Origin of the sequence: Micromonospora sp. HNM0581, assembly GCF_012726175.1 — a bacterium.
In the GTDB taxonomy this organism is placed as follows: domain Bacteria; phylum Actinomycetota; class Actinomycetes; order Mycobacteriales; family Micromonosporaceae; genus Micromonospora.
On record NZ_JAASAD010000001.1, the window covers coordinates 230687 to 288357 of the forward strand.

At 70.7% G+C, this 57671-nt stretch carries 52 protein-coding genes (2 of these 52 running past the window's edge); 24 read left to right on the forward strand and 28 right to left on the reverse strand.

The window, feature by feature from the left end:
• Positions 1-251, forward strand: the 3' end of a protein-coding gene (locus HCA58_RS01040) for an LCP family protein (protein WP_205807222.1). Its footprint begins 853 nt before the window's first position; 251 of the gene's 1104 nt are visible here — the last part of the coding sequence; its start codon lies off the left edge, out of view; it ends in the stop codon at positions 249-251.
• A gap of 34 nt (positions 252-285) precedes the next feature.
• Here the strand turns inward: HCA58_RS01040 and HCA58_RS01045 are convergent, their stop codons facing one another.
• The 3 genes from HCA58_RS01045 to guaB form a co-directional block, all read right to left on the reverse strand.
• The gene (locus tag HCA58_RS01045; RefSeq protein WP_169595836.1) at positions 286-1716 is read right to left on the reverse strand and encodes a M1 family metallopeptidase; all 1431 of its coding nucleotides are present in this window, start codon (positions 1714-1716) and stop codon (positions 286-288) included.
• 117 nt (positions 1717-1833) lie between these two features.
• Positions 1834-2952: a GuaB3 family IMP dehydrogenase-related protein gene (locus tag HCA58_RS01050; protein ID WP_169595837.1), complete on the reverse strand. Its 1119-nt coding sequence runs from the start codon at positions 2950-2952 to the stop codon at positions 1834-1836.
• Positions 2953-2989: 37 nt separating this feature from the next.
• Positions 2990-4552 carry an IMP dehydrogenase gene (guaB, locus tag HCA58_RS01055; protein WP_169595838.1) on the reverse strand — a complete coding sequence of 521 codons (1563 nt, stop codon included), beginning with the start codon at positions 4550-4552 and terminating at the stop codon, positions 2990-2992.
• A gap of 195 nt (positions 4553-4747) precedes the next feature.
• On the opposite strand from guaB, the gene HCA58_RS01060 reads away from it, so the two are divergent.
• Positions 4748-5158 (forward strand): DUF5319 domain-containing protein, encoded by a 411-nt coding sequence (locus HCA58_RS01060; RefSeq protein ID WP_169595839.1) that lies wholly within the window; start codon positions 4748-4750, stop codon positions 5156-5158.
• Positions 5159-5217: 59 nt separating this feature from the next.
• Here the strand turns inward: HCA58_RS01060 and HCA58_RS01065 are convergent, their stop codons facing one another.
• Positions 5218-6018 (reverse strand): helix-turn-helix transcriptional regulator, encoded by an 801-nt coding sequence (locus HCA58_RS01065; protein ID WP_169595840.1) that lies wholly within the window; start codon positions 6016-6018, stop codon positions 5218-5220.
• A gap of 253 nt (positions 6019-6271) precedes the next feature.
• On the opposite strand from HCA58_RS01065, the gene HCA58_RS01070 reads away from it, so the two are divergent.
• Positions 6272-6655, forward strand: coding sequence for a WhiB family transcriptional regulator (locus tag HCA58_RS01070; protein ID WP_169595841.1), 384 nt, complete (start codon positions 6272-6274; stop codon positions 6653-6655).
• Between the two features lie 57 nt (positions 6656-6712).
• Here the strand turns inward: HCA58_RS01070 and HCA58_RS01075 are convergent, their stop codons facing one another.
• From HCA58_RS01075 to groES, 3 genes are all read right to left on the reverse strand, one after another.
• The gene (locus HCA58_RS01075) at positions 6713-8290 is read right to left on the reverse strand and encodes a molybdopterin-dependent oxidoreductase (protein WP_169595842.1); all 1578 of its coding nucleotides are present in this window, start codon (positions 8288-8290) and stop codon (positions 6713-6715) included.
• A 200-nt stretch (positions 8291-8490) separates the two neighbouring features.
• A complete protein-coding gene (gene groL, locus HCA58_RS01080; protein ID WP_169595843.1) occupies positions 8491-10134 on the reverse strand; it encodes a chaperonin GroEL in 1644 nt (547 codons plus the stop codon).
• A gap of 76 nt (positions 10135-10210) precedes the next feature.
• Positions 10211-10525 (reverse strand): co-chaperone GroES, encoded by a 315-nt coding sequence (gene groES, locus HCA58_RS01085; RefSeq protein ID WP_089155197.1) that lies wholly within the window; start codon positions 10523-10525, stop codon positions 10211-10213.
• A gap of 307 nt (positions 10526-10832) precedes the next feature.
• Between groES and HCA58_RS01090 the strand changes: the two genes are divergently transcribed.
• The 8 genes from HCA58_RS01090 (at position 10833) to HCA58_RS01125 (ending at position 19914) form a co-directional block, all read left to right on the forward strand.
• On the forward strand, positions 10833-12095 hold the full coding sequence (locus HCA58_RS01090; RefSeq protein WP_169595844.1) for a methyltransferase domain-containing protein: 1263 nt from the start codon (positions 10833-10835) through the stop codon (positions 12093-12095).
• A 68-nt stretch (positions 12096-12163) separates the two neighbouring features.
• Positions 12164-12643, forward strand: a complete 480-nt coding sequence (gene ybaK / locus HCA58_RS01095; RefSeq protein WP_169595845.1) for a Cys-tRNA(Pro) deacylase — start codon at positions 12164-12166, stop codon at positions 12641-12643.
• 225 nt (positions 12644-12868) lie between these two features.
• Positions 12869-13963: a substrate-binding domain-containing protein gene (locus HCA58_RS01100; protein ID WP_169595846.1), complete on the forward strand. Its 1095-nt coding sequence runs from the start codon at positions 12869-12871 to the stop codon at positions 13961-13963.
• Positions 13964-14063: 100 nt separating this feature from the next.
• Positions 14064-14879: an ATP-binding cassette domain-containing protein gene (locus HCA58_RS01105; RefSeq protein ID WP_169595847.1), complete on the forward strand. Its 816-nt coding sequence runs from the start codon at positions 14064-14066 to the stop codon at positions 14877-14879.
• Entirely contained in the window at positions 14876-16135 is a 1260-nt protein-coding gene (locus HCA58_RS01110; protein WP_169595848.1) for an ABC transporter permease, read from the forward strand. The genes HCA58_RS01105 and HCA58_RS01110 overlap by 4 nt, the downstream gene beginning before the upstream one ends.
• Positions 16136-16163: 28 nt before the next feature.
• On the forward strand, positions 16164-17345 hold the full coding sequence (locus tag HCA58_RS01115) for an ROK family transcriptional regulator (protein ID WP_169595849.1): 1182 nt from the start codon (positions 16164-16166) through the stop codon (positions 17343-17345).
• Between the two features lie 141 nt (positions 17346-17486).
• Positions 17487-18224 (forward strand): DUF4142 domain-containing protein, encoded by a 738-nt coding sequence (locus HCA58_RS01120; RefSeq protein ID WP_169595850.1) that lies wholly within the window; start codon positions 17487-17489, stop codon positions 18222-18224.
• A gap of 16 nt (positions 18225-18240) precedes the next feature.
• On the forward strand, positions 18241-19914 hold the full coding sequence (locus tag HCA58_RS01125; protein ID WP_169595851.1) for a copper resistance protein CopC: 1674 nt from the start codon (positions 18241-18243) through the stop codon (positions 19912-19914).
• Positions 19915-19935: 21 nt separating this feature from the next.
• On the opposite strand, the gene HCA58_RS01130 is transcribed toward HCA58_RS01125, so the two are convergent.
• The 9 genes from HCA58_RS01130 to HCA58_RS01170 all read right to left on the reverse strand — a co-directional run bounded on the left by HCA58_RS01130 (position 19936) and on the right by HCA58_RS01170 (position 27423).
• Positions 19936-20190: a hypothetical protein gene (locus tag HCA58_RS01130; RefSeq protein WP_169595852.1), complete on the reverse strand. Its 255-nt coding sequence runs from the start codon at positions 20188-20190 to the stop codon at positions 19936-19938.
• 10 nt (positions 20191-20200) lie between these two features.
• Positions 20201-21247 (reverse strand): tRNA (adenosine(37)-N6)-threonylcarbamoyltransferase complex transferase subunit TsaD, encoded by a 1047-nt coding sequence (gene tsaD, locus HCA58_RS01135; protein ID WP_169595853.1) that lies wholly within the window; start codon positions 21245-21247, stop codon positions 20201-20203.
• A 7-nt stretch (positions 21248-21254) separates the two neighbouring features.
• The gene (rimI, locus tag HCA58_RS01140) at positions 21255-21707 is read right to left on the reverse strand and encodes a ribosomal protein S18-alanine N-acetyltransferase (RefSeq protein WP_346775835.1); all 453 of its coding nucleotides are present in this window, start codon (positions 21705-21707) and stop codon (positions 21255-21257) included.
• Positions 21704-22381 (reverse strand): tRNA (adenosine(37)-N6)-threonylcarbamoyltransferase complex dimerization subunit type 1 TsaB, encoded by a 678-nt coding sequence (gene tsaB / locus HCA58_RS01145; RefSeq protein ID WP_169595854.1) that lies wholly within the window; start codon positions 22379-22381, stop codon positions 21704-21706. The genes rimI and tsaB overlap by 4 nt, the downstream gene beginning before the upstream one ends.
• A 60-nt stretch (positions 22382-22441) precedes the next feature.
• Entirely contained in the window at positions 22442-23143 is a 702-nt protein-coding gene (gene ung, locus HCA58_RS01150) for a uracil-DNA glycosylase (protein ID WP_169595855.1), read from the reverse strand.
• Positions 23144-23207: 64 nt separating this feature from the next.
• Positions 23208-23696 (reverse strand): tRNA (adenosine(37)-N6)-threonylcarbamoyltransferase complex ATPase subunit type 1 TsaE, encoded by a 489-nt coding sequence (tsaE, locus tag HCA58_RS01155; protein WP_169595856.1) that lies wholly within the window; start codon positions 23694-23696, stop codon positions 23208-23210.
• Complete coding sequence (locus HCA58_RS01160; protein WP_169595857.1) at positions 23693-24796, reverse strand: alpha/beta hydrolase; 1104 nt, start codon at positions 24794-24796, stop codon at positions 23693-23695. Before HCA58_RS01160 ends, tsaE begins: the two co-directional genes overlap by 4 nt.
• Complete coding sequence (gene alr, locus HCA58_RS01165) at positions 24793-25911, reverse strand: alanine racemase (RefSeq protein WP_169596151.1); 1119 nt, start codon at positions 25909-25911, stop codon at positions 24793-24795. Before alr ends, HCA58_RS01160 begins: the two co-directional genes overlap by 4 nt.
• Before the next feature lie 42 nt (positions 25912-25953).
• Positions 25954-27423 carry an NAD(P)H-hydrate dehydratase gene (locus HCA58_RS01170; RefSeq protein ID WP_169595858.1) on the reverse strand — a complete coding sequence of 490 codons (1470 nt, stop codon included), beginning with the start codon at positions 27421-27423 and terminating at the stop codon, positions 25954-25956.
• 196 nt (positions 27424-27619) lie between these two features.
• Here HCA58_RS01170 and HCA58_RS01175 point away from each other — a divergent pair, with 196 nt between their 5' ends.
• Together HCA58_RS01175 and HCA58_RS01180 are read left to right on the forward strand one after the other, a co-directional pair.
• Complete coding sequence (locus tag HCA58_RS01175) at positions 27620-27916, forward strand: hypothetical protein (RefSeq protein ID WP_169595859.1); 297 nt, start codon at positions 27620-27622, stop codon at positions 27914-27916.
• Complete coding sequence (locus HCA58_RS01180; RefSeq protein ID WP_346775836.1) at positions 27913-29511, forward strand: alpha/beta hydrolase; 1599 nt, start codon at positions 27913-27915, stop codon at positions 29509-29511. Before HCA58_RS01175 ends, HCA58_RS01180 begins: the two co-directional genes overlap by 4 nt.
• 11 nt (positions 29512-29522) lie before the next feature.
• On the opposite strand, the gene glmS is transcribed toward HCA58_RS01180, so the two are convergent.
• Complete coding sequence (gene glmS / locus HCA58_RS01185) at positions 29523-31436, reverse strand: glutamine--fructose-6-phosphate transaminase (isomerizing) (RefSeq protein WP_169595860.1); 1914 nt, start codon at positions 31434-31436, stop codon at positions 29523-29525.
• 157 nt (positions 31437-31593) lie between these two features.
• Here glmS and HCA58_RS01190 point away from each other — a divergent pair, with 157 nt between their 5' ends.
• Positions 31594-32814: a pyridoxal phosphate-dependent aminotransferase gene (locus HCA58_RS01190; RefSeq protein WP_169595861.1), complete on the forward strand. Its 1221-nt coding sequence runs from the start codon at positions 31594-31596 to the stop codon at positions 32812-32814.
• A 27-nt stretch (positions 32815-32841) separates the two neighbouring features.
• Here the strand turns inward: HCA58_RS01190 and glmM are convergent, their stop codons facing one another.
• From glmM to HCA58_RS01210, 4 genes are all read right to left on the reverse strand, one after another.
• Positions 32842-34194, reverse strand: a complete 1353-nt coding sequence (gene glmM / locus HCA58_RS01195; RefSeq protein WP_169595862.1) for a phosphoglucosamine mutase — start codon at positions 34192-34194, stop codon at positions 32842-32844.
• A 133-nt stretch (positions 34195-34327) separates the two neighbouring features.
• A complete protein-coding gene (gene rpsI, locus HCA58_RS01200) occupies positions 34328-34792 on the reverse strand; it encodes a 30S ribosomal protein S9 (RefSeq protein WP_169595863.1) in 465 nt (154 codons plus the stop codon).
• Between the two features lie 20 nt (positions 34793-34812).
• Positions 34813-35256: a 50S ribosomal protein L13 gene (rplM, locus tag HCA58_RS01205; protein ID WP_169595864.1), complete on the reverse strand. Its 444-nt coding sequence runs from the start codon at positions 35254-35256 to the stop codon at positions 34813-34815.
• 209 nt (positions 35257-35465) lie between these two features.
• Entirely contained in the window at positions 35466-36833 is a 1368-nt protein-coding gene (locus HCA58_RS01210) for a nitrate/nitrite transporter (protein WP_169595865.1), read from the reverse strand.
• 286 nt (positions 36834-37119) lie between these two features.
• On the opposite strand from HCA58_RS01210, the gene HCA58_RS01215 reads away from it, so the two are divergent.
• From HCA58_RS01215 to HCA58_RS01235, 5 genes are read left to right on the forward strand one after another with little or no spacing between them, the layout of a single operon-like run.
• Positions 37120-39288: a molybdopterin oxidoreductase family protein gene (locus HCA58_RS01215; RefSeq protein WP_169595866.1), complete on the forward strand. Its 2169-nt coding sequence runs from the start codon at positions 37120-37122 to the stop codon at positions 39286-39288.
• Positions 39285-40730, forward strand: a complete 1446-nt coding sequence (locus HCA58_RS01220) for an FAD-dependent oxidoreductase (RefSeq protein ID WP_169595867.1) — start codon at positions 39285-39287, stop codon at positions 40728-40730. Before HCA58_RS01215 ends, HCA58_RS01220 begins: the two co-directional genes overlap by 4 nt.
• Positions 40727-43249 carry a nitrite reductase large subunit NirB gene (gene nirB, locus HCA58_RS01225; RefSeq protein WP_169595868.1) on the forward strand — a complete coding sequence of 841 codons (2523 nt, stop codon included), beginning with the start codon at positions 40727-40729 and terminating at the stop codon, positions 43247-43249. Before HCA58_RS01220 ends, nirB begins: the two co-directional genes overlap by 4 nt.
• Positions 43246-43593 (forward strand): nitrite reductase small subunit NirD, encoded by a 348-nt coding sequence (nirD, locus tag HCA58_RS01230; protein ID WP_169595869.1) that lies wholly within the window; start codon positions 43246-43248, stop codon positions 43591-43593. Before nirB ends, nirD begins: the two co-directional genes overlap by 4 nt.
• Positions 43593-44681 carry a uroporphyrinogen-III synthase gene (locus HCA58_RS01235; protein WP_169595870.1) on the forward strand — a complete coding sequence of 363 codons (1089 nt, stop codon included), beginning with the start codon at positions 43593-43595 and terminating at the stop codon, positions 44679-44681. The genes nirD and HCA58_RS01235 overlap by 1 nt, the downstream gene beginning before the upstream one ends.
• Positions 44682-44782: 101 nt before the next feature.
• Here HCA58_RS01235 and HCA58_RS01240 read toward each other — a convergent pair whose 3' ends face one another.
• The 4 genes from HCA58_RS01240 to HCA58_RS01255 are packed head-to-tail and all read right to left on the reverse strand — an operon-like array spanning position 44783 to position 49315.
• The gene (locus HCA58_RS01240; RefSeq protein ID WP_169595871.1) at positions 44783-45406 is read right to left on the reverse strand and encodes an ATP/GTP-binding protein; all 624 of its coding nucleotides are present in this window, start codon (positions 45404-45406) and stop codon (positions 44783-44785) included.
• The gene (locus HCA58_RS01245; protein WP_169595872.1) at positions 45387-45749 is read right to left on the reverse strand and encodes a DUF742 domain-containing protein; all 363 of its coding nucleotides are present in this window, start codon (positions 45747-45749) and stop codon (positions 45387-45389) included. The genes HCA58_RS01240 and HCA58_RS01245 overlap by 20 nt, the downstream gene beginning before the upstream one ends.
• Positions 45750-45791: 42 nt before the next feature.
• A complete protein-coding gene (locus HCA58_RS01250) occupies positions 45792-46199 on the reverse strand; it encodes a roadblock/LC7 domain-containing protein (RefSeq protein ID WP_093403659.1) in 408 nt (135 codons plus the stop codon).
• Positions 46196-49315, reverse strand: a complete 3120-nt coding sequence (locus HCA58_RS01255; protein ID WP_169595873.1) for a sensor histidine kinase — start codon at positions 49313-49315, stop codon at positions 46196-46198. The genes HCA58_RS01250 and HCA58_RS01255 overlap by 4 nt, the downstream gene beginning before the upstream one ends.
• Before the next feature lie 446 nt (positions 49316-49761).
• Between HCA58_RS01255 and HCA58_RS01260 the strand changes: the two genes are divergently transcribed.
• Positions 49762-50943, forward strand: a complete 1182-nt coding sequence (locus tag HCA58_RS01260) for an ABC transporter substrate-binding protein (RefSeq protein ID WP_169595874.1) — start codon at positions 49762-49764, stop codon at positions 50941-50943.
• Positions 50944-51002: 59 nt separating this feature from the next.
• On the opposite strand, the gene HCA58_RS01265 is transcribed toward HCA58_RS01260, so the two are convergent.
• Together HCA58_RS01265 and HCA58_RS01270 are read right to left on the reverse strand one after the other, a co-directional pair.
• Positions 51003-51863: an ABC transporter permease gene (locus HCA58_RS01265; RefSeq protein WP_169595875.1), complete on the reverse strand. Its 861-nt coding sequence runs from the start codon at positions 51861-51863 to the stop codon at positions 51003-51005.
• Positions 51864-51962: 99 nt separating this feature from the next.
• Positions 51963-52988, reverse strand: a complete 1026-nt coding sequence (locus HCA58_RS01270; RefSeq protein WP_169595876.1) for an ABC transporter substrate-binding protein — start codon at positions 52986-52988, stop codon at positions 51963-51965.
• Between the two features lie 267 nt (positions 52989-53255).
• Here HCA58_RS01270 and HCA58_RS01275 point away from each other — a divergent pair, with 267 nt between their 5' ends.
• The 4 genes from HCA58_RS01275 (at position 53256) to HCA58_RS01290 (ending at position 57237) form a co-directional block, all read left to right on the forward strand.
• Positions 53256-54038 (forward strand): ABC transporter ATP-binding protein, encoded by a 783-nt coding sequence (locus HCA58_RS01275; RefSeq protein ID WP_169595877.1) that lies wholly within the window; start codon positions 53256-53258, stop codon positions 54036-54038.
• Between the two features lie 2 nt (positions 54039-54040).
• Positions 54041-54991 carry an LLM class F420-dependent oxidoreductase gene (locus HCA58_RS01280; RefSeq protein ID WP_169596153.1) on the forward strand — a complete coding sequence of 317 codons (951 nt, stop codon included), beginning with the start codon at positions 54041-54043 and terminating at the stop codon, positions 54989-54991.
• Positions 54988-55317, forward strand: a complete 330-nt coding sequence (locus tag HCA58_RS01285) for a cupin (RefSeq protein ID WP_169595878.1) — start codon at positions 54988-54990, stop codon at positions 55315-55317. The genes HCA58_RS01280 and HCA58_RS01285 overlap by 4 nt, the downstream gene beginning before the upstream one ends.
• A 78-nt stretch (positions 55318-55395) precedes the next feature.
• The gene (locus HCA58_RS01290; RefSeq protein ID WP_169595879.1) at positions 55396-57237 is read left to right on the forward strand and encodes a hypothetical protein; all 1842 of its coding nucleotides are present in this window, start codon (positions 55396-55398) and stop codon (positions 57235-57237) included.
• A 167-nt stretch (positions 57238-57404) separates the two neighbouring features.
• On the opposite strand, the gene thiC is transcribed toward HCA58_RS01290, so the two are convergent.
• Positions 57405-57671, reverse strand: the final stretch of a protein-coding gene (thiC, locus tag HCA58_RS01295) for a phosphomethylpyrimidine synthase ThiC (RefSeq protein ID WP_169595880.1). The gene runs 1326 nt beyond the window's last position; 267 of the gene's 1593 nt are visible here — the last part of the coding sequence; the start codon falls outside the window, past its right edge; its stop codon occupies positions 57405-57407.

A 57671-nucleotide genomic window follows, 5' to 3' on the forward strand; every position in this document is an offset into this window, starting at 1 on the left:
TGGTCGCGGCGTTGGGCGACGCACTGCTCTACGTCGGCGGACGCCGGATCGTGGACCTCGCGTACGCTCTGGGCGAGCTGCCACAGCAGGCGGTCACCCTGGTCGGGCTGCCCGGAGCGTCCGTGGGCCGGGGCAGTGCCTACCGGGGCGAGGAACTGACCGCCGTCGGCCGCCGCTTCCTCACCGAACTGCACGCCGGCAGGGCCGAGGCCTTTCTGACCGAACATCCGCAACTCAGGGTCGCGAGCTGATCCGACCGCTGCGCGATTCAGGGCCGGTTCCTGGTCAGGGCGGGGTGGGTGCGGTGGTGGAGGTCAGCCAGGTGTCGAAGAACCGGCCCAGGTCACGCCCGGAAACCCGCTCGGCCAGGGCGACGAAGTCGGCGGTGGTGGCCGTACCGTCCCGACGCTCGCTGGTCCACGTCCTCAGGATCTGGAAGAACGTCTCGTCGCCGACGGTACGCCGCAGGGCGTGCACGGTGAGCGCGCCACGCTTGTAGACGGCGGTGCTGAACATCTGACCGGGGCCGGGATCGAGGGTACGCCGGGACCAGTCGGTGGCCGCGTACTGCAACTCGAAGTTGCGCTGGGCGCTGCGCCCACCGTCGTGCTCCTCCCACAGCCACTCGGCGTAGCTGGCGAAGCCCTCGTTGAGCCAGATGTCGCCCCAACGGGCCAACGCCACACTGTTGCCGAACCACTGGTGGGCCAGTTCGTGGGCGACCACACTGTAGTTGGGTTCGCCGCCGCGGAAGAAGCCCGGCCCGTAGACCGGCCGGGACTGGGTCTCCAGCGCGTACCCGATCCGGTCGTCTGGAACCACCACACCGCCGTACGCCTGGAAGGGGTACGGCCCGAAGCGCGTGACCAGGAAGTCGGCGATCTCGCCGGTCCGGGCCAGGGAGGTCGCCGCCGGTCCGTCGGCCGGCACGTCATACGGTACGGCGGTGACCATGGGCTTTCCGGCGTGCTCGTCGGTGTCCACCCGGTAGTCGCCGATCACCAGAGTGGTCAGGTAGCTCGCCATCGGGGAGCGCTCCGCCCAGTGCCAGGTGGTCCAGCCGTCGGCGCTGGTCCGCTCGCCGGGCACCCCGTTACTGAGAGCGGCGAGCCCGTCCGGGACGGTGACCTCGATGTCGTAGGTCGCCTTGTCCGACGGGTGGTCGTTGACCGGGAACCAGGTGGCCGCCGAGTGTGGCTGGCCGAGCGCGATCGCGCCGTCGTCGGTGTGCTGGAAGCCGCCGCTGCCCAGCACACCGTCGCCGTCGGCCTCGGGCACACCGCCGTAGGCGACCTTCACCGTGAACCGGGTTCCGGAGTCGAGCCCCCGGGCCGGGGTGACCACGAGTTCGTCATCGTCACGCTGATGCTCGGCGGAGGTACCGTCCACGGTCACCGAACTGACCTCCAGCCCGGACAGGTCCAGGTTGAAACGGGACAGCCCGTGGGTCGCGGTCGCGGTGATCTCGGCGTTGCCGGTGAGCCGATCGTCGGCGGGGTCGTACCGCACCCCGAGTCGGTAGTGAGCGACGTCGTATCCACCGTTTCCGCTACCCGGCACGTACGGATCCCCGGCGTCGACGCCGCCCGGCCGAAGTCCGTCGGGCCCCACCGCGTCCCGGTCACCGATGCCGCTGACCAGCACCACCGCCGCCACCACGGCAGCGGTCACCGCCGCCACACCTGCTCCCCACCATCTGCCAGCCCTGCTGTCCATCAGCCCGAGCCTACTGCCGCCACTTCCGTCGATCGTGGACTTGTGGAACCCGGCGGATCGGGCGTAGATCACTCGAACCGGGCACCACCACTGCATGATCGATGCGGAGAGGTCGGGTCAGCGGTCCAGGACGAGGCCGACCTTCTGGAACTCCTTGAGGTCGCGGTAGCCGCACTTGGCCATTGCGCGGCGCAGGCCACCGAAGAGGTTGAGCTGGCCGTCCGGCTCGTCGGCGGGACCGAAGAGGAGGCGTTCCATGGAGCCGAGGGGCTCACCGGCCGTCTCGAACGCGCCCCGGGGCAGCGACGGATGGCTGGCCGCCGAGTGCCACCAGGAGCCACCGGCCGGCGCCTCCTCGCAGAGCGAGAGCGGCTCGCCGAGCATCACCGCGTCCGCGCCGCAGCCGAGGGCCTTGGCGATGTCGCCGGAGGTCCGGATTTCACCGTCGGCGATCAGGTGTACGTACCGTCCTCCGGTCTCGTCGAGGTAGTCGCGTCGGGCCGCGGCGGCGTCGGCGATCGCGGTGGCCATCGGCACCCGGATGCCGAGCACCGACTCGGTGGTGGACCACTCGTCCCCGCCGATACCTATGATCACGCCGGCCGCGCCGGTACGCATCAGGTGCAGCGCCGTCTTGTAGTCGGTGCAACCGCCCACGACGACCGGAAGATCGAGATCGGCGATGAACTCCTTGAGGTTGAGCGGCTCGTCGGTGGTCGACACGTGCTCGGCCGAGACGATGGTGCCCTGGATGACCAGAATGTCGACGCCCGCGTCGAGGATGACCGGCGCCAACGCCAGCGTGTGCTGCGGTGAGACCCGCACCGCCACGGTGGCACCGCCGTCGCGCAGCTCACGGACCCGCTCGGTGATCAGGTCCGGTCGGATCGGCTGGGCGTACACCTCCTGGAGCCGTTTGGTGGTGCGGGCGTCGTCGTCGAGACCACCGAGTTCCTCGAGCACCTTGCTCGGGTTCTCGTAGCGGGTCCACAGTCCTTCGACGTTGAGTACGCCGAGGCCGCCGAGCTGACCGAGCTTCGCCGCCGAGGCCGGGCTCATCGTCGCGTCGGACGGGTGCCCGACACATGGAATGCCGAACTGGTACGCGTCGAGCTGCCATCCGGTGGATACGTCGTCGACGTCCCGGGTCCGGCGGGACGGCACGACGGCGATGTCGTCCAGGTGGTAGCCGCGCTGCGCGGTCTTGCCCAGCCCGATCTCGACCACGTCACGCATGGGGCACTCCAGGTGTGTTCGCAGGTGGTGGGAGGGGTCAGCGGGTGTGGTAGTTGGGCGCTTCGACCGTCATCTGGATGTCGTGCGGGTGGCTCTCCTTGAGCCCCGCCGCGGTGATCCGGATGAGCTGACCCCGCTCGTGCAGCTCGGGGATGCTCTCCGCGCCCGCGTACCCCATCGCCAGCCGCAGGCCGCCGACCAGCTGGTGGGCCACCCGGGCCAACGGCCCACGGTACGGCACCTGGCCCTCGACGCCCTCCGGCACGAGCTTTTCGTCGCTCGTCACGTCCTGCTGGAAGTAGCGGTCCTTGGAGTACGACTTGGCCTGCCCACGGGACTGCATGGCGCCGAGCGAACCCATCCCGCGGTACGTCTTGAACTGCTTACCGTTCACGAAGATCAGCTCACCGGGGCTCTCTTCGCAACCGGCCAACAGGCTGCCCAGCATCACCGTGTCCGCCCCGGCGACAAGCGCCTTGGCGATGTCGCCGGAGTACTGGATGCCACCGTCACCGATGACCGGCACACCGGCCGGACGGGCCGCCCGGCCGGCCTCCATGATCGCAGTGATCTGCGGTACGCCGACGCCGGCCACGATCCGGGTGGTGCAGATGGCACCCGGGCCGACACCGACCTTCACCCCGTCGGCGCCGACGTCGACGAGTGCCCGCGCACCGGCGTAGGTCGCCACGTTGCCACCGACGATGTCGACGGCGACGTCCTTCTTCAACCGGCTGACCATTTCCAGCACCGCACGCTGATGACCGTGGGCGGTGTCAACGATGATCACGTCGACTCCGGCGTCGACGAGCGCCCGGGCACGCTTGTACGCGTCCTCGCCGACGCCGATGGCGGCAGCTACCCGCAGTCGGCCCGCCTCGTCCTTGGTGGCGCTCGGGTACTGCTCGCTCTTGGTGAAGTCCTTGACGGTGATCAGCCCACGCAGCTTGCCGGAGTCGTCGACGATCGGCAGCTTCTCTACCTTGTGCTGGCGTAGCAGGCTGAGCGCCTCGTCCTTGCCGACCCCGACCCGGGCGGTGACCAGCGGCGCCTTGGTCATGATCTCGCGGACCGGCACGGCCGGGTCGGAGACGAAGCGCATGTCGCGGTTGGTGACGATGCCGACCAGCTGGCCCTGGGCGTCCACCACCGGCACCCCCGAGATGCGGTACCGCCCGCAGAGCTGGTCCACCTCGCGCAGGGTGTCGTCCGGGCTCGCGGTCACCGGGTTGGTGATCATGCCGGACTCGGAGCGCTTGACCAGGTCCACCTGGAGCGCCTGGTCCTCCACCGAGAGGTTGCGGTGTAGCACACCGATGCCGCCCTGGCGGGCCATGGCGATCGCCATCCGGGCCTCGGTGACCGTGTCCATCGCGCTCGACAGCAGCGGGATGGAGAGCGAGACGTTACGGGTCAGCCGGGTGATGGTGTTCACCCGGCTCGGCACCACGTCGGACTCGCCGGGCTGGAGCAGCACGTCGTCGAAGGTCAGCCCCAGCGGCACCACCCTGGCTGAACCGGCGGGCAGCTCGGGTAGATGCCCGCCCAGCTCGCCGCCCTCGATGCCGGCAGGACGGTCGGTACGGGACGAATTCTCCACGATTGCTCTCCTGAGCTGCTCGAACCGGGCTTCAGCGAGGTGGCACGGGGCACCGGCGAAACGCCGGGCGAGGGTGCGTCAGCCTCATCGTACCCACTGGCGCTTCTACTGCCTGAACCGCGCGGCGCCTGCCCCGGTGACGGCTCGCACGACCGGGGACAGGCGTCGACGGGGGCAGGGGACTACGGTGAGGGGGTGCACGACGATCCCATCGACCCGTTCACCGGCGACCCGACCGATCCGGCGGCCAACCTGGACACCCCCGGGGAGGACGCGCCGCTGGACCCACTGACCGACGTCGAGCGCCAGGACGTGCTTGAGGACCTCGCCGACCTGGAGATCTACCAGGCACTACTCGCGCCGATCGGGGTACGCGGGCTGGTCATCGAGTGCGAGGACTGCCGGGAGCCGCACTACTTCGACTGGGACCTGCTCCGGGGCAACCTGCGGCACCTGCTCAGTTCCGGGCGCCCGCGGGTGCACGAGCCGGCCTACGATCCCGATCCGGATCATTACGTCACCTGGGACTACGCCCGCGGTTACGCCGACGGTGTGCACGACACCCTCAGCGAGGGCACCGAGGACCAGCCTGACCCGGATCGCTGACCGGTCGGCTTCAGCCGGGGGCCGGTCAGCGGATCAGGGTGACGGCGGGCGCGGAGCGTTCAGGCGACCAGCCCGGCCCGAAATCCGGCGGCCACGGCGTGTGCCCGGTCACGGGCTCCGAGCTTGCGGAACAGCCGCCGGGCGTGTGTCTTCACGGTGTCCTCGGAGACGAACAGTTCCCGACCGATCTCGGCGTTGCTCTTGCCCTCGGCCATGCCGAGCAGCACCTGAAGCTCCCGCTCGGTGAGGCCGATCACGGATCGGTCGGTTCGCGGCCTCGACGTGGTCTTCTCCGGCTCGGTTTCGGTACCGGTCTCGGCGGGATCGTCGCCACGCTGCACCGGCACCATGGCCGGACCACCCGACGCGTCTGTACCCGGCCAGGCGGTGGGTGCCTCGCCACCGGCGCGACCGCCGGGTGCTGGCCGGGCCGGGCTGCCGACCGTCGCGGCGTCCCGGGCAGGGTCGGCGATGCGGTGCCGGTTGGCCCGGCCGGGCGCGGCCAGCAACAGCAGTGCCTTGGCGACAGCGCTTGTCAGGTCCTGGTCGACACCCTGGATCAGCCCTCGCGCCCCGGCGCCGATGGTCGCCGCCGCCGCCCCGGGCTCCTCGGCGCCGAGCAGCAGGACGGCGGCCTGCGGGGCACGCGCCAGCACCCGGCGCACGAAGCCGGCGCTGTCCGGGCGGGTCAGGGCGGTGTCGGCGAGTACCACATCGGCCGGACGTTCGGCCAGCCGCAACATCACCTCGGGGTCGGAGACCGCCGTCCGGACGGCACCCGACAATCCCAACCGCGCTGCCGCGGAGGTCAGGTGCTGCGCCGCGAGCGGCGTTCGAACGCACACAAGAACGGTACGCACAGGCATCTCCTCTCCGCTGACGAGCAGACCATGAGCGGCCCTGCCCGGGAGGAGGTTCCGGGCAATCCTCCCAACTTTTCCGACCTATAGGGCATTTGGTGCAATCCGCCGAGTGTTCTGGATCATAGGAGTGTGAAGCGAGGGACGCGCGGGTAGGGAGTGTCACAGGCCGGGAACGGTGCGCCCGCGCGGCCCGCCGCCCGGACAACCGGCCACGAGCGTCTCGCGGTGCCGCGCGAGAGGAGGGGTGCTGATGTCGAACGTACGTAGACTGCCCGGACCCATCATCGACCTCTGGGACTGGCAGCGACTCGGTGCCTGCCGAGGCCGCGACAGCGCCCAGTTCTTCCACCCCGACGGCGAGCGTGGCTCGTCCCGGCTACGCCGGGAATCCTCCGCCAAGGCCGTCTGCCGCACCTGCCCGGTCCGGGCCGAGTGCGCCGCGCACGCCCTGGCCGTACGCGAGCCGTACGGCGTGTGGGGTGGCTTCAGCGAATCCGAACGGCTGCGACTGCTCGCGGTCGGTTGGGAGGACCTCGCCGACCGCCGGCAGACCCGCGTCGACGTCAATCGACTCGAGGCCAGGTTGGGTAGCTCGCACCGGTCCACGGTGCCCATCCAGCGCAACGTCGCCTGACCGACCGCATCGCCGACGCCGCGTCCGGCCCGGGCGCGGCGTCGCCCTGTCGGAAGATCAGCCGACGGTGAGCGTCACGGAGTGCCAGCCCGTCGCTCCGTCGGGCGCGACGTCGCGCGGCTCGCCGGTCTGCGTCTCGCCGGTGCTGTCCGTCGCCCTGACCTGGAGAGTGTGCTCGCCCGGGGTGGCCTGCCACTGCCACGACCACTGCACCCAGGTGTCCACCGAGACCGTCGACGCCAACCGGGCCTCCTGCCAGGGCCCTTCGTCGACGCGTACCTCGACGCGGTCGATACCCCGGTGCTGCGCCCAGGCGACCCCGGCGACCGTGACCGGGCCGGCGGCTGGTCGGTTACGCGGTCGGGGCGTGTCGATCCGCGACTGCGTCTTCACCGGCCCCTGCGCCGACCAGCCCCGCGGCACCCAGTACGCGTCGAAGTCCGCGAAACTGGTCAACTCCAGTTCGGTGATCCACTTGCAGGCCGACACGTAGCCGTACAGGCCCGGGACGACCATCCGGGCCGGGAAACCGTGTTGCACCGGCAGCGGCTCGCCGTTCATTCCGACAGCGAGCAACGCGTCCCGCCCGTCGCGCAGCACAGCGGTCGGTGTGCCGCAGGTCCAGCCGTCGACGGAACGCCCCACCACCTGGTCGGCCCCGTCCAGCGGCGCCGCCTCGTCGAGCAGTTCCCGGATCGGTACGCCGAGCCAACGGGCGTTTCCGATCAGGTTGCCGCCCACCTCGTTGGACACACAGGCCAGCGTCACGTACCGCTCCACCATGGGGCGGGCGAGCAGATCCGTGTAGCTCAGCGTGAGCGGGTTGCGGACCCGACCGTGAATGCGCAACTGCCAGGACTTTGGATCGACCTGCGGCACCACCAGCGCGGTGTCGATGCGGTAGAAGCCTCGGTTCGACGTGACGTAGCTCGCCAACCCGGGCAGGGTAAGCTCGGCGCCGGCCGGCACCGGCGGTGCGGGAGAGACCGGAGCCGGCAACGTGACCGACTCGCGGGCGGCCGACACCCCCTGACGCCCGGCAAGCCACCGCCCCGCCACTCCCCCCACGGTGGCGACCCCGAGCACGGCGCCGATCCCGGTGAGGAACCGCCGCCGCGAGTCCGGGTCGTGAGCGGCCACCGCAGGCCCGGCCGCAGCGGGCGGACCGGTCGGCGACGGTGAGGCCCAGGGCCAGGGGTCGAGTTCCAACGGGCCGGCCACGAACGCCCACAGCGCGGCTCCGCCGACCACCGCACCGAGCAGTGCGGGTAGCACGTCGGCGGCATCGGCATCGGCACGGGTCAGGGCCGCCGTCGCACCGATCCCGCCGAGGACGACGATGCCGGCCAGCCCCACAGTCAACCGGCGGGAGGCAAGTACACCCAGCAGTGCGGCGAAGCCGCCGAGCAGCAGGGCCGTACCGACCAGGAGGGCGACCTTGTCGTAGACGCCGAAAACCTCGATGCCGAACCGCTTGACCGGCTCCGGGACGGTGTCCACGACGACACCGCCGACCGCGACGAGCGGAGACGACCGGGGGCCGGTCAGGGCGGCGACCAGTTCTGCGGTGCCGATGGCTGCCGCGGCGGCGGCGACGCCCGCCAAGGCGGCGAACCGGGGTGTCGTGCTGCTCACCCGCCCAGTGTTTCCCACCTTACGACGGTCCGGTAGCGCCGCGGGCGTCCCGTAACCTCTCGTCACCGTTACACCGGTGACGTGGGTGCGTCGAAGGTCGCAGGACCCCGACGATCCCGCTGTGACAGGCGCCGCAGCCGCTCACCCACGTGGGGCGCACCCGCCTTCGACGGGTGCGCCCCACGTTCGGGATACCAGGCTCAGAAGCCCGGACCGTGCTGGTGGCCGTGGCCGTGCGAGTGGCCGTGGCCTCCCGCGGCGGGCTCCGGCTCGGCCGGCTTCTCCACCACCAGGCTCTCGGTGGTGAGCAGCAGTCCGGCGATCGAAGCGGCGTTGGTGACCGCGTTGCGGGTCACCTTGACCGGGTCGATGATGCCGGCCTTGGTCAGGTCGACGTAGTCGCCGACGGCGGCGTCGAGGCCGTGGCCCCAGTCGCTGCCGGTGACCTTCTGCACCACGACGTAGCCGTCGTGGCCGGCGTTCTGCGCGATCCACCGCAGCGGCTCGACAAGCGCCTTCCGCACGATCGAGACGCCGACCTTCTCGTCACCGGTGAAGCCGAGGTCGTCGTCGAGCACCGGCAGGACCTGCGCCAGGGCGGCACCGCCGCCAGGCACCGTACCCTCCTCGACCGCAGCCTTGGTCGCGGCGATGGCGTCCTCGATGCGGTGCTTGCGCTCCTTCATCTCGACCTCGGTGGCCGCGCCGACCTTGACCACCGCGACACCGCCGGAGAGCTTGGCCAGCCGCTCGGCGAGCTTCTCCCGGTCCCACTCGGAGTCCGAGGCCTCGATCTCCTTGCGGATCTGAGCAACCCGGTCGGCCACCTCGCTGGCCTGGCCACCACCGTCGACGACCGTGGTGTTCTCCTTGTCGACCACGATGCGCCGGGCGCTGCCCAGCACCTCCAGGCCGACCTGGTCGAGCTTGTAGCCCAGCTCGGGGGCGACCAGCTCGGCGCCGGTGAGGATCGCCATGTCCTGGAGCATCGCCTTGCGGCGGTCACCGAAGCCGGGCGCCTTGACCGCGCAGACCTTGATGGTCTTCCGGATCGCGTTGACCACCAGGGTGGACAGTGCCTGACCCTCGACGTCCTCGGCGATGATGAGCAGCGGCTTGTTGTTCTGGAGGACCTTCTCCAGCAGCGGCAGCAGTTCCTCGATCGCCGAGATCTTCTGCGTGGTGATCAGGACGTATGCGTCCTCCAGCACGGACTCCTGCGACTCCGCGTCGGTGACGAAGTTCGGCGAGATGAAGCCCTTGTCGAACTGAAGGCCCTCGGTGACGTCCAGCTCGGTCTGCAGGGCGGAGCCCTCCTCGACGGTGATCACACCGTCGCGGCCGACCCGCTCCATCGCCTCGGCGATCAGCTCACCGATCGTGGCGTCCTGCGCGGAGATGGTCGCCACGTGCGCGACCGACTTCTTGTCGGAGACCTCGACGGCCTTACCGAGCAGAGCTTCGGAGACCTTTGTCGCGGCGGCGTCGATGCCGCGCTTCAGGCCCGCCGGGTTGGCGCCCGCGGTGACGTTACGCAGGCCCTCGCGGACCATCGCCTGGGCGAGCACGGTCGCGGTGGTGGTCCCGTCGCCGGCGACGTCGTTGGTCTTGGTCGCCACCTCCTTGACCAGCTGCGCGCCGAGGTTCTCGTACGGGTTGGTGAGCTCGATCTCCTTGGCGATGGTCACGCCATCGTTGGTGATCGTCGGCGCACCGAATTTCTTGTCGAGGACGACGTTGCGCCCGCGCGGCCCGAGGGTGACCTTGACCGCGTCCGCGAGCGCGTTGACACCGTGCTCAAGCCGGTGCCGGGCGTCGTCCGAGAAGCTCAGGATCTTCGCCATGAATGTCCCTTCGAAGCGACGTCGCCCCGGCCCGGCGAGCCGGACCGGGGCAACGACACTGATCGGTCTGTCCTACTTACTTCTCGATGACCGCGAGGACGTCGCGGGCGGAGAGCACCAGGTACTCCTCGCCGGCGTACTTGACCTCGGTGCCGCCGTACTTCGAGTAGAGAACGGTGTCGCCGACGGAGACGTCGATCGGCACACGGTTGCCCTTGTCGTCGATCCGGCCCGGGCCGACAGCGAGGACGGTGCCCTCCTGCGGCTTCTCCTTGGCGGTGTCGGGGATCACGATGCCCGAGGCGGTGGTGGTCTCGGCCTCGTTCGCCTGGACCACGATGCGGTCCTCGAGCGGCTTGATCGCAACCTTGGTCGCGGTAGTCACGGGCATACCCTCCTGGGGTACTGGTTTCGTTGCCGATCGGCATGCCGATCGGCGTCAATCTGCCACATGCCACCGGGCGGGGCCGTCGTCGCGGGTGCCGGTCCGCCTGGCGTTCAACCCCCGGACACCAGGGCCCGGAGATTGGCACCCTCGGGGTGAGAGTGCTAATCGCAGGTTATTCCTCGGCTAGCACTCCGTCAAGGAGAGTGCCAATGCACCACTCTCGTGTCGCCCCTCCCTCCCCCGCAGCCGGCCACGCCACCCACCGGTGGGCGCCTGCGTCGGGTGGTCGGACGGGCGAAAGAATGGTCCGGTGGAGCTGGAGCAGTTCGGCGAGTTGCGTACGCCTGAGGGGTTGGCGGCGCTCGACTCGGCCGCCCGGATGGCCGGTCACGATCCGCTGGCCGCAGCGGCGGCGCTCCGCTCGGACGGGGTGCCCGGCGGGCTCGCGGCGGCGGCGCTGACCCAGGCGGACCTACGTCGCCGGGCAGCCGGCAAGTTCGGGCTGCTGGCGGCCCGCATGTTCTTCACCAGGCCGGGGCTGGAGCAGGCTACCCGGCAGATCGTCGCGGACCGGCGGGCGCGGCGGCTGCGCGCCGCCGGAGTGAACACCCTGGCCGACCTGGGCTGCGGTCTGGGCGCCGACGCGCTCGCCGCCGCCCGCACCGGCATCCAGGTGTACGCGGTGGAGGCGGACCCGCTCACCGCCGCGCTCGTCGAGGCGAACGTCCAGGCTGCCGGGCTGGCCGATCTCGTCACCGTCGAGTGTGGTGACGCGACAACGTTCGACGTGACGCGGGTCGACGCGGTCTTCTGCGACCCGGCCCGGCGTCGGGCCGGCACCGGCCGCCGGATCTTCGACCCGAACGCGTACTCGCCGCCGTGGGACTTCGTCACCGGCCTGGCCGAACGGGTGCCGCGCACGGTGGTCAAGGTCGCGCCGGGCATCGACCACGCGCTGCTTCCGACCGGTGTCGAGGCCGAGTGGGTGAGCATCGACGGCGATCTGGTCGAAGCGGCCCTCTGGTGCGGCGAGCTGGCACAACTGCCCCGCCGCGCAACCCTGTGCACCGAAAGGCGCCCGGTCGACGCCTCCGCCAGAGCAGGAGCCTCTGTCGATCGACCGGGCGACGGGGCGCACCGCGACGACGGGCCGACGGCGTACCAGCTGACCGGGGCAGGGACACGCGAGGCACCGGTAGGGCCGGTACGCCGCTTCGTCTACGACCCGGATCCGGCGGTGGTCCGCGCCCACCTGATCGCCGAGTTGTCCGCCGAACTGGACGCCACCCTCGCCGACCCGACGATCGCCTACCTCTACGCCGACGCGGCACGGCCCACGCCGTACGCCCGCTGTCTGGAGGTGACGGACGTGCTGCCGTTCTCCCTCAAACGGCTCCGTGCGTTGCTGCGGGACCGGCGGGTCGGCCGGGTCGAGATCCTCAAGCGCGGTTCCGCAGTTGAGCCCGAGCGCCTCCGCCGCGACCTGCGGTTGGCCGGCGACCAGTCGACGAGCCTGGTGCTCACCCGGGTCGCTGCCGCCCCGACGGTACTGGTCTGTCGGCCGGTGTCCTGAAGTGCACCCGCGACTCGCCGGGTGAGAGGGCACTGGATCAGGAATCCGGCCGGGGCTACCTTGGCGGCATGGCGGGACGTGGTACCCCGGCGATCGCGCTTCTGGTGAAGCGGAGGGTGGACCACCGCACCCACCCGTACGACGTCTCGCCGGACGAGCCCGACTACGGCGCCCGGGTCGCCGCCGCTCTCGCGGTGGCTCCCGGTCGGGTCTTCAAGACCCTGGTCACCGAGGTCGACGGGGCGTTGACAGTTGCGGTGGTGCCGGTGACCGGCGAACTCGATCTCAAAGCGCTCGCGGCGGTGGTGGGTGGCAAGCGGGCGGCACTGGCCGAGCGGGCCGTAGCCGAACGGGCCACCGGGTACGTACGCGGCGGAATCAGCCCACTGGGCCAGCGGCGACGCCTGCCCACGGTGGTCGATGTCTCCGTCTCGGGGCATCCGACGGTGTACGTCTCGGCCGGACGTCGGGGGCTGCAACTGGAGTTGGCGCCGGCGGACCTGATCGCCCTCACCGACGCGGCCCTCGCTGTCCTGACGGCTGGTTGACCTGCTTTCCGGCGCCTGATTCGTCGGCGGCGTCGGTCGTCGGCGGGGACACAGGCACCGAAACGGGATGGTGGCGGTGAGATGTCGCTGGCGTTGCTGAATTGTTACCGCCGACAACAAACTCGTGACCGGCGCACCCTTGTGCGGGCGGAGTGACGCGAAATACGTTGCCGGGCACAACAAAACAACACCGACACCCTTCCCCACCTCGAAAGGACCCTGCTCATGCGCAAGGGCTTCCTCGCCGTCGGCACCGTGGGCATGCTGGCCCTCGGCAGCCTCACGGCCTGTGGCGACAACTCTGACGGCGACCAGGCCGGCTCCGAGAAAACCCCGAAGATCGGCGTGATCCTGCCGGACAGCAAGTCCTCCGCCCGCTGGGAGGGCGCCGACCGCAAGTTCCTGGAAGAGGCGTTCAAGGCCGCCAACGTCGACTACGACATCCAGAACGCCCAGGGCGACAAGACCCAGTTCCAGACCATCGCCGACCAGATGATCACGAGCGGGGTCACCGCGCTGATGATCGTGAACCTGGACTCCGGCACCGGCAAGGCCGTCCTCGACAAGGCCAAGTCGCAGGGTGTCGTCACCATCGACTACGACCGCCTCACCCTCGGCGGCTCGGCAGAGTACTACGTCAGCTTCGACAACGAGGCTGTCGGAAAGCTCCAGGGTGAGGGCCTGGTCAAGTGCCTCACCGACGCCAACGTGCAGAAGCCGGCGATCTCCTACCTGAACGGTTCGCCGACCGACAACAACGCCACCCTGTTCAAGAACGGCTACGCCTCCATCCTCAAGCCCAAGTTCGACGCCGGCGAGTACACCCAGGTCGCTGACGACTCGGTGCCGGACTGGGACAACGCACAGGCCGCGACAATCTTCGAGCAGCAGCTCACCAAGGCCGGCGGCAAGATCGACGGTGTGCTGGCCGCGAACGACGGCCTCGGCAACGCCGCGATCTCCGTGCTCAAGAAGAACAACCTCAACGGCAAGGTCCCAGTGACCGGCCAGGACGCCACCCCGCAGGGCCTGCAGAACATCCTCGCCGGCGACCAGTGCATGACCGTCTACAAGGCGATCAAGCAGGAGGCGGACGCCGCAGCGGAGCTGGCCATCTCGCTGGCCAAGGGCGAGCGCAAGGAGACCGGCCAGACCGTCAAGGACCCGGAGAGCGGCCGAGACGTGCCGTCGGTCCTGCTCACCCCGACGGCGATCTACAAGGAGAACGTCAAGGACGTCATCGCCGACGGTTTCGTGACCAAGGACGAGGTCTGCACCGGCAACTTCGCTGCGCTCTGCACCGAAGCGGGCATCAGCTGACCTACCGGCCTAGGCGGCGCCGCCCGGCACGGTGAACCCGCCGGGCGGCGCGCCGCCCCTGGACAGGCTCCGATCTCCCTCCGTCAATAAGGAGAACCCCGTGTCCGCGACCCCTCTGCTGGAGCTACGCGGGATCGACAAGAGTTTCGGTCCCGTCCAGGTTCTACGCGACGTCGCCTTCGCCGCCTACCCCGGTGAGGTGACCGCGCTCGTCGGCGACAACGGCGCCGGCAAGTCGACGCTCGTCAAATGCATAAGCGGCATCTACCCCACCGACGCCGGTCAGTTCGTCTTCGACGGCCGCCCGGTGAGCATCCACAGCCCACGCGACGCCGCCTCGCTCGGCATCGAGGTCGTCTACCAGGACCTCGCGCTCTGCGACAACCTCGACATCGTGCAGAACATGTTCCTCGGCCGCGAGAAACGTAGCGGCATCGTGCTCGACGAACCGACGATGGAACAGATGGCGTCCGAGACCCTGGCCGGGCTCTCCGTACGCACCGTCAAGTCACTACGCCAGCACGTTTCCAGCCTCTCCGGCGGCCAACGCCAAACCGTGGCCATCGCCAAGGCGGTGCTGTGGAACAGCAAGCTGGTCATCCTGGACGAGCCGACCGCCGCGCTCGGCGTCGCGCAGACCGCCCAGGTGCTCGAACTGGTCCGACGGCTCGCCGACAACGGTCTGGCCGTCGTGCTCATCTCACACAACATGAACGACGTCTTCGCCGTCTCCGACCGGATCGCCGCGCTCTACCTCGGCCAGATGGTCGCCCAGGTGAAGACCACCGACATCACTCACGCGCAGGTGGTCGAACTGATCACCGCCGGTCGCTCCGGTGGGCTCGGGCTCGCCGAGTCGGCCACCAACGGTAACGGCCCGGCGCCGGCCGGCAGCACCACGGGAGGCGTCTCATGAGCACCACCGCCGTCAAGCACAACGGACCGACCCCCGTCGCACCGGCAGCCACCGTCGGCAGTCACATCCGCGACTACTGGCGTCGGGTACGCGGTGGCGACATCGGTGCGCTGCCCGCCGTCCTCGGCCTGCTCGTGCTCTGCACGGTCTTCTCGATCATGCGACCGTCGTTCCTCACCACGGTCAACCTCGCCAACCTGTTCACTCAGGGCGCGGCGGTCACCCTCATCGCGATGGGTCTGGTCTTCGTCCTGCTGCTCGGGGAGATCGACCTGTCGGCTGGTTTCGCCAGCGGCGTCTGCGCGGCGGTCCTGGCCAACGTGGTCACCGTGCTGGGTTATCCCTGGTACGTCGCGGTTCTGGCCGCCGTACTCACCGGCATGGCCATCGGCACCACGCTCGGTCTCCTGGTCGCCAAGATCGGCATTCCGTCCTTCGTGGTCACCCTGGCCGGCTTCCTCGCCTTCCAGGGCGTGGTGCTGTTGCTGATGGAGGAAGGCCGCAACATCTCGATCCGCGACTCGGTGCTGGTGGCGATCGCCAACCGCAACCTGCCCCCGGTCCTCGGGTGGACGCTCGCCGCCATCGCCTTCGTCGGCTATGCCATGATCCAGTTGCGACGCTACCGGAGCCGCGCCGCGCGCGGCCTGGTGAACGATCCGATCACCGTGGTGCTGGCCCGGATCGTCGGCCTGGCGGTCATCCTCGGTCCGGCGGTCTACCTGCTCAACCAGGAGCGCAGCTTCAACCCTCTGTTCAACTCGCTCAAGGGCGTACCGATCGTGGTACCGATCATCGCCATCCTGCTCATCGTCTGGACGTTCGTGCTCCAGCGGACCAGCTACGGCCGGCACATCTACGCGGTCGGCGGTAACAAGGAGGCCGCCCGTCGGGCCGGCATCAACGTGGACCGGATCCGGATCTCGGTCTTCGTCATCTGCTCCACCATGGCTGCGATCGGCGGCATCGTCGCCGCCAGCCGGGCCAACTCGGTCGACCCGAACACCGGCGGCAGCAACGTACTGCTCTACGCCGTGGGCGCGGCCGTGATCGGTGGCACCAGCCTCTTCGGCGGTAAGGGGCGGGTACTCGACGCGGTTCTCGGTGGCGCGGTGGTCGCGGTGATCGACAACGGGATGGGTCTGATGGGCTACAGCTCGGGCGTCAAGTACGTGGTCACCGGCGTGGTGCTGCTTCTCGCCGCCAGCGTCGACGCCCTGTCACGCCGACGAGCCGCCGCCAGCGGCGGTCGCTGATCCGCTGCACCGAGGGTAGTCACAACCGATGCGCGTGGGACCGAGTCAGGACGAGATTCGTCGACAGAATCTCGGTGCCCTGCTGCGCTACGTGCACGTGCACGGTGCGACCACGCGCGCGGAACTGACCACCGCGCTGGGGTTGAACCGGAGCACCATCGGCGCGCTCACCGCCGACCTCGCCGCGGCCGGCCTGGTGACTGAGGGGGCGCCGAAGGAAACCGGCCGGGCCGGACGACCGTCGCTGGTCGTCCGGCCCGAGTCGGACCGGGTCTTCGCATACGCGTCCAGCATCGAGGTGGATCGGCTACGCGCCGCACGGGTCGGGCTCGGCGGCGCCGTCCTCGACCGCCGGGAGCTGGACCGACCACCTGGCCTGACCGCAGCCGAGGCCGCTCCGCTGCTGGCCGGCGCGGTGAAGGAGATGCGGCAGGCGCTGGCCGAGAGCGCCCTGTGCGTCGGTGCCGGGGTAGCGGTCTGCGGCATGGTCCGCCGAGACGACGGCCTGGTCCGGCTCGGGCCGACCACCGGCTGGGTGGACGAACCCATCGGCGCTGCGCTCGGCACGGAACTCGGCGTGGACGTTCCGGTAACGGTAGGCAACGTGGCCGACGTGGCAGCGTTCGCCGAACATGCCCGTGGTGCGGCGGCCGGCTGCGACAACGTCATCTACCTCTACGGCGACGTCGGCGTGGGCGCCGGAATCATCGCCGGTGGGCGGCGGCTGACCGGGCACGGCGGCTACAGCGGCGAGGTGGGACACATGGTGGTGGTCCGCGACGGAGCCCGCTGCGCGTGCGGCAACCGGGGATGCTGGGAGACCGAGATCGGCGAGCACGGGCTGCTCCGGGCCGCCGGGCGCTCTGACGCACGAGGCCGGGAGGCGATGCTCGCGGTCTTCGACGCTGCCGACCGTGGCGACGCCCAGGCCCAGATCGCGGTACGCCAGGCCGGTGACTGGCTCGGCTTCGGCGTCGCCAACCTGATCAACATCTTCAACCCGGAGATGGTCATCTTCGGGGGCACCATGCGTGACCTCTATCTGGCCGCCGCAGCGCAGGTGCGTAGCCGACTCAACTCCAACGGGCTGCCGGCCTGCCTGGAACACGTGCGGCTGCGGACGCCGAAGCTCGGTGAGGACGCTCCTCTGGTCGGCGCGGCCGAACTCGCCTTCGATCGGCTGCTGGCCGATCCGCTCGACGTCAACTGACCTCCAGTTCCAGATTTCGCGAGCAGGTTTCGCCAACCGGTGAACTGTTCAGCCGCACCATCCGTACCTGGATGCGGACGGCCAACGGGGAGGGACGTCCTTCGCTAACGATCGGTTCTCGTCCGAGGAGGCGCCGCAGACATGGCACCGCTGGATTCCGCTCGTCGCCGGCAGGGCAACCGGTCCCGTCGCTTGGCGGTGCTGCTCACCACGCTCGTCGCAGCACTCGTCACCATGCCTGGTGTGGCAGTTGCCGCGCCTGCCGCGCAGCAACTCGCCGCCGCCGACCAGGCCCTGCTGGACGGGGTACGGCTAGCCGGTCTCTGGGAGATGCCGGCTGGGCAGATGGCCGCCGAGAAGGGCCAATCACAGGTCGTTCGTGAGGTCGGGGCCGAGATCGCCCGACAGCACGAGGAGCTCGACCGCATCACCGTCGATGCGGCCAACAAACTCGGGGCCGTTGTTCCCAATTCACCTACCGCTGAGCAGCAGGGCTGGCTCACCGAAATGAAGGACTCCAACGGCGCCCGCTTCGACCAGATCTTCGTCACCCGACTGCGGGTGGCCCACGGCAAGATCTTCCCGGTCATCGGCGCGGTCCGGGCCAGCACCCGCAACGAGGTCATCCGGGACCTGGCCAACTCGGCGAACAGCTTCGTCGGTGACCACATGCGGATGCTGGAGGCCACCGGCCTCGTCCGCTACGCCGAGTTGCCGCCCGCCGCGCTGCCCGCCCCCGGCAACGACGGCCTGCTCGCCGCCGCGTCAGCCAACACCGGCCCGCAGATCGGCGTCAGCAACACGCTCATCTGGGCGATCTTCATCGGCGCCCTCGGAACCGGCGGCTTCCTCACGTACCGCATGTTCCGCCGCAACTGACCGCCACACCCGACCGATGACCCTCCGTACCCGAGCCGCCGCCCTGCTCGGGCTGACCCTCACCGCATTGTGCGCCGCCCTGGGCCCCACCGGCCCAGCGGCGGCGCACGCAGTTGTGGTCACCACCACCCCGCAACGCGACGAGGTACTCGGGTACGCGCCGCGCGAGGTGCTCGTCACCTTCAACGAGAACGTCGGAGTCGTTCCCGGCCGGGTGCAGGTCCTCGCGCCCGACGGCAAACGGATCAACGTCGGCGAGCCCGAGGTCCGCAACGGCACGATCCGGATCGCACTACGGCCCTCAGATCGTCCGCTCGGCACCTACCTGGTCAGTTACCGGGTCATCTCGGCCGACAGTCACCCGGTCGCGGGCAGCTTCACCTTCGCCGCCGGAGCACCGTCGGCGACCCCTCCCGAGCCAGCTCTGGCAGAGTCCGAATCGCCGGCCAGCGTGCTGGTGCCGACCGCCAAGTACTTCGGCTATCTGGGTCTGCTCCTGGCCGTCGGCCCGCCGCTGCTCGCAGGCACCATGTGGCCCCGCCGACGCTCCCGACGGGGAGCGACCATCGTGGCGCTGGCCGGGCTCGGACTGGTCGCCGCCGGCACGCTCGGCACCTGGGTGGGACAGGCGGCCCAGGTGGTCGGCGCGCCGGTGGGGCAGCTCACCCCCGCCGACCTGCGGGCAGTGGCGGACACCGACATCGGCGTGGTGTTGGCGGCCCGGTTGGCGCTGGTCGGGCTGGCCGCAGCCCTGTTACCCGCGGTGATGCGGGGATCCGGTGACCGTTCGTCGGCCGGTCGTCTCGTCGGCCGGCGAGTGAGCACCGGCGCCCTGGTGGTGACCGCTCTGGCCGGCTTCGTCACCTGGCCTCTGGCCGGGCATCCGGTCGCCTCGCCACTGCCCCCGGTGAGCATCGCGTTGGGCACCCTGCACGTCGCCGCGATGGCTGCCTGGCTGGGCGGGCTACTCGCGCTCGCCGCATTCCTGGTCCGAGGCACCCATGAGCGGGTACTCGCCCGGATCCTGCCGGCCTGGTCCCGGCTGGCCACGCTCGCGGTGGCCTGGCTCGTCGCCGCCGGCTTCGGTCAGGCCGTGATCGAAATCGGCCGCCCCTCGGCGTTGTCGGGCAGTACCTACGGCCGCCTGCTGCTGGCCAAGGCGATCCTGCTGGCCGGGGTGCTCGCGGTGGCGGCCGGGCAGCGCCGGCTGATCCGGCGCCGGATCGCGGCGCTCCGGCCCCGGCGGGTCGCCCGGGCCGCCGGCGTGGAACTGGCCGTGACCGCGGTGGTGCTGGCGCTGACCGCGGTGCTGGTACAGACGCCGCCAGGTCGGTCCGCCGGCACGGCGGCAGACGGGGTGACCAGGGAGGGCGTCGCGCAGTCGCTCACCACCGACCTGTTCACCTTGCAGTTCGACATCTATCCGGCGGTCGCCGGGACCACGAACAGTCTGCACGCGTACGTCTACACCCCGCAGGCGAAGGAGTTGCCGGTGGCGGAGTGGACGGTCACCGCCGCCCTGCCGGAGGCCGGCATCGAGCCGATCACAGTCGACGTGTTCGCGTTGGAGCCGCACCACGGCAGCGCCGAGATCCACTTCCCGGTCGCCGGTGAGTGGACACTGCGGGTGAGCGCCCGGACGAGTGAGATCGACCGTTCCACCGCCACCACCACGGTGACCATCCGCTGACCTGACCAGCTCGCTGACACCTCAGCGGTCGACCTGGGTGAAGTCCCAGAAATGCGGCTGCCGGGCGAGCAGCATCACCGGCGGGTCGGGTAGTGGCTGCGGACTGCTGCGCCACTTGGAGATCACCACGACCCGGTGGTCGGTGGAGGAGAAGACCTCGCTGGACAGGTGCAACGGGTCGTGCGCGAACTCGGCCAGTGCACTGTCACAGACCCAGGTGATCAGGTCGGCCAGCGCGTACGGCTCCGCCCGCGCTTCCCACATCCGTACGATCACGTCTTCCTCCTCAGACGCTGACAGTGGTCACCGGCATGGCTGAATCGGCGGGCAGGTCGAGTCGGCTCGGCGCGACACCCGAAGCGACCAGGTGCGCGCCGAGGGCCGCCACCATCGCGCCGTTGTCCGTGCACAGCCCCGGTCGGGGTACTCGAATCCGAATGCCGTGCCGGGCGGCCCGCTGCTCGGCCACCGCCCGCAACCGTGAGTTGGCCGCGACTCCCCCGCCGATCACCAGCGTCTGCACTCCCCGGTCACGGCAGGCGTCCAAGGCCTTGTCGACCAGCACGTCGCAGACCGCCTCCTGAAAGGACGCGGCGACGTCGGCGACCGGGACCGGCTCGCCGGCCCGCTGGCGGGCCTCCACCCACCGGGCCACCGCGGTTTTCAGCCCGGAGAACGAGAAGTCGTGGCGGTGCGCGGCGAGATCCTTGGCGGCGGTCAGGCCACGTGGGAAGGCGATCGCCGCCGGGTCACCGGCCCGCGCCTCCCGGTCGATGTACGGTCCACCGGGGAACGGCAGGCCGAGCAGCCGAGCCACTTTGTCGAACGCCTCGCCGGCCGCGTCGTCGATGGTGGCGCCCAGCGGGGTCACGCCCCGAGCCAGGTCGTCCACCAGCAGTAGCGACGAATGGCCGCCGGAGACCAGCAGTGCGATCGCCGGTTCGGACAGCGGACCGTGCTCCAGGGTGTCCACCGCGACGTGCGCGGCGAGATGGTTGACACCGTAGACCGGCTTCTCGGCGGCGACCGCGTACCCTTTCGCCGCAGCCACTCCGACGAGCAGCGCCCCGGCCAGGCCGGGCCCGGCGGTGACGGCTATCGCGTCCACGTCGACGAGCGTCACCCCCGCTTCGGTCAGCGCCCGCTGCATGGTCGGCACGATGGCCTCCAGGTGTGCCCGGCTGGCCACCTCCGGCACCACCCCACCGAAGCGGGCGTGCTGGTCCACGCTGGATGCCAGCGCGTCGGCGAGCAGGGTGTGTCCGCGTACGACGCCGACACCGGTCTCGTCGCACGAGGTCTCGATGCCGAGGATCAAGGGTTCGTCAGCCATTGTTCGCTCAGTCCTGGGTACGCTGCATCACCAGCGCGTCGGTGTTGCTCGGTTGGTAGTAGCCACGCCGCACGCCGATCGGCTCGAAACCGTACGTGGCGTAGAGCCGCTGAGCCGGGGCGTTGTCGGCGGCGACCTCCAGCAGCACGTCCCGTACGCCGCGCCGACCGGCCTCACCGAGCAGTTCCTCCAGCAGCAAGCGACCGATCCCCCGGCGCTGCGCGTCCCGCCGGACCGCGATGTTCTGCACCCATGCCTCGTCAGGCGGGGCGACGGCGAGCCCGGCGTAGCCGAGCACCGCGCCGTCGTCGTCGATGGCCACCCGGTAGTAGTGCCCGTGGGACAGCTCGTTCCAGAACATGGCCGCCGACCACTGCTCGACACCGAACAGATCAGCCTCGATCGTCAGCACCTCGTCGATGTGCCACCAGCGGAACCGGGCCGGCAGCGCCCGGCTCACGGCAGCACCGGCTTACGCGCGGTCGCGGCCACCGCATCGGGTCTGCGCAGGTAGAGCGGGGTAAGCGGATCAGAGGCCGCACCGGCCCGGACCTTCTCCGCGGCCAGGACAGCCAGCGCATGCGCATCCGGGTAGCGGGGTTCGGCCAGTAGCGGCAGACCCAGCACCTCGGCGTAGCGGTGGGCACCATCACCGACGGCGGCGGTCGCGCCCAACTCCCGGGCCCGGTCAGCGGCCACCGTGGGCATGCCGACCTCCGGCCCGACGACGCGTTCACCGGCGCCGCCGTACACCGCCCAGTAGATCTCCCGACGCCTCGCGTCGCTCGCCGCCAGCACCGGCGCACCGGTCACCGCCGGGTGACCGATGGCGTCCAACGAGCAGACACCGTACGCCGGGATGTCGAGCACCTGTCCCATGGTGGCGGCGGTGACCAGGCCCACCCGCAGCCCGGTGAACGGGCCGGGCCCGAGCCCGACGACGATCGCGGTCAGATCGACCGGCCGGGCGTCGACGTCGGCCAGCACCGTGTCCACCTGCGGGGCGAGCAGTTCGCCGTGCGCGCGGGCGTCGACGGTGCACCGGTGCGCCCGGGTGACGACCGCGTCCGCGGTGACCTCGACGAGCGCCGCGGTCACCGCCGGAGTCGAGCTGTCCACCACGAGTACGAGCACGGTGAACCAGCCTAGCCGTACCCCGTCCGGCAACGCCGCGCCGCATCCCGCAGAGGTGGCTCAACCAGCCGGGCGTTCCCAGTCGACGGTGGGCAGGCCCGCGTCGGCGAGCGCCTTGTTGGCCGCGCTGAACGGGCGACTGCCGAGGAAACCGCGAGGATTCATCGGGCTGGGATGACCGGCCTCAAGGACCACATGCTGCGGACTGCCGACCAGCGCCGCCTTCTTCCGGGCATAACCACCCCAGAGCAGGAACACCACCCGTGACTCCAGCGCGTCGAGTGCCCGGATGGTCGCGTCGGTGAACTCCTCCCAGCCCTGGTTGGCGTGCGACCCGGGCGAACCCTGCCGCACGGTCAGCACCGAGTTGAGCAACAGCACACCCTGCGCCGCCCAGCCGGCGAGGTTACCGCTGCGCGGCTTCGGCACGCCCAGATCCTCGCCCAGTTCCTTGAAGACGTTACGCAACGAGGGTGGCACGGCCACCCCCTCCCGCACGCTGAAGCTCAACCCGTGGGCCTGGCCGACCCGGTGGTAGGGGTCCTGGCCGAGAATCAGCACCCGGCAGGCCGACGGCGGGCACAGCCGGTAGGCCGTGAAGAGGTCCGCCACCGGCGGGAAGACCGTGGCGGTGGCGTACTCCCGGGCGACGAACTCGCTCAACGCAGCCGTACGGGCCGCGTCGAGATGAGGGCTGAGCACCGCCCGCCACTCGTCGGGAAGCAGCGCCAGCAGGTCGAGGGCGGGGGTGTCGTCGGGCATCGGCAACCTCTCACCGGTAGGAACGCACGTCTGCGGGCACTGTAGGCACCGGGTACGACAGGGCTCAGCCCCGGGCGGGGAAGGTCACCAGGCGCTGCGCCCAGTCACCACCGACCGCCTCCAGTTCCGCTGTCCGGGTGTCGTCGTCGTGCCGATGCAGGCGGATCCGCAGGTGGGCGTCGGCCAGGTGCTCGACAAGTCCTTCACCCCACTCGACCACCGTCACCGACTCGTCGACCGACGCGTCCAGGTCGAGGTCGTCGATCTCAGCGCGGGGATCTCCCGCGTCGCTCAACCGGTACGCGTCGGCGTGCACGAGCGCCACCGCCCGCCCACCGGTCGGATCCGGGCGGTGCAGACGGGCGATCACGAAAGTCGGCGAGGTGACGTCACCGAGCACCCCCAGGCCGGCGCCGATCCCCCGGGTCAGCGCGGTCTTGCCGGCACCCAGCGGTCCGGTGAGCAATACCAGGTCACCGGCGCGCAGCAGTCCGGCCAGCCGCTGCCCGAAGGCGTACGTCTCTGCCACCGTCGGCAGCACGAACCCGGTCACGACCCGTCCCGACCACAGCTGCCGAGGAAACGGAGCAACGCCGCATTCACCTCCTCGGCATGCTCGAGCATCACCACGTGGCCGCTGTCCGGAACCCTGACGAACTCGGCGTGCGGCAGCCGTCGGACGATTTCCTCCGAATGGGTCATCGGTGTGATCATGTCCTTGTCGCCGACGATCACCAGCACCGGCGTGTTGACCAACGCGGCGAGTGCCGGGAACCGGGAGTGGGACGCCAGGGTACGCAGGTAGCGGGTCACCGTGTCGGCGGAGGTGCGCGAGTTCATCCGCTCCACGTACGACACCAGCGCGGGGCTCGGACGAGTGGTGCCGAACCCGTAGCGGCGGGTCAGCAGCCAGGCCACGTTGCCTGTCGAGCGGCGAGCCCTGTCGATCACCGCCCCGCCGTAGCGGGTGACGTTGCCGGCCATGTAGAGCACCGGCGCGCCCACCCGGCCCAGCAGGGCCGGCGCGACCAGTTTCGTCTCGGCAAGCAGCCCGCCCGACGTGGCCATCAGCACGGTCCCCACCACCCGGTCACCGAACATCTCCGGGTACAGCTCGGCCAGAGCCATGATGGTCATGCCACCCATCGAGTGACCAACGAGCACGAGTGGCCCCGCCGGGGCAGCCTCGTCGATCACCCGGCGGAGGGTGCGGCCGAGTGCGGTCAGGTCGTACTCGCCGCTCTCCAGTCGACCCGAACGGCCGTGTCCCGGCTGGTCGTACGCGACGATTCGGTGTTCACCGCGTTCGGCGAGCAGTTTGCGCTGGAAGTGGAAGGTGCCCATGTCGAGGCAGAAGCCGTGCACCAGCAGCACGGTCGGGTGGCGCTCGACCGGCCGGGTCGGCTCGACCACCTCGACGTGGATGTCGGTACCGTCGGGCATCTCCAGCAGGTACGCCTCGTCGTACCGCTGATCGCCGAAGGCCTCCTCGGCGTACGGGTCGGTGGGGTCCGCCTTGAGTCGACGGACCAGGGCGCGTTCCGTGGCGACGCCGGCGGCCAGTCCGGCGGCGGCCACCCCGAGCGCCGCACCGACCAGGCCGGCTGCCTTCCCGGCGGTGGTCCGGGGTCGTGGAACGTGCCAGCCGGTCATGTCCGATCGCCGTCGTAGACACGGGGCACCCGGGTGCTGCCGAACCGGGTGACGATCTCGTAGTTGATGGTGCCGACCGCCTCGGCCCAGTCGTCGGCCGTGGGTTCACCGTCGGATCCGCTGCCGAACAGGACCGCCACGTCGCCGGCAGCCACCGCGTCGTCACCGCAGTCCAGCACGAACTGGTCCATACAAACCCGACCGGAGATGGTCCGGCGAACCCCGCCGAGCTGCACCGGACCGGTGTTCGAGGCGTGCCGGGGCACCCCGTCGGCGTAGCCGAGCGGCACCACGGCCAGATTCGCCGCGCGCCCGGTGGTGTAGGTGTGGCCGTAGGAGACACCCGCGCCGGCCGGCACCCGCTTGGTGAGCATCACCCGGGCACGGGCGGTCATCGCCGGCCGCAACCCGTACCCCCCACCGGTCACCGGGGAGAGGCCGTAGACTGCCAGCCCCGGTCGGACCAGGTCGAAGTGGGTGTCCGGCCGGGTCAACGTGGCCGCCGAGTTGGCCAGGTGCCGGTAGCGTGGACGCAGCCCGGCGCGCTCGACCATGGCCAGGCCCTCGTGGAAGACCGCAACCTGCCGATCGGTGGTGGGGTGACCGGGCAGGTCCGCGTACACGAAGTGGCTCCACACCCCGACCACCTCGACCAGCCCGTCGGCCTGCGCCTTGGCTGCGGCGTCGAGCAGCGTCGGCCAGTCGGCGACCGTCGCGCCACCCCGGGACAACCCGGTGTCGATCTTGAGGTGGAGGCGAGCGGGACGCCCGGCGGTCCGGGCCGCCGCCACCATCTCGTCGAGCTGCGGCAGACTCGCCACCCCCAGATCGACGCCGGCGGTCACTCCGGCGTGCAGCGGCAGACCCGGCGCGAGCAGCCAGGCAAGCACCGGTGCGTCGATCCCGGCCGCACGTAACGCCAACGCCTCGTCCAGCGTGCAGACGCCAAGCCAGTCCGCCCCCGCGTCGAGCGCGGCGCGGGCCGACGGAACCATCCCGTGCCCGTAGCCGTCGCCCTTCACCACCGCCATCAGCTCCGCGCTGGTGCCGGCCCGCAGCCGGTCCACGTTCTCCCGGATCGCATCCAGGTCGACACGTACCTCGGCCTGCCACATGTCCCCCACCCTACTTTCCACGCTGATCAGCACCACGGGTACTCAGGACAGCCGGGCCAGCACCGGACGCAGCGCGACGGCGACATCCCGCGCGGTCACCGGGCCGCCCCGGGCGGCTTCCCGTCCCGCCAGCCCGTGCAGGAACGCCGCCGCGGCGGCGGCCCGCTCGGCCGGCAACCCCGCCGCGAGCAACGAACCAAGCAGGCCGGCCAACACGTCGCCGGTGCCACCGGTGGCCAGCGCGGGGGTGCCGGTCGGATTGGCGTACGCCCGCCCGTCCGGCGTTCCGACCACCGTGCGATCCCCCTTGAGCAGCACCACCGCGTTCATCCAGGCGGCCAGTCGGAGCGTGGCGGCGACCCGGTCGGCACCCGGCTCCTCCCCGCAGAGGCGGGTGAACTCGCGATCGTGCGGGGTGACAACGATCGGCGCGTCCCGCTGGCGGAGCTGGTCGGCGAGCGAACCGTCGACGAGCAGCGTCAGCGCGTCGGCGTCCAGCACCACCGGCACCGGCGCGGCGAGCACGGTCCGCAGTTCGGCGGCGGCCCGCTCGTCGGTTCCCAGTCCCGACCCGCACACCCAGGCCTGCACCCGGCCGGCATCGGAGACCCGGCCGCTGGCGATCACCGAGGGGTGCTCGCGAACCACCTCGTCCCGGGCGCCTCCGGCGTAGCGGACCAGCCCGGACGGGCCGGCGAGCGCCCCGCCGACGGAGAGCACCGCCGCGCCCGGATACGTCGCGGAGCCGGTGGCCACCCCGACCACACCACGGGAGTACTTCTCCGATCCGGGGCCGAGCACCGGCCACCAGTCGGTCACGTCGGACCTTTCCACGACGTGCAGCGCGGGGCTGCCGCGCAGCCACGGTGCCAGCCCGATGTCGACGAGTTCCACCTCGCCGGCCAGCGCGGCGGCGGGGCCGACCGCCAGGGCCGGCTTCAACGCGCCGAAGGCCACCGTCACGTCGGCGTGCACCGCGTTCGGGCGACCGGCCGGCGTCAACGGCACCGCCCCGGTGTCCACCGCGACGCCGCTCGGCACGTCCACCGCCACCACCGTCGTCCGCTGGCCGTCGCGCCCCCGGCGCCGTAGCAGACTCCCCGCCGTCTGCTCCGCGGTCTCCCGGAGACCACCGTGGCCGCCGATACCGACGATCCCGTCGAGCACCACGTCGACCACGGCTGGCGGTCGCGGCACGACCCGTCCTCCGGCTGCGCGCAGCGCCGCCAGTCCTTCGCTGTGGGCCCGCCCCGGAGTGAGCAGCAGCGCCGACACATCGGCGCCGCGCCGGGCGAGCCGGGCGCCGGCGTACAGGGCGTCGCCGCCGTTGTCACCGGAGCCGACCAACAGCAGCACCGGTGCGGCGTACACCCCGCCCCGGTCGGCGAGCAGCAGCGCACAACGGCGGGCCAGCCCGGCGGCGGCACGCTGCATCAGCGTGCCGGGCGGCACGGTGGCCATCAGGGCGGCCTCCGCCGCGCGGACGTCCGCGACCCGCCAGACCGGTCTCATCCCGCACCCCGCTCCCCGATCACCTGACCAACCCTACCGGCGTCGGGGCCGCAAGATAGCCGTCGTGTGCACGTCCGGCAATGCCTGTGGACGAACCACGGGTACGCCCCCCGGGTGGTTGTCCACAGGGCACTGTCGTCGGCATCGTCACCGCCTAGCGTCGTCGGGGTCGTACTGATGCCACGCGGGAGGATCGATGGCCGAGGAGACATTGGCAGTACGGCCGGAGCTTCTGCACCGGGTCGGGCGGTCGCTCGATGGCACCGGGCACCGGCTGGCACACGGTATGGCTGGTGGACGGGGGCTTGGCGCACCGGCCCGGGAATGGTCGACGGCGCGGGCGCTCGCCGGCCTGGAAGCGGCTGTGCACGCCTGGTCGGGTCGGCTCGCTGCGCGGGTCGCGGAGACCGGCGACGCGGTACGCGCCGCCGCCGCGGCGTACGAGTCGGTGGACGCCAGGGCCGCCGCCCGGCTCTCCGCCGTGCCCCGGTGAGCGCAGCAGGGGTGGTCGGGTACGCCCAGCTCTCCATGGCCGACCCGGCAGCCTGGCGGGCCACGGGTTCGGCCTGGGCGAGCCTGGCGGGGGTCGCCGAGCGGCGGTCCAGTGAACTCACCGACGATGCCGCCGACCTGCGCGCCGCGTGGTCCGGCAGTGCCGCCGAGTCCGCCGACTCTCGCCTGGCCCGGCTGCGCGGCGAGTTGGTCGCGCTGGTTCCGGCCGCGATCGAGACCGATCAGGTGCTCGCCGAGTTCGCCGCGCGGCTGGTGGCCGCGCGGGCCCAGCTGGCGGCGGCCGTGGCGTTGGCCGCCGCCACCGGAGTGCTCATCGACCGCCGGGGCGGCGTACGCGCCGATCCCGTCCGGATGCAGACCGACCGCACCGGGACTGCGGTGGCCCAGGTGGCCACCGCCCTGCGGGAGGCCCTCGTTCTGGCAGCCACGGCCGACGGGGAGGCCACGGCACGCCTCGCCCGTCTGGCTGAGGACGCCGGAACGGGCTGGACGGCCCAGCCACCGTCGTACCGTCCACCGGCACCAGGCGAGCCAGCCCTGGTGCGACGCTGGTGGGCCGGGCTCACGCCGGCTGAACGCCGCTGGCTGGTGGTGCACGAGCCGGAGCTGACCGGCCGACTCGACGGGATACCAGCCGATGCCCGTGACCAGGCCAACCGGCTGCTGCTCGTGGCCCGGCGAGCGGCACTGGTCGAACGGTGGGAGCAGTTGCTGGCCCGGGTGCCGCGGGGCCCGTTGGAGCTGGCCGGGCTACGTGGCGTCGAGGCCGCGATGTCCGGGCTGGACGCTCTCGTCGCCCGGCTGGAGTCGTCCCAGCAACCACGGGCCTACCTGCTGGGCCTGGACGTCGCAGAGGAGGGACGGGCCGTGGTGGCATTGGGTAACCCGGACCGGGCCACGGATGTCCTCACCTACGTGCCGGGAATGACGGCCGGGCTCGACGACGCCACCGGTGAGCTGGGCCGGGCGCATCGGGTGTTGACCCGTTGCGCGGAACTGGCCCCGGATGCGCAGACCTCGGCGGTGCTCTGGCTGGACTACGACGCCCCGGATTTCCTGCACGAGGCGGCCTGGGACGGGCAGGCTCGCGCAGCCGGGGAGTCACTGCACCGGTTCCAGGAGGGGTTACGGGCCACCCACGAGGGCCCGCCGGCCCGGCAGACCGTGCTCGGGCACAGCTACGGTTCGCTCGTGGTCGGGACCACCGCCCGCGATCACGGCCTCGCCGCCGACGCGCTGGTCTTCGTCGGCTCACCCGGGGTCGGCGTGGCGCACGCGGCCGACCTCGGTCTGCCGCCCGGGCAGGTGTGGGCCAGCAGCGCACCGGACGATGTCATCCGACTGACCCGCCCACCGGACGAACTCGCCCTGCGGGCGGCGCTCGGTGCCTCGCCGGTCGGCGCGATCGCCGGTTGGCTGGCCGGGCCGAGCGACGAACTGTGGTTCGGGCGCGACCCGGCCGGGCCGGGCTTCGGAGGTCGTACGTTCCCCAGCGGCCGGTACGGCCACACCGGCTACTGGCATCCGGACAATCCGGCGCTGGACGGCATGGCGCGGGTGGTTCTGGGTCGGTGACCGGCTGCCGGCTACTCCACGGTGACGGACTTGGCGAGGTTACGTGGCTGGTCCACGTCGTGTCCCCGGGCGGCGGCGATCTCGGCCGCGAACACCTGCAACGGCACCGTCGTCACCAGCGGCGCGAGCAGCGTCGGCGTACGCGGCACGTGGATCAGGTGGTCGGCGTAGCGGACCACCGACTCGTCACCCTCCTCGGCGATGACGATGGTGCGGGCGCCGCGTGCGCGTACCTCCTGGATGTTGGAGACGACCTTGTCGTGCAGCATGCCCCGGCCGACCGGAGAGGGGACGATGCAGATCACCGGGGTGCCCTCGTCGATCAGCGAGATCGGGCCGTGCTTGAGCTCACCCGCGGCGAAGCCCTCGGCGTGCATGTACGCCAGCTCCTTGAGCTTCAGCGCACCCTCCAACGCCACCGGGTAGCCGACGTGCCGGCCGATGAACAACACCGTCGACTCGGTGCGCAGCTCGCGGGCCAGCTCGCGGACCGGCTCGATCCGCCCGAGCAGCTCGCGCAGCTTGTCCGGCACCTGGTGAAGCTGGTCGACCACGGCCGCCACCTCGTCGGCGTACTTGACGCCACGCACCTGCGCCAGGTGCAGGCCGATGAGGTAGCAGGCGATCACCTGGGTGAGGAACGCCTTGGTGGAGGCCACCGCGATCTCCGGGCCGCCGTGGGTGTAGAGCACCGCGTCGGACTCCCGGGGGATGGTGGAGCCGTTGGTGTTGCAGATGGCCAGCACCCGGGCCTTCTGCTCCTTGGCGTGCCGCAGCGCCATCAGGGTGTCCATGGTCTCGCCGGACTGCGAGATCACCACGATCAGGGTGGACCGGTCGAGCACCGGGTCGCGGTAGCGGAACTCGCTGGCCAGCTCCACCTCGCAGGGGATCCGCGTCCAGTGCTCGATGGCGTACTTGGCCACCATTCCGGCGTGGTAGGACGTCCCACAGGCGACGATGAAGATCTTGTCGACGTCGCGCAGATCCTGGTCGCTGAGCCGAACCTCGTCGAGCATGATCTCGCCGGTCTCGGTCAGCCGCCCGAGCAGCGTGTCGGCGACGGCCTGCGGCTGCTCCTCGATCTCCTTGAGCATGAACCAGTCGTAGCCGCCCTTCTCGGCGGCCGAGGAGTCCCAGTCGATGTGGAAGTCCTTGCCGGTGGCCGGCTGCCCCTCGAAGTCGGTGATCTCGATGCTCTCGCCGGTGATCAGCACGATCTGGTCCTGACCCAGCTCGACAGCGTCCCGGGTGTGCTCGATGAACGCGGCGACGTCGCTGGCGAGGTAGTTCTCCCCGTCGCCGCGACCGACGACCAGGGGTGAGTTTCGGCGCGCACCGACCACCGCGCCGGGAACCGCCGAGTCGACGGCGAGCAACGTGAAGGCGCCCTCCAGCCGTTGGCAGACCACCCGCATGGCCGCGGTCAGCAGCTGCGGCCCGTCCGGCTGGCCCGCCGCACGCAGGTCGGCCAGTGCCGCGGAGAGCAGGTGGGCGGCACACTCGGTGTCGGTGTCGCTGGTGAAGGCGACGCCCTCCTCCTCCAGTTCGGCACGAAGTTTGGCGAAGTTCTCGATGATGCCGTTGTGGATCACCGCGACCCGCCCGTCGGGCGACAGGTGCGGATGGGCGTTGCGGTCCGTGGGGCCGCCGTGGGTGGCCCACCGGGTGTGTCCGATGCCCGTGGTGCCGTCGCCGATGCCGATCGGACTGGCGCCGCAGCCGGCCGGATCCTCGGCGGCCCGCTCGGAGAGCACCTTCTCCAGGTTTGCCAGCTTGCCGGCCTTCTTCTCGGTCAGCAGCTCCCCGTCGCAGACGACGGCGACCCCGGCCGAGTCGTAGCCGCGGTACTCCAGCCGCCGCAAGCCGTCGAGCACGATACCGAGCGCCGGTCGGGCACCGGCGTAACCCACGATTCCACACATGGGTCGCAGCCTAACCCAGCATCACTCACGACGCCTGCTCGAAAGCGGGGTAAACAATCAGTCCACCTGATCGATTCGGTGATGGCGATCATCGGCACGACAAAGCACGCACCCGAGTGCGAGCGGGTCGGAAGATCGCACCCGTAACCTGTCGAACGTGACGAGCAGCGATGTCGACCCGTTGGTGACCCGGATGCGCCCGTTCGGGACGACGATCTTCGCCGAGATGTCATCCCTCGCGGTACGTACCGGCGCGGTGAATCTCGGGCAGGGGTTCCCGGACACCGACGGCCCGCCCGAGATGCTCACCGCCGCGGCGCAGGCTCTGGCCGCCGGGCGCAACCAGTACCCACCCGGCCCCGGCATCCCCGAACTACGGGCAGCGCTGGCGGCACACCAACGCCGCTTCTGGGGTCTGGAGTACGACCCGGACAGCGAGGTGGTCGTGACCGCCGGTGCCACCGAGGCCGTCACCGCAGCCATGCTCGCCCTCTGCGAACCCGGCGACGAGGTGGTCTGCTTCGAGCCGTACTACGACTCGTACGCCGCCTCGATCGCCCTGGCCGGCGCAGTCCGGCGACCGGTGACGCTACGCCCCGGCTCCGACGGGCGGTACGCGTACGACCCGGACGAGCTGCGGGCCGCCTTCGGTGCGCGTACCCGGCTGGTGCTGCTGAACTCACCGCACAACCCGACCGGCAAGGTGTTCACCCCGGACGAGCTGACCTTTGTCGCGCAGCTGTGCCAGGAGCACGACGCGTACGCGATCACCGACGAGGTGTATGAGCATCTGGCCTTCACCGACGCCGTCAGCGGGCACGTACCGCTGGCCACGCTGCCCGGAATGCGCGAGCGCACGCTGCGGATCTCCTCGGCCGGCAAAACCTTCTCCTGCACCGGCTGGAAGGTGGGTTGGGCCAGCGGGCCGGCGCAGCTGGTGTCGGCGGTACTGCGAGTCAAGCAGTTCCTCACCTTCGTCAACGCCGCACCCCTGCAACCGGCGGTGGCGGTGGCGCTCGCCCTACCCGACGACTACTTCACCGCCTTCCGGGCCGGTCTGCAGACCCGTCGTGACCAACTGGTCGGCGGTTTGACCGCAGCCGGGTTCGACGTGCTCAACCCGGAGGGCACGTACTTCGTCACCGCCGACATCACCGCCCTCGGTGGCACCGACGGCGTCGACTTCTGTCGTGCCCTACCTGAGCTGGCCGGCGTGGTCGCAGTACCCACCCAGGTCTTCTACGATGATCCCGCGGCCGGTCGCCGACTGATCCGCTTCGCCTTCTGCAAACGCCCCGACGTGCTGACCGAAGCGGTGAACCGCCTGCACCGGCTGCCCGATTTCCGCCGGTCGACGCCACCGCGGTCCGAAGTTTAGGCCGGTACGCACAGCCTCCGTCTTCGCTCAGGCGGGGCTGGCGGTTCGAACGTGGGCGGCGATGCGCTCGGCTACCTCCCGGGCCGTCTGCTCGGTGGCGGCCTCGACCATCACCCGGACCAGTGGCTCGGTGCCGGACGGGCGCAGCAGCACGCGACCAGCCTCGCCCAGCTCGGCCTCGGCCCGCTCGACCTCGGCGCGGACCACCGGTGCGGCGGCGCCGACGGTACGGTCCCCGACCGGCACGTTGATCAGAACCTGCGGCAGCCTGGTCACCACGCTGGCGAGGTCCGCCAGGGGGCGGCCGGTGGCCGCGATCCGAGCCATCAGGTGCAGCCCGGTGAGGACCCCGTCGCCGGTGGTCGCGTACGCCGGCATGACGATGTGTCCGCTCTGCTCGCCGCCCAGGGCGAGCCCGGAGGCGCGCAGTTCCTCGAGCACGTACCGGTCACCGACCTTGGTCTCGACCAGCCGGATGCCCTCGGCGGACATGGCCAGACGCAGACCGAGGTTGCTCATCACGGTGGCGACCAGGGTGTCACCGGTCAGTGTGCCGGCCTCCCGCATGGCCAGCGCCAGGATCGCCATGACCTGATCGCCGTCGACCTCCTCACCGTCGGCGCTCACCGCCACGCACCTGTCGGCGTCACCGTCGTGCGCGATGCCGAGATGCGCCCCGTGCTCCACCACCGCCTGACGCAGTGCCTCGATGTGGTTGGAGCCGCACTCGTCGTTGATGTTGAGCCCGTCCGGCTCGGCGTTGATCGCGATGACCTCGGCACCGGCCTCCCGGTAGACCGCCGGGGCCACCTCGGCGGCGGCGCCGTTGGCGCAGTCGACCACGACTTTGATCCCGTCCAGGCGGTGCGGCGCGGTCCCGGCGACGTGCTGCACATAGTGACTCGCGCCGTCGAGCAGGTCGTGCACCCGGCCCACCCCCGCGCCGATTGGGCGCTCCCAGGCGGTGGTGGCGTTGGCCTCGATGGCCGCCTCGATCCGCATTTCGATCTCGTCGGGCAGCTTGTGCCCACCCGCGGCGAACAACTTGATGCCGTTGTCTGGCATCGGGTTGTGCGAGGCCGACAGCATGACCCCGAGGTCCGCCTTGGCCTCGGCAGTGAGGAACGCCACCGCCGGGGTGGGTAGCACACCCACCCGGATCACCGTCGCGCCGGCGCTGGTCAGCCCGGCCACGACGGCGGCCTCGAGCATCTCGCCGCTGGCTCGGGTGTCCCGCCCCACCACTGCCAGAGGCGCGCGGCCACGGTCCGACTCGGCGAGGGTGTGTGCCGCCGCGATGGCCACCGAGAGCGCCAACTCCGGCGTCAGGTCGGCGTTCGCCCGCCCGCGTACACCGTCCGTGCCGAACAACCGGCCCATACCCACCAACCTCCGATGAACTGCCGATACAGGAAACGTGCCTTGTCGTGAGGCCACGGAAACGGCCGGTCCACCTCCCCGTCGAGGGGAGGCGGACCGGCCGTCCGTCAGAAGTACAAGGTGCGGCTGGAGATCAGCGCTTCGAGTACTGGGGAGCCTTACGGGCCTTCTTGAGGCCGTACTTCTTGCTCTCCTTGACCCGGGCGTCCCGGGTCAGGAAACCGGCCTTCTTCAGGGCCGGCCGGTCGTCGGGCTCGCTGACGATCAGCGCCCGGGCGATGGCCAGCCGCAGTGCGCCGGCCTGGCCGGTGGTGCCACCACCGCGCAGGTTGGCGATGACATCGAACGCCTCGGGCTTCTCGGCGGTGACCAGCGGATCCTTGATCAGCTGCTGGTGCACCTTGCTCGGGAAGTACGCCTCCAGGTCACGCCCGTTGCAGGTGATCTTGCCGGTACCCGGCACGATGCGCACCCGGACGATGGCCTCCTTGCGCCGACCCACGGTCTGGATCGGGCGGTCACCACGAGGCGCGCGCGCGACGGGCGCCGGCGCCTCGGTGGCCTCGGGGGCGACCTCGGTGACGGTGATGTCGGTCATGCTGCTTCCTTCGCCCGCGCTCACTGCGCGATCTGCTTGATCTCGAACGGCACCGGCTGCTGCGCGGTGTGCGGGTGCTCGGCACCGGCGTAGACCTTCAGCTTCTTGATGAGCTGACGGCCGAGCTTGTTGTGCGGGAGCATCCCCTTCACCGCCAGCTCGATGGCCCGCTCGGGGCGCTTGGCCAACAGCTCCTCGTATCCGACCTGCTTGAGGCCACCCGGGTAACCGGAGTGCCGGTAAGCGATCTTCTGCTGGCGCTTGTTGCCGGTCAGCGCGACCTTGCCCGCGTTCACGACGACGACGAAGTCGCCCGTGTCGACGTGCGGCGCGAAAGTCGGCTTGTGCTTGCCCCGCAGCAGCGTGGCGGCGTGGGTGGCCAGGCGGCCCAGCACGACATCAGAGGCGTCGATGACGTGCCACTGACGCTCGATCTCACCCGGCTTCGGGCTGTACGTACGCACAGGTCTACCTTGTCTCGTCGTCGGTCTGGGGTCGCGCGCCGAGGTGACCAGGACAACCCAGCCGGACCAGCGCGCACGAACGACCAAGCGTACCTCAGGCGGCACGCCCACAGATGTCGTACAACAGCAGGCAACGATACCCGCAGCCCCACCGGCCGGTCAAAACGGGGTCCGATCGGCGGGGCGCACGGAGGCCGGCATGACGGCCGTCACACCCCGGCGCGCGCCATCTGACTGCCGGGACGCAGGTACGCGACCCAGGTGATCACGAGCAGCGCCAGGAAGAATCCGACGTAGAAGCGCAGCGCCGGCTGGATGCCACCGTAGGTCGACCGGGCCCAGGCGTAACAGATCGGCACCAGGAAGCCACCGAAGGCACCGACCGCGGAGATTATGCCCAGGGCACCGGCGGCCTGCCGGCGCATCGCCAGCATCACCTCCGGCGTGCCGCCCCTTTCCTCGCCCTTGATCTGGAAGATCCGGCTGATCATCCGGTAGGTCGAACCGTTACCGACGCCGGTAGCCACGAAGAGCAGCAGGAACGCACCGAAGAACAGACCCATGTCGCGCTGCTCGACCGACCAGAGCGCGCCCAGGGCACCGACCGCCATCAGCACGAAACTCGCCACCGTGACCCGGGCCCCGCCGACGAGGTCGGAGAGACGGCCACCGAACGGCCGGCAGAGCGAACCCACCCCCGCACCGAGGAACGCCCAGGCCAGCGCGACGTCCGGCCGCCCGAAAACCGAGTTCAGCAGGGTGGGAAAGGCCGCCGAGTAGCCGATGAACGAGCCGAAGGTGCCGATGTACAGCAGCGACATGATCCAGGTGTCGTGGTGCCGCAGCGACGACCAGACCGGCCGCACGTCGGCCTTCGCCTCGACCAGGTTGTCCATGAACAGGTACGCACAGACCGCCGCGATCACCGCCAACGGGATGTACATCAGGCCGGCTCTGGCCAGCGCGAGTCCACCGCCCAACACGATCACCTGGGGCACCACGAACTGCACGACGGCCACCCCGATGTTGCCACCGGCGGCGTTGAGCCCCAACGCCCACCCTTTCTCCCGCTCGGGATAGAAGAACGAGATGTTGGCCATGCTCGAGGCGAAGTTGCCCCCGCCGAACCCGGCCGTGGCAGCGATCAGCAACAGCGGCACGAAGCCGATCTCCGGATGCTCGACCGCCCAGGCCAGGCCCGCGCAGGGCACGATCAGCAACAGCGCGGAGATGACCGTCCAGTTACGACCGCCGAAGATCGGTACGGCGAAGGTGTACGGCAGCCGCAGCAGGGCGCCGACACCGCTCGGCACGGCGGTCAGCCAGAGCGCCTGACTGGTGGTGAGCCCCCAGCCGGCGTCGCCGAGGCGGACGACGACGATGCTCCAGAGCAGCCACACCGAGAAGCCGATGTGCTCGGCGAAGATCGACCAGATGAGGTTGCGTTTGGCGACGCCGCGGCCTGTCCGCAGCCAGAAGCCCGGATCCTCCGGTGCCCAGTGCCCGATCCACCGCCCCGGTCGGCGGTCCAGGCTCTCTTCTTCGCTTACCGTCGGCTGCTCGCTCGTGGTGGTCATGCCGCCGAAGCTATGGAGCCGCCGTTACCGCGGCGTTCGCCGTTCGGGTCGGCCCGGCAACGGGGATCGCACCACGCGTCGACGACGGCGGTGAGGAGCGGGCCGGCTCGGGCCTGGCGGCCGTTCTCCCCGACCGGGCGGCAGCCTTCCACGATTCAGGATCGACGTTCCACATTGCAGACCTCGCGAACCGTCCCCCAGCCGACGTGCGGTGTGAACGGCTCTTGACAGGACCGAAACAAACGGGACGCGGACCGGAAACTGCCCAACGGCACGCTTTGCCGACATGACAGACGGTGCACGGCCGGCGACGCGACCGGGGCCCACGCCCCGGGAGGTGGCGACCCACTGCCCGTACTGCGCCCTCCAGTGCGGAATGGTCCTCCGGGAGGAGGACGGCACGGTCGGTGTGCTGCCCCGCCAGTTTCCCACCAACCGGGGCGGGCTGTGCCAGAAGGGCTGGACCTCAGCGGAACTGCTCAGCCATCCGGAACGGCTGACCAGCCCCATGCTGCGCGACCCGGCCAGCGGTCAACTGCATCCGGCCAGCTGGGACGCCGCACTCGACCGGATCGCCGCCGGACTTCGCGACGTACAGGAGCGGCACGGCCGCGACGCGGTCGCCGTCTTCGGCGGGGGCGGGCTCACCAACGAGAAGGCGTACGCGTTGGGCCGGTTCGCGCGGGTGGCCCTGCGTACCAGGCACATCGACTACAACGGACGATTCTGCATGTCCTCCGCCGCGGCCGCCGGCACACGCGCCTTCGGGGTGGACCGGGGACTACCGTTCCCGCTCTCCGACCTGGGTCGGGCGGACACCCTGCTGCTTGTCGGCGCGAACCCGGCGGAGACCATGCCGCCGCTGGTGCGGTGGCTGGCCGAACAACGGGAGCGCGGCGGCAAACTGATCGTGATCGACCCCCGAGTCACCGCCACCACCCGGCAGGCCGACCTGCACCTGCAACCACTGCCCGGCACCGACCTGGCGGTGGCCAACGCGCTTCTGCACATCGCTGTGACCGAGGGGTACGTCGACGATGCCTACGTCGCCGCCCGCACCACCGGTTTCACCGCCGTACGACGCACCGTCGCGGGCTGGTGGCCTGCGCGTGCCGAGGCCCTCTCCGGCGTACCCGTCGCCGACCTGGAGGAGGCCGCGCGAGCCCTCGGCACCGCCGAGCGGGCGATCATCCTCACCGCACGCGGCGCGGAACAGCACGCCAAGGGCGTCGACACCGTCACCGGCTTCGTCAACCTCGCCCTCGCCCTCGGTCTGCCCGGCCGCATCGGCTCCGGGTACGGCTGCCTCACCGGGCAGGGCAACGGGCAGGGCGGTCGGGAGCACGGGCAGAAGGCCGACCAGCTCCCCGGGTACCGCAAGATCGACGACATGGCGGCCCGCGCCCACGTCGCGCAGGTCTGGGGGGTACCCGCCGACGAGCTACCCGGGCCGGGCGTGCCGGCGTACCAGCTACTCGACTCCCTCGGTACCGAGCAGGGGCCGCGGGCGCTGCTGGTCTTCGGCTCGAACCCGGTGGTGTCCGCACCCCGCGCCGCCCGGGTCGAGGGCCGCCTCCGCGACCTCGACCTGCTCGTCGTCGCCGACTTCCTGCTCTCCGAGACGGCGGCGCTCGCCGACGTGGTGCTGCCCACCGCCCAGTGGGCCGAGGAGGACGGCACGATGACCAACCTGGAGGGGCGGGTGCTCCGCCGTCGGGCGCTCCGTCCGCCCCCGGCCGGCGTCCGTACCGACCTGGAGATCCTGGCCGCCCTCTCCGCCCGGCTACGCGGAACACCCACACGCCGGACGGTGCCGGGCGACGGCACCGCCCCGGCAGCTGTCGAACCGTCGGGCGAGGTGGAGGCGGCGGACCCGCGCGTGGTCTTCGCCGAGCTGCGCCGGGCCTCGGCGGGCGGCATCGCCGACTACAACGGGATCAGCTGGGAGCGGATCGACACCGCCGACGGTGTCTTCTGGCCGTGCCCGGACGACGAGGGGCCCGACTCCCCCCGACTCTTCGCCGAACGCTTCGCCACCGTCGACGGGCTGGCCCGGTTCCACCCGGTGGAGCACCGGCCGGCGGCCGAGGAGGTCTGCGCCGACTACCCGCTGCACTTCACCACCGGCCGGGTACTCGCGCAGTACCAGTCCGGCACCCAGACACGCCGGGTCGCCGCGCTACGTCGGGCCGCTCCCGAGGCGTTCGTGGAACTGCATCCGGACCTCGCCGAACGGCTGGGCGTCACCGACGGCGAGCCGGTGCGGGTGCTGTCCCGGCGCGGTGAGTTCCAGGCACCGGCCCGGTTGAGCCCGGGTATCCGCCCGGACACCGTCTTCGCGCCGTTCCACTGGGGTGGACGGGCGCGGGCGAACTCCGTCACCAACGACGCCGTCGACCCGGTCTCCGGGATGCCGGAATTCAAGATCTGTGCGGTACGGGTGGAGCGGGCATGACCGGGCACAGCGAGCGGATCGTGGTGGTCGGCAACGGGATGGCCGGCGCCCGGGTGGCGGCGGAACTGCACGCCCGCGGCGAGGACCTGAAGGTCACCGTGCTCGGCGCGGAACCGCATCCCGCGTACAACCGGATCATGCTGTCCACGCTGCTCGCTGGAAAGATCGGCGAGCCGGACGTGGAACTGGCGGAGGTCGCCGGGCGCGGTGTCGACCTGCGTACCGGGTTGGCCGTCACGGCGATCGACCGGGCCGCCAGGCTGGTGCGCACCGCCGACGGTGACCGGATCCCCTACGACCATCTGGTCCTCGCCACCGGCAGCCGGGCAGTGGTGCCGGCACTGACCGGGCTCGACCCCGGTCACCTACCGGAGCGGGTGATCCCGTTCCGCACCCTCGACGACTGCCGACGCATCGTCACCCTCGCCTCGACCGCCCGGCGTGCCCTGGTACTCGGCGGCGGGCTGCTCGGCTTGGAGGCGGCCCGCGGACTGGCTCTCCGAGGGCTCGACGTGGGCGTGGTGCACCGCATTCCGTACCTCATGGACCGTCAGCTCGACCCGGCCGCCGGAGCGGTGCTCGCCGGCACGCTCACCGGGCTCGGTGTGACCACCCACCTGGCAGTGGAGCCGACCGCCGTCCGCGTCGACACCACAGGGGTACGGCTGGACCTCTCCGACGGCCGTTCGCTCGATGCCGACCTGCTGGTGCTCGCCTGTGGCGTACGCCCCGACACCGCCCTGGCCACGGCAGCCGGCCTGGCCGTGCAGCGGGGGGTACTCGTCGACGACCGGCTACGTACCAGCGACCGGCGGATCTCCGCGATCGGTGACTGCGCCCAACACGACGGTACGCTCACCGGGCTGGTGGCGCCGGCCTGGGCACAGGCGCAGGTGGTGGCCCAGCTGGTGACCGGGCAGGACCCACAGGCCCGGTACCGGCCACGACCGGTGGTCACCCGACTCAAGGCGGCTGGTATCGATCTCGCCGCGATGGGTGACCCGGCTGGCGGCCCCGGCGAGGAACTGACGTTCACCGATCCGACTCGGGGCACGTATGCCCGGTTGCGCATCCACGACGGCCGGTTGGCCGCCGCGATCCTGCTCGGCGACAACCCGTCGGTGGGCACGGTGATCCAGCTGTTCGACCGGGGCCAGCCGGTGCCCACCGACCGGCGGGCACTACTGCTCGGCAGAGCCGTCGGCGGGGCCGTCGCCGCACCGGCGGCGTCACCGGCGCTGATGCCGGACGCGGCCACGGTCTGCCAGTGCAACACGGTGAGCAAGGGTGATCTCGTCCGCTGCTGGCGGGACGGAGCCCGCACGATCGACGCCGTGGTCGCCGGTACCCGGGCCGGCACCGGCTGCGGCGGATGCCGCGACGCGGTCGCCGGCATCGTCGACTGGTTGTCCAGAACGGATCCCGTGGAGGTGGGGCGATGACCGGCGGCAACGTGGTCGTCATCGGCAACGGCATGGTCGGCCAGCGGTTCGTGGACGCGCTGCGGGCCCGCGACGCACAACGACGATGGCGGGTCACGGTGCTCGCCGAGGAGAGCCGGCCGGCGTACGACCGGGTGCGGCTCTCGGCGTACTTCGACGGCGCCGACGAGCAGGACCTGAACCTGCACACCCCACACGACGGGGTGGAGTTGCGACTCGGCGAGCCGGCCACCGTCGTGGACCGGAGCCGCCAGGTGGTGACCACAACCCGCGGTGCGTACCCGTACGACGTTCTGGTGTTCGCCACCGGGTCGTACCCGTTCGTGCCACCGGTGCCGGGAGCGGACCTGACCGGTGTCTTCGTCTACCGGACCCTCGACGACCTCGCCGCGATCCGCCGGTATGCGGAGGACCGACGTACCGGTGCGGTGATCGGGGGCGGGCTGCTCGGGTTGGAGGCGGCAAACGCGTTGCGTCTGCTCGGGTTGACCACGAGCGTGGTGGAGTTCGCCCCACGGCTGATGCCGGTGCAGGTGGACACCGCCGGTGGCGCGATGCTGCGCCGCTACGTCGAGGACCTCGACGTGACCTGCCACCTCGGTGTGGCGACGACGGCGCTGCGGCCCGACACGGACGGCTCGGTGACCGCCCTGGAACTCGCCGACGGCGCGGTGCTCGACACCGACCTGGTGGTGGTGGCCGCGGGCATCCGGCCCCGCGACGATCTGGCCCGGGTCGCCGGACTCGACGTCGGTCCACGCGGCGGGGTCCTGGTCGACACCACCTGCCGGAGCACGGACGAACGGATCTACGCGATCGGCGAGTGTGCAGCGGTCGACGGCACCTGCTACGGCCTGGTCGCCCCCGGCTACGCGATGGCCGAGGTGGTGGCCGACCGACTGGTCGGCGGTTCCGCGACCTTCCCCGGTGCGGACACCGCCACCAAGCTCAAACTGCTCGGCGTCGACGTCGCCTCGTTCGGTGACGCGCACGGGACGGAGCCCGGCTGCCTGGACGTCACCTGGACCGATCCGGCCGCCCGGGTGTACGCCAAGCTGGTCCTCTCTGACGACGCCTCGACGCTGCTCGGCGGAGTGCTCGTCGGTGACGCCAGCGCCTACCCCACGCTGCGGGCGAGTGTCGGCGGGCCGCTACCGGCCGCGCCGCTGGCGCTGCTCGTCGGCGACGACGCGGTGGGCGCCACCGCCGGCACCCTGCCCGCGACCGCCCAGGTCTGCTCCTGCAACGCGGTGACCAGGGCGGACATCGACACCGCGATCGCGGACGGTTGCGCGGACGTGGCCGCCCTGAAGGCGTGCACCCGGGCCGGGACGAGCTGCGGCTCCTGCGTGCCGATGCTCAAACAGTTGCTCGACGCGGCCGGCGTCGTCCAGTCGAAGGCACTCTGCGAGCACTTCGACGTCAGCCGGCAGGAGCTGTTCGACATCGTCCGGGTACGCGGCATCCGGACGTTCTCCCGGCTGATCGCCGAGCACGGTCGGGGGCGGGGCTGCGACATCTGCAAGCCGGTGGTCGCCTCGATCCTCGCTTCGCTCGGCAACGGCCATATCCTCGACGGCGAGCAGGCCTCGTTGCAGGACACCAACGACCACTTCCTGGCGAACCTGCAACGTGACGGCAGCTACTCGGTGGTGCCCCGGATCCCGGGTGGGGAGATCACCCCGGAGAAGCTCATCGTCATCGGCGAGGTGGCCCGGGACTTCAACCTCTACACGAAGATCACCGGTGGGCAGCGGATCGACCTCTTCGGTGCCCGGGTGGATCAGCTACCGCAGATCTGGCGTCGGCTGGTGGACGCCGGTTTCGAGTCCGGGCACGCGTACGGCAAGGCACTGCGTACGGTGAAGTCCTGCGTCGGCTCCACCTGGTGCCGCTACGGGGTGCAGGATTCGGTCGGTCTGGCTGTCGCCCTCGAGCTGCGCTATCGGGGTCTGCGTGCCCCGCACAAAATCAAGTCTGCGGTCTCCGGCTGCGCCCGGGAATGCGCCGAGGCCCGCAGCAAGGACTTCGGCATCATCGCCACGGAGACCGGCTGGAACCTCTACCTCGGTGGCAACGGCGGCTTCCGGCCCCGGCACGCCGATCTGTTCGCCACCGACCTGTCCACCGAGACGCTCGTCACGCTCATCGACAGGTTCCTGATGTACTACGTCCGCACCGCCGACCGGCTGCAACGTACCGCCGCCTGGATCGAAGCGATGGACGGTGGCCTGGACCATCTCCGTGCGGTGATCGTCGACGACTCTCTCGGTCTCTGCGCCGAACTCGACGACGCGATGGCCCGGCACGTGGTGTCCTACTCGGACGAGTGGCGCGACGTCCTGGCCGACGCGGACCGGCTGCGCCGGTTCACCTCGTTCGTCAACGCGCCGGAGATTCCCGACCCGTCGATCACCTTCGTCACCGAACGCGGACAACCCGTCCCGGTCGGCGGGCATTCGTCCGACACGCAGGGCCGGCAACCGGTCACGCTCGGCCTGCCGGAGGTACGTCGATGACCGCCGCTACGGCACTGGACTGGGTCACCGTCTGCCCCTTCGATCGCCTGGACCCGGACCGGGGCGTCGCCGCCCTCGTCGCCGGGGTACAGGTGGCCATCTTCCGGACCGCGGACGGTCTGTACGCGATCGACAACCTCGACCCGGTCTCCGGGGCGTACGTGCTCTCCCGCGGCATCGTGGGCAGCCGGGGCGAGGTGCCGACGGTCGCGTCGCCGCTGCACAAGCAGGTGTACGACCTGCGCACGGGGGACTGTCTCGACCTGCCGGGCGTATGCGTAGCCCGGCACCAGGCCCGTTGCCACAACGGCATGGTCGAGGTGCGGCTGCGACAGGAGGGCTGATGCGCGAGGAACTGGCCGGCTTCACCATCGGGGTGACCGCCGACCGGCGGCGGGACGAACTCGCCGCGCTGCTCCAACGGCGGGGCGCACGGGTGGTGCTCGCACCCGCCCTGCGGATCGTGCCGCTCGCGGACGACACCGAACTACGCGAAGCCACCCGGGCCTGCCTGGAACAGCCGCCCGACATCCTGATGGCGAACACCGGTATCGGGATGCGTGGCTGGCTGGAGGCCGCCGAGGGTTGGGGACTCGCCGAGCCGCTACGCGGGGTCCTCGGTGACGCCTACGTGGTGGCCCGGGGCCCCAAGGCCCGCGGCGCGATCCGGGCGGCCGGCCTGTACGACCAGTGGTCACCGGCCTCGGAGAGCTGCGACGAGGTGGTCAACCACCTCCGTCAGCGGGGCGTGGCCGGTCAGGTGATCGCCATGCAGCTGCACGGCGAGCGGCAACCGGAGTGCACCCGTGCGCTGGAGGAGGCCGGCGCCACCGTCATCGAGATTCCGGTCTACCGCTGGGCCCCACCGACCGACCCGGCGCCGCTACACCGGCTCGTCGACCTGGTGGCGGGGCGGCTCGTCGACGCCGTCACCTTCACCTCGGCCCCAGCGGTGGAGGCGTTGCTGCGGGCCTCCGGCGATCGTACGGAGGCGGTGCTGGACGCGCTGCGCGGTGACGTGCTGGCCAGTTGCGTCGGCCATGTCACCGCCGAGCCGTTGGTTCGACGTGGGGTGCCGGTGAGCGCGCCGAGTCGGGCCCGCCTCGGCGCGCTGGTGCGCACCATCGTCGACGAACTACCCCGCCGTACGGTGACCATCAAGGTCGCCGGGCACCTGCTCACTCTGCGCGGCCACGCGGCGGTCGTCGACGGTGAGCTGCGGCCTCTGGCCCCGGCGCCGATGGCGGTGCTGCGGGCACTGGCGCAGGCGCCGGGCCGGGTGCTGTCGCGGACCGCCCTGTTGCGGACGTTGCCACGTGGGGCCGACGAGCACGCGGTGGAGATGGCGGTGGCCCGGCTGCGGGCCGGGCTGAAGGCTCCACGCGTCATCCAGACGGTGGTCAAACGGGGTTACCGCCTCCGCGTCGACTGACGAACGCGCAGCGCAGCGCCACGCCGGGCACATCCGGCACGACGACATGGATGTCCCGCCGACCGGGCCGGGCGGCCGGGCCAGCGGGACACCGCCGTGGATCAGCCGACCGGGGTCGGGAAGCCACGGTCGTGTTCGGCCTGGAGTCGCGCCATCGCGTGTTCGACGACCGTCACCATGACCTGTTTGACCGACTCACGCTGCCGAGCGTCGGTCATCACAAGTGGCACGTCCGGCGAGATGGCCAATGCCTCCCGCACCTCGTCCAACTCGTACTGGGGTGCGCCGTCGAATCGGTTGAGCGCCACCACGTACGGCAACTTGCGGTTCTCGAAGTAGTCCAGCGGGGCGAACGCGTCGGTGATCCGGCGGGTGTCCACCAGCACCGCAGCGCCCACCGCGCCTCGGATGATCTCGTCCCACATGAACCAGAACCGGGTCTGCCCAGGCGTACCGAAGAGGTACAGGATCAAATCCTGCGCCATGGTGATTCGGCCGAAGTCCATGGCGACCGTGGTGGTCTCCTTGCCCGGCACCTTGGACGGGTCGTCGATGCCGACTCCCGCCGCGGTCATCACCGCCTCGGTGGTCAGCGGTGTGATCTCGGAGATCGCACCGACAAGCGTGGTCTTGCCCACACCGAAGCCACCCGCGACGACGATCTTCGCGGAGATGATTCCCCGGCTCTGGCGGGCCCCGGCGGGGTCATAGCTCGCGAAGTCCACTCAGCACCCTTCCCAGCATTTCCATCCGCTCCTCGTAACCTGTGGCGGGAGCAGCCGTCTGTAGCGTCAGCAGGCCTTCGGTCACCATGTCGGCGACCAGCACCCGAGCGACACCCAGCGGTAGCCGGGTGTACGCGGCGATCTCCGCCAGCGACTCGGGTCGACCCTCGCAGACCATGGCGATGCGATGCTTGTCGTGCCCGGCGAAGCGTGATTCGGCGATCTGCGTGGGGCTGGCCACCAACACCGCTTCCAGGGCGATGTCCTGCAACGGTTCGGTCCTGCCCCGGGTGACCGCGTACGGCCGCACCAACGCACCCCGTGGGTCACGCTGTCGATCCATCCGCGGTCACCTCCTCCGCATTCCGCCGGTCCGATGCACCCGTTACGACCGCACCGCGTCCCGGGGCAGCGGCACCAGCGCCGCACCGACCCGTTCCACGAGCAGCGCCATCTCGTAGCCCACCTGACCGACGTCGCAGCTACGCGCCGCGAGCACCGCCATGGAGGAGCCGTCACTGATGGACATCAGAAACAGATAGCCACTGTCCATCTCAATCACTGTCTGCAACACCCCGCCGGCGCTGAACATCCGTGCGGCACCCTCGGTCAGGCTCACCACGCCGGAGGTGATCGCGGCGAGCTGATCCGCCCGGTCCGCCGGCAGGTCCCGGGAGGAGGCGAGTAGCAGCCCGTCCGCGGAAACCGCCACCACGTGGGCGATACCTGCCACACTGTCGGCGAAGTTGCTGAGCAGCCAACCCATGTCCTGTATGGCCGCTGGCCTGTTCATCGGCTCGTCTCCTTGGTCGAGGTGCTGTTCTGACTCGCTCCGGCCGTCCGTCCACGCTGGACGCCTCGGTGGTACGCCGACAGCAGACCGCGTACTTCGTCAGGGGTCCGACGGCCGTGCTCACGCCCGCCGCGCGGCTCGATACCACCGGGCACGAGCTGCGCCTGGGGCACCCGCTTGGGCAGCCCCGACCGGGTCGTACCGGCGGGGGTGGGTTCGGCCGCCTGGTTGGCCCGCGACCAGCCCTCGTCGGCCGCCGTCCGCCAGGCCTCGCCCCGCGGCTGGCCGGTTCCGGGCTGGTCGGAGGGCTGCGGCGCGGAACTCGGTGGCGGCGTGGGTGAGGTCGGCGGCGCGCTCGACACCGGGCCAGCTGTGCTGGTGGCCGAGGAATTGTACGACGGCGGCGCGGGTGTCGCGGCGGCGGCCGCACCCGGTGTGCGGGTCGGCAACGTGCTACGTCCCTTGGTGGGCTCGACAGGCGGCGCCGGTCGTGGGGCGGCAGCAGCAGACGCCTGCGGAGCAGGATCGTCGAACTGTGGCCGACTGAAGATCGTGGTGACGTCGTTCCCGTGTGACCGGAACCAGACGGCCTCCATCTCCCGGAAGATCGGCGCTTCGGAGGACTGCTCCGGCGGCACCGTGATCGGGCGCGTGGGGGGTGGCGCGGTGGCAGCCAGGCTGGCACCCAGCCCACGGAAACCCGAACCGTCGAAGTCGCCACCACCGGAACGCTGCTCGGCACCCGGGGCGAATCCCGTCGGCGCGGCACCCGCCGCCCCCGCGACCGGTCCCACCGGCAGGCCGGGCGCGGTGTGCTGACTGCGATCGCCGGTACTCCGGTTCGGCAGCGGACTGAGGGTGGGCTGCGCGACCGTCGGCGTACCAACGTTGAATCCGTTGAAGGCAGGCGACGGAGTACGGTTCGGCGGCGGGTCAGCGGGTGCCGGGACGGGGGTCGGAGCCGGGGTCGGAGCCGGCCACGGCGTGCCCGAGTCGGTGCCGTTGTGCCACCCGTTCACGAGAGTCGCCGTGTTGCCACGCCCCGTGGCCCCGGCCGAATCGTTGTGTCCGGCCGTCGGGAGCGGCGCCTGCTCTACCGCGAGGGGTTGCCTGGGCCGGGTGATCGCTTGGTCACGACCGCGCAGGCTGGGCAACACGACGGTGGCGGCGGGCAGGGTGACCTGCGCCACGGTACCGCCCTCGACATTGCGGCGCAGTTCGACCCGGATGTCGTGACGGGCGGCGAGTCGGCTGACCACCGCCAGACCCATCAGGCGGAACGCCGCGACGTCGACCGCGGATGGCGCGGCGAGCCTTCGGTTGAGCGAGTCCAGCTGCTCATCGGAGAGGCCGAGTCCACGGTCCTCGATCTGGATGAGCACATAGTCCCGGATGCGTCGTCCGTCGGCCACCACCGTGGTGTTGGGTGGTGAGAAGCGGGTGGCGTTGTCGAGCAGCTCGGCCACCAGCCGCACCACGTCGTTTACCGCGTGTGCCGCCACGGACACGTCCGTGTCGACCGTACCGAACTCGATCCGGTTGTAGAGCTCCACCTCGGACTGCGCGGCCCGCAGCACATCGACCATCAGAGCGTCGTCTCGGCGTGGCACAGCCGAGTCCGCGCCGGCGAGCACGAGGAGGTTCTCGTCGTTTCGGCGCATCCGGGTGGCGAGGTGGTCGAGCTCGAAGAGCTGTGCGAGACGCTTCGGATCCTCTTCGCCACGCTCGATGGCGTCCAGCTCGCCGATCATGCGATCGACCAGGGTCTGACTGCGTCGGGCCAGGTTGAGGAACATCGCCGAGACGCTGGAACGCAGGGCCGCCTGTTCGGCCGCGACCCGGACCGCCTCCCGGTGTACGACGTTGAACGCCGAGGCGACCTGACCGACCTCGTCACGGTTGTTGAGCTGGATCGGGTCTCGTACCTCACGGACGATCTCGTCGACGCTGCCGTCGCTGACGTTGCCCATTCCCTGGAGTCGACGCACCGCCTCCGGCAGGTCGTGGTTCGCCACGGAGAGCGCACCCTCCCGCAGCCGGCGCAGGGAGTGGTTCAGTGAGCGGGCCAGCACCACCGCCAGGGACACCGCGATGATCAGGGTGAGCAGCACCAGCGTCGTTTCGACGACGGCCTGCCGGATGACGTCCGCGCGGGCCTGCTCGGCCTGGTCGAGCAGGCGGTTCTGCAACTCGACCTCCGCCCAGCGCATCAGCTCGTTCACCGCCCCGATCGCGGCCGTGGCCTCCTGGGCGGTGAACGGTGCACGCTGGTTCACCGACCGGCTGATGTCGGTGGCGATCCGGTCGGCCAGCACCACCGCGTCACCGGAAACGGTGCTCTCGACCAACGCACGCTGCACGGGGTCGGCAGCGAGCGAGAAGGCCACCAGCGCCTCCTGCTGGCCGGTGAGGGTGGTCACGAACGCGGAGAACTGCTCGCTGTCCAGTCGGCCGCCGCTGAGTGCGGTGTAGGCGACCGCTTCCTCCTCCGCGACTGCCGCCTTCGCGCGGGTGAAGGCGGCGACCGCCCGGCGGCTGTCGCCGAGTTCCTCGTCGCCCGGCAGCTGGGCCAGCCCGTCACCGTAGGCGACCAGGTCGTTGAGGACCACGCCGTAGCGCAGCGCCGCCTCGGCGACCTCCATCTGCTGGCGGGCCAACACCTCCTGCCGGGTGCCGTCGAGGGTGTCCAGGTGCGCGTCGATGGTCGCGAGCCGGTCGCGGATCGCCGTGGGCACCTCACCGACCTCGGCCCGCTCCGCGCGGTACTCGTCGATCCGCTGCTGGGTCTGGCGGACCCGCAGGTTGTACGCGTCTGCCCGCTGTTGCGGTGCGGCGAGGTAGGCCGCCGCCGCCATGCGTTCGGCGTGCAGATCGTTCGTCAGTGCACTGACGTTGAGGGACAGCGCGGTGAGTGCGCGGGACTGACTCGCGTCGTAGGCACCCTCACCGACAGCGACCAGGCGGACCGTGGCCAGCGCGATGACGGCGGCCACGGGTACCACCAGAATCAGTGCCAGCTTGGATCGGATGCGGGCGTCACGCAGTCGGGGCAGCCGACCGTTGCTCTTCTGGGCGGTGTCACCACTGGCGGGCAGGGTCGTCGGTCCGGTGCTCACGACATCGCCTCCGTCGTTTTCTTCCCGCCAGAACTGCCGACTCGCGCGCCAAGCGACGGCCGGCGCCATGCGCGGCACGGCCGCGATTTCATCAGACGTGATCGTGTTTGGGAAGCCGCAGGAGGGCAGGAAACGGTCGGACGGCACGCTACTCGTGATCCGGTCAACTAATACCTACATTTCCACAGCGCCCCTGAACAGGGCTTGTAACTCCGAGGTGGCCACCCATGTCGCCACAGTGAGCATCTGAAAACATTTGGTCACACCAACATGTGGGATCGGTGTCCCGAAACGCCTTCGCTGGCCCCGCTTGACCGCAGCGCCCGGCATTGGCAAGGTTTTGCAGGCTTCGCGCACACGGTACGGCAGAGCCGTCTCATTATGCACAGTGGACGGATGAGCCGCCGGTGACCGGGCCCCGCCCGTGCCGTATCAGGAGGATCGAGTTGACCCCCTTCCGCTCCGCGACCGCCACGGCGCTCGTGTCGACCCTGCTCGCCACCACCCTCGTCGGGTGTCAGTTCAGCGAGGACGAGCAGGACACAAGCCCGATCGTGATCGCCGCCGACCTGGAACTCTCCGGTGCCTCAGCCGGGTTCGGCAAGGTCTACCGGCAGGCCCTGGAACTGAAGGTCGAGCAGTTGAACGCCTCTGGCGCACTCAACGGCCGCTCGGTCGAACTATTACTGAAGGACAATCGGTCCGACGCCAGCGAGTCGCTGCGGAACATCGTCGACTTCAGCAACGACAAGCGGGTCACCGCCATCATCATGGGCGGTTGCAACGAATGCGCGGTCGGCGCGGTACGCACCGTGAATGAGAACCAGATCCCGACCGTCGCTCTTGCCGCCGCCGGCGCGGTGGTGGACCCGGTCGCGGAGCGTCGCTACATGTTCAAGCTGGCCCCCAACGCCGAGGACAACGCCGGGGCCCTGACGGCCGAACTGCGACGCCGCAACATCGACACGGTCGGCCTCCTGCGCAGCAACGACGACTACGGCAAGGAGGGTTCCTCCGCCCTGCGCAGCGAGTTCAGGAAGGTCGGCATCCAGATCCTGGCCGAGTCCGCCGCCCGCAACACCGACACGGAACTGGACGGGCAGATCAGCACGTTGACCGACGTCAACCCCGACGCCCTGGTCTTCTGGACCCCCCCGGAGCAGGCGATGCTCGCTGCCAGCGCGGTCGAGCGGGCCGACTACACCGGAGCCCTGTTCCTCGACGCCTCGGCCGCGGGTGACCTCTTCCTCGGCACTGCCGCGAAGTCGGCGGAACGGGCCACCCTGGTCTTCACCCAGACGATGGTCATCGACGACGTCATCGCGACCACCCCCGCCAAGGCCGCCCGCCGTCAGTGGTTCCAGGACTACACCGCCCGGTACGGCGGCTACCACGGCTCCGCCTCGTTCGCCGCGGACGCCGTCCAGCTCATCGCCGACGCGGAGCTGCGGGCCGGCGGAGTCGCCGGTGAGGTCGACCGGGACCTTCTCCGCGACGTGCTGGAGACGTCCCAGATGGACGGCCTGTCCGGTCCGATCCGGATGACGCCGGACAACCACTCAGGGCTGATGCCGCAGGCGCTGACCACCCTGATCGCCCGGAACGGGCGGTGGCGCCTGGCCGGCTGAGCCGGTCGAGCGGGTCCACGACCGTCGGGAGACCTTCAAACGGGTCTCCCGACGGTCGTTCAACGGCTCGAGGTGGTCTCCCGCAACCAGGGCAGGCTGCGCCGTTCGAGCAGGACCAGCGCGGTGTAGAGCAGGATGCTGACCAGGGCGACCAGGATGATCGCAGCCCACGCGGTGGCGGTGTCGCCGATGCCGGCGTACTGCTGGATCACGTAGCCCAGGCCGCCCTCACCTGCCTGGAACTCCCCGATCACCGCGCCGATCGCGGCCAGCGGCATGGCGACCTTCAGGCCCACGAAGATCTGCGGCAGGGCGGCCGGGAAGCGGACCTTGCGGAACGCCTGCCACCGGGAGGCGTTCCACGACCGGACCAGCTCGGCCAGTTCGGCCGCGGTGGTGGTCAGCCCGGTGACGGTGGACAGCACGATCGGGAAGAAGCAGAGCAGGAAGACCATGGTGAGGATCGGCTTCTGGCCCCAGCCGAGCGCCACCACGAGCAGCGGGCCCAGAGTGATCTTCGGAACGGCGTTCACCGCGACGAGCAGCGGGGTGAACATCCGCTCGACCGTCCGCGAGGCCGCCAGGGCCAGGCCGATCAGCACGCCGGCCACCGCGGAGAGGGCGAAACCGACCAGGATCTCGCCGGTGGTCGCGGCGGTGTGCTCCAGCAGCCTGGCGGGCCGTTCGGAGAACGCGGCGAGAACGTCACCGGGCGGCGGCAAAGCGGCCGGGTGGATCAGCTCCAGCCGGGCCACCAGCCACCAGAGACCAAGCGCGACCAGCAGCCCGGACGCGGGCAACAGCGCAGCGGCGGTACCCGAGCGCAGGTCGCCTGTTCGCCATCGTCGGCCACGCGATACCCCGGGGGGCGGCTCGGGTACGAGCGTCGCCTCCGGCTGCCGGGGGCGGACGTCGGTCATCGGATCCTCCTGCGAATCGGAGCTGTCGAACAGTCGGGGAAGCGAGGTACGCCGCACCGCGACTGCGGTGCGGCGTACCTGTGCGGTGCCGAGACCGCGTCAGGCCTTCGGCGCCAGGTTGAAGTCGATGATCTGCTCCGGGGTGAGGTCCGACTTGAGCGCACCGGCACCACGCAGGATCGCGATGCTCTTGGCGACCCGGCCACTGTCCAACGTGCCCAGCGCGGTGCCGGAGTTGTTGGACCGGACGTACCCGGCCATCAGCTGCAGCTCGGCAGCCGCAGCGGCGGTGTTGACCGCCTCGGCGTTCTTGGCCAGGATCTCGGCTGCGCCCTGCGGGTCCGCCAGAGCGTCCTCCATGCCCTTGAGCAGCGCCTCGGAGAACCGCTTGACCTGCTCCGGCTTCTCGCTGGCGTACTGCTTCGAGGTGACCAGCACGTTGCCGTACAGGTCCTGCATCACGTTGCTGTAGGGCAGCAGAACGGCCTTCTTCTTGGTCACCGCCTCGATGGTCGGCTGGCCCACGACGAACTGACCGATGCCGTCGACCGTGCCGGAGGCCAGCGTGCCCATCAGGGTCTGCGCCTCGCCGTTGACCCACTTCACCTTGTCGTAGTCGATGCCGGCCATTCGCGCGTACGTCGGGAAGAGGTTGCGGACCACCGAGCCGGGGGTGTCCGCGAGAGTCTTGCCCTCCAGGTCCTTCGGGGTGGTGATGCCCGTCCCTTCGACCGTGGCGATGGCGGCCATGGTGCGCTGCTGGATCGCGGCCACCACCACGAAGTCCTTGGCCTCACCGTTGCCCAGCTGGAGCAGCCCGCCGGTCAGGTCGATCGGGCCGAACTGCGCCTGCCCACCAACCACCGTCTGGATGACCGAGCCGGTGCCCTGCCCGGGCTTGATCTCTACGTCGAAGCCGGCGTCCTTGAAGTAGCCCTTCTCCTTGGCCACCCAGGCGTACGCGTCGCGCCCGAAGTTGCCGAACGAGGTGAGATAGGTCACCTGCTCCAGCGCGGCGCCGACATCGTTGCCGTCGGCGTCGTCCGAGCCGCTACTGCACGCGGAGACCAGGGCGAGCGCGGTGGCCATCGTGGCCGCGGCGACCGTACGGGTCAGCCTTCTCATCAGTGCACCTTGTCCTTTCCAACCGGGGCGTCGGGCCTCCGGGAGGGAGTTGTGGGAGGCGGCGCCGGCAGCCGGGTGGAAGCCGACACCGCGTATGGAGGGGGACTCTCGCGGGCACAGCGTACGAGAACCTCACCTTTGCGACGCCAGGCGTACCGGGTTGCGGAACGGATACAAAGTGATGTCCACCCCGGACGGTGCGATACAGGGCGGAAGCCGATAGCCTTTCCCAGTTCCTGACTTTCCACTCAGGGAGGCTTGTCGGCGATGATCCGACTCTCCGAGGTGTCGCGTACCTTCGACGGCCGCACCGGCCGGGTCGAGGCGTTGCGGGGCATCGACCTCGACGTCGCCGAAGGCGAGTTCGTCGCGGTACTCGGCCGCTCCGGGTGCGGCAAGTCCACCCTGCTACGGCTGATCTCCGGTCTGATTCCGGTCAGCTCCGGCGAGGTCGCTGTCGCCGGAAAACCGGTCACCGGGCCGCGCCGGGACATCGCCATGCTGTTCCAGCGGCCGGCCCTGCTCCCCTGGCGCAGCGTCCTGGACAACGTCCTGCTGCCCGTAGAGATCTTCGGCTGGAAACGGGCCGCCCACCGCGACCGGGCCCGGGACCTCCTCGACGTAGCCGGGTTGTCCGGCTTCGAGAAGCGGCTGCCGCACGAACTCTCCGGCGGCATGCAGCAGCGGGTCTCCCTGTGCCGGTCACTGATCGGTGACCCCCGGGTCATGCTGATGGACGAACCCTTCTCCGCACTCGACGCGCTCACCCGCGAGGAACTCTCCGGCGAACTCCAGCGGGTCCACATGCGCAACGGGGCGACCGTCGTCTTCGTCACCCACTCCATCGACGAGGCGGTACTTCTCGCCGACCGGGTGGTGGTGCTCAGCCCCCGCCCCGGCCGTGTCCGCAAGGTCGTCGAGGTGACCATTCCCCGGCCACGCAGCCTGGGCCGTAACGCCCACCTGGCAGACGTCGCCCGGGTCAGTGCCGACCTGCACGAACTGCTGATGGAACGCGAACAGGCGGCAGCCGGCACGGAGGGACGATGAGCATGCGGGTGGCCGTATTCACGGAGCCGCACCGCGGAGCCACCTACGACGACCAGCTCCGCTTCGCCCAACTCGCCGAGCAGGGCGGCTTCGACGGGTTCCTCCGAGCCGACCACTACCAGGCCATGGGCGACGAACCGGCGCCGCCCGGCCCGACCGACGCCTGGCTCACCCTGGCGGCGCTCGCCCGGGAGACCAGCCGGATCCGGCTGGGCACCCTGGTCACCTCGGCGACGTTCCGGCTACCCGGCCCGCTGGCGGTGATGGTGGCCCAGGTCGACCAGATGAGTGGCGGTCGGGTCGAGCTGGGCATCGGAGCCGGCTGGTACGCCCGGGAGCACACCTCGTACGGCATCCCGTTTCCCGGCACCACCACGCGCTTCGACCGGCTGACCGAACAACTCGAAGTGATCACCGGCCTGTGGCGGACCCCGTCCGGCGAGACGTTCAACTACGTCGGTGACCACTACCGGCTCACCGACTGCCCGGCCCTGCCCAAACCGGTGCAGACCCCGGGTCCCCCGGTGATCGTCGGTGGGCGGGGCCCCAAGCGCACCCCGGAGCTCGCCGCCCGGTACGCCGACGAATTCAACGTGCCCTTCACCAGCGTCGACCAGGCCCGCGAGGCGTACGAACGGGTCGAGGAGGCAGGTCAGCGGGTCGACCGCGCCGGCACCGGGCGTCCACCGTTGACGCTCTCCGCCGGCATTGTGGTGGCGATCGGACGTACCGACAGCGAGGCTCGACGGCGAGCCGCCCCGCTGCACGTCAAGAGCGCCCTGCCGCCCGAGGACCCGGTGGTCGGCTCACCACGGCAGCTTGTCGACCGGATCGGCGAGTTCGCGGCGATCGGCACCTCCCGGGTGCATCTGCGCCTGATCGACCTCACCGATCTGGACCACCTGGAGCTGATCGCCGCCGAGGTACTCCCCCAGCTGGACGGGACCCGATGATCGAGACACCGCCCGACGCTCCCACGCCCGGCTCCGACGACGTACTCGGCCCGGTGGGACAGGAGATCGTCTTCGAGAACGACCGGGTACGGGTCTGGCACATCCGGCTGGAGCCCGGTGAACGGCAGCCGCTGCACCGGCACGATCACCCCTATCTGGTGGTGGCCGTCCAGGGCGCGAAGAACGTCGTGCAGACGGTCGACGGCACACGGATCGACGCCGATGAGCCCACCGGCGGGGTGGTCTTTCGTGACCCCGGCGCGGTGCACATGCTCACCAACGTCGGCGACACGACATACCTGGCCCGGCTGGTCGAGCTCAAGTAGACCCACCACGAGCAGGTCGTACGTCCGTACACGGCGTGCCGGTGGCGATCGGTGGCGGCTGACCGTAACGTGCCGGTCATGGCCCATCGGACATCGAGCCGACTCCTGTTCACCGCCTTCGGCGTCAGCCTGCTGGCCGGCGCCGGTCAGCTCGGCCTCGCCTTCGGCTTCGGCATCGTCCGGCTCACCGGAAGCTTCACCGGCGAGAGCGTCAACCAGTGGCCGGCTCAGCTCGTCTGGGCCGGTTGGTTCGCCGCGAACGCCGCCGTGATCGGTGCTGTGCTCACCGAGCGGGTGACCCGACCAGGCGGGCAACTCGGCGGCACCGCGCGGCAACTGGCCGTCGCGGGCTGCGCTGCCGCGGGCGCGACGATCGTGGCGCCCCTCTGCATGCAGCCGGCCCGCAACGCCGAACTCATCTCGGTCGACCCGGTCTGGGCCGTGGCCATCTGCGCGGGACTCGGCGCGGTGGTCGGTGCCGGTGCCGCGCTGGCCGTGTTGGTCCGGCCCCCGTTCGCCTGGAACATCGCAGCGGTGGCCGCGGTGGTCTGGCTCCTCGCTCTGCTGTCTGTGATTCCGTCCCTGGGGGCGAGCGGACCGCTGACCCCGGTACGCCTCGGTGTCCTGGAACCAGCCTGGCTCGCCACCGGCACCGCGCAGCAACTGGCCCTGCTGATCCTGCCGTTGGTGTGTCTACTGGCCGGCGCGGCGACCGCCGCGGTGGCTCGGCGGCGTGGGCTTCCCCCGATGATCAGCGGACCCAGCGGGGTCGCCGGGCCGGTGCTCGTGGCTTTCGCCTACCTGGCCGCCGGTCCGGGTGACACGAGCGACCGCTACCAGTTGACCCCCTACTACGCCGCGCTGATCGCGGTGGTGGTAGGCGCGCTCGGGTCCGCCGCCGCAGCACTGCTGCCCACGACTGCCTCCGACCGGGTGGCGCCCACCGGTGGCACCGTCATCGAGCCGACCGCCATTCTGCAACCGTTGCCGGCGACCCCTGCGTTACCCGCTTCGGTCGCAGACTCCGCCGACCCGACGGTCACCCCGCCGCAGCCGGTCGTCGTTGTCGACGACAGCACCGAGACCGACCGGTCGGCTGGCTCACCGCCACACTGGCACTGGCCGGTCGCGCTCTCCGACCCGTCCACCGCCACGGTCGCATCCGGCGCTGACGGTGCCGGCCCTGCTGACGCCGAAGCCACAGGCGTCGACGATGCCGAAAACCAGCCGGCGGCGGAGAGTGACGGGCATTACGGGTCGGCGATGGAGCCGGCGACGGTGGGCGACGGCGGCGACCTGCCTCCGGCCGAACCCACCACGGTGGCCCCCGCTCCGCCCCTCACCCCCGCCGGCAGGGCCCCGACGCCCCGCCGTACCCAAACATCCCGGGCACCGGACCCGTCAGCGGCCCCGCCGCCCGCCACCCCACCGGCACAGGCCGCCCCAGCGCCAACGGATGGGGCCGAAGGTCGATCGGCGGTGGAAGGGGTACCCGAGACGTCACCACGGCCACGACAACGGCTCGCACTGCCCGACCTCGGTGGGGCACCGGCTGGGCCTGTGGCACCCGAATCGCCCGGCATCGCGGCGGCACTGCCGGAGACCCCGGAGGTCTCCATCGAAACGGCAGCCGCCGCCCGTGATCTCACGGCCGCCTTCACGAAGCCACCCGCCGTCCGGACCGAGGACGTCCAGCCGGACGGCGACGCGGAGAAGAGCCGACGCGGGCTGTTCCGACGCGGCAGATCCAGGTCTGCGGAGCAGGCCGCCGACGAGCAGGACGAACCGTTACCGGCCCAGGACGAGGAGTACGTCGACTGGGTCACCGGGCTCAGCCGGCCACTCGACGACGACGATCCCTCGCCACCGAAGGAACCACGCCGTTCCCTGCGGTCGACCGGTCGGCATCACCGGCACTGAGTCACCGCCCGGTGCACCAGCGGCGGGCGACCCTCCCACACCTCACGGCGAATTCATCTCGAGTAGCCGCCAGGGAGATCAGAAGTCAAGCGCCCTATGTCTGGCTGACATGATCATGTCGCTCAGACATAGGGCGCCGAGGGTTAACGTGGCCTCCGCCCGTCCGGTCAGGCCAGCGGCAGGTAGACCCGTCCGCCGGAGGCGACGAACTCGTCAGACTTGTCCTGCATGCCGCGAGCGGCGTACTCCTTCAGATCCTGCGTGATCTTCATGGAGCAGAACTTCGGCCCGCACATCGAGCAGAAGTGCGCCGTCTTCGCCGGCTCGGCAGGCAGCGTCGCGTCGTGGTACGACCGCGCAGTCTCCGGGTCCAGCGAGAGGTTGAACTGGTCCTCCCAGCGGAACTCGAACCGCGCCTTCGACAGCGCGTCGTC

Coding starts and splice junctions, on each gene's coding strand:
- HCA58_RS01045 (WP_169595836.1), bottom strand. CDS start 1,716: ATGGACAGCAGGGCTGGCAGATGGTGGGGAGCAGGTGTGGCGGCGGTG.
- HCA58_RS01050 (WP_169595837.1), bottom strand. CDS start 2,952: ATGCGTGACGTGGTCGAGATCGGGCTGGGCAAGACCGCGCAGCGCGGC.
- HCA58_RS01070 (WP_169595841.1), top strand. CDS start 6,272: ATGTCGAACGTACGTAGACTGCCCGGACCCATCATCGACCTCTGGGAC.
- groL (WP_169595843.1), bottom strand. CDS start 10,134: ATGGCGAAGATCCTGAGCTTCTCGGACGACGCCCGGCACCGGCTTGAG.
- groES (WP_089155197.1), bottom strand. CDS start 10,525: ATGCCCGTGACTACCGCGACCAAGGTTGCGATCAAGCCGCTCGAGGAC.
- ybaK (WP_169595845.1), top strand. CDS start 12,164: ATGGCGGGACGTGGTACCCCGGCGATCGCGCTTCTGGTGAAGCGGAGG.
- HCA58_RS01100 (WP_169595846.1), top strand. CDS start 12,869: ATGCGCAAGGGCTTCCTCGCCGTCGGCACCGTGGGCATGCTGGCCCTC.
- HCA58_RS01110 (WP_169595848.1), top strand. CDS start 14,876: ATGAGCACCACCGCCGTCAAGCACAACGGACCGACCCCCGTCGCACCG.
- HCA58_RS01115 (WP_169595849.1), top strand. CDS start 16,164: ATGCGCGTGGGACCGAGTCAGGACGAGATTCGTCGACAGAATCTCGGT.
- HCA58_RS01120 (WP_169595850.1), top strand. CDS start 17,487: ATGGCACCGCTGGATTCCGCTCGTCGCCGGCAGGGCAACCGGTCCCGT.
- HCA58_RS01125 (WP_169595851.1), top strand. CDS start 18,241: ATGACCCTCCGTACCCGAGCCGCCGCCCTGCTCGGGCTGACCCTCACC.
- tsaD (WP_169595853.1), bottom strand. CDS start 21,247: ATGGCTGACGAACCCTTGATCCTCGGCATCGAGACCTCGTGCGACGAG.
- ung (WP_169595855.1), bottom strand. CDS start 23,143: ATGCCCGACGACACCCCCGCCCTCGACCTGCTGGCGCTGCTTCCCGAC.
- HCA58_RS01160 (WP_169595857.1), bottom strand. CDS start 24,796: ATGACCGGCTGGCACGTTCCACGACCCCGGACCACCGCCGGGAAGGCA.
- alr (WP_169596151.1), bottom strand. CDS start 25,911: ATGTGGCAGGCCGAGGTACGTGTCGACCTGGATGCGATCCGGGAGAAC.
- HCA58_RS01170 (WP_169595858.1), bottom strand. CDS start 27,423: ATGAGACCGGTCTGGCGGGTCGCGGACGTCCGCGCGGCGGAGGCCGCC.
- HCA58_RS01175 (WP_169595859.1), top strand. CDS start 27,620: ATGGCCGAGGAGACATTGGCAGTACGGCCGGAGCTTCTGCACCGGGTC.
- glmS (WP_169595860.1), bottom strand. CDS start 31,436: ATGTGTGGAATCGTGGGTTACGCCGGTGCCCGACCGGCGCTCGGTATC.
- glmM (WP_169595862.1), bottom strand. CDS start 34,194: ATGGGCCGGTTGTTCGGCACGGACGGTGTACGCGGGCGGGCGAACGCC.
- rpsI (WP_169595863.1), bottom strand. CDS start 34,792: ATGACCGACATCACCGTCACCGAGGTCGCCCCCGAGGCCACCGAGGCG.
- HCA58_RS01210 (WP_169595865.1), bottom strand. CDS start 36,833: ATGACCACCACGAGCGAGCAGCCGACGGTAAGCGAAGAAGAGAGCCTG.
- HCA58_RS01215 (WP_169595866.1), top strand. CDS start 37,120: ATGACAGACGGTGCACGGCCGGCGACGCGACCGGGGCCCACGCCCCGG.
- HCA58_RS01220 (WP_169595867.1), top strand. CDS start 39,285: ATGACCGGGCACAGCGAGCGGATCGTGGTGGTCGGCAACGGGATGGCC.
- nirB (WP_169595868.1), top strand. CDS start 40,727: ATGACCGGCGGCAACGTGGTCGTCATCGGCAACGGCATGGTCGGCCAG.
- nirD (WP_169595869.1), top strand. CDS start 43,246: ATGACCGCCGCTACGGCACTGGACTGGGTCACCGTCTGCCCCTTCGAT.
- HCA58_RS01235 (WP_169595870.1), top strand. CDS start 43,593: ATGCGCGAGGAACTGGCCGGCTTCACCATCGGGGTGACCGCCGACCGG.
- HCA58_RS01245 (WP_169595872.1), bottom strand. CDS start 45,749: ATGGATCGACAGCGTGACCCACGGGGTGCGTTGGTGCGGCCGTACGCG.
- HCA58_RS01250 (WP_093403659.1), bottom strand. CDS start 46,199: ATGAACAGGCCAGCGGCCATACAGGACATGGGTTGGCTGCTCAGCAAC.
- HCA58_RS01265 (WP_169595875.1), bottom strand. CDS start 51,863: ATGACCGACGTCCGCCCCCGGCAGCCGGAGGCGACGCTCGTACCCGAG.
- HCA58_RS01270 (WP_169595876.1), bottom strand. CDS start 52,988: ATGAGAAGGCTGACCCGTACGGTCGCCGCGGCCACGATGGCCACCGCG.
- HCA58_RS01275 (WP_169595877.1), top strand. CDS start 53,256: ATGATCCGACTCTCCGAGGTGTCGCGTACCTTCGACGGCCGCACCGGC.
- HCA58_RS01280 (WP_169596153.1), top strand. CDS start 54,041: ATGCGGGTGGCCGTATTCACGGAGCCGCACCGCGGAGCCACCTACGAC.
- HCA58_RS01285 (WP_169595878.1), top strand. CDS start 54,988: ATGATCGAGACACCGCCCGACGCTCCCACGCCCGGCTCCGACGACGTA.
- HCA58_RS01290 (WP_169595879.1), top strand. CDS start 55,396: ATGGCCCATCGGACATCGAGCCGACTCCTGTTCACCGCCTTCGGCGTC.